Below are 49,728 nucleotides of genomic sequence, written 5' to 3' on the forward strand. Positions count from 1 at the left end.
TGTAGGGGTTGTAGCACGTGGAGGTAATCCCATTACGCTTCAGCTCCCGGCTCACAGTCGAGGGCGAACGTCCTAACTGTCGAGCAATGTCACGAATAGAGAGCCCCTCGACGCGCCATCCGAAGATGAGCATGCGTTCCTTGAGCGACAAGAACCGTTTACTGACCCGATGAGGTTGGCACTTCATATACAGACGGTACCAATGAGCCTGAGGAGCAATACTAGCTCGCTCACACCGTCCACTTGACCGAGTCCGGCCATTACGCCAGACCTTACCCGTCCGCTTCGAAACCCCAACAGCATGAGCAGCCTGCGTGAAGTTCAAACCATCAGCCAAAGCCCGTACATACTCCCGATGCCGAGCCTGACACGCCTCCCAACGGGAGGGGTACTCAACCCCCTGAAAAACACGACCAACACCAGCCACAATGAACTCCTTCACCAAGATCCGTTGCAACCACCACTAGAACCTAGACTTTGATGCGGATCGCGTCCAGGTAGATCACCGGGTAGAACGCTTCTAAGAGGCAGTGCTGCCACTCCAAGAGAGGATGTCTGAAGCATCTGGCGTTCCAGGTCCGACCTGCTGGCGCACGCCCTCAGGTCACCTATCTCCCCCAGACGAGCCCCACGATGCCGCGCGCGTAAAAGTCGTCCCACATGGATGCGCGGTGGCCCGGCGCGTAGAGCCAGTGGCGCACGGTCTGCACGCCGTCATCCCCGAGAGCAGATGCCTGCATTGTCGCTTCCTTGCCAAGCGCGGCCATAAGTACCGGCTATCCGTCGTCATGGCCGCACACTACCACCGCATGACCGGCGACATGCTTCACGCTCGCACTCGCTCAAGGCCAAAGCCAGGCCACGCTCTCGCGCGACCCGGCCACCGCCTCGTCAGGCCCCTCACCTCAGGCGATTTCCACCATCGCAAGCGGAACGATTCCACTCAACGTATCCCCCAGCGCATCTTCGGCACGGTCGAGCTCGTAGCGCATCTGCAGGTTCATCCAGAATCCCGGGGTCGTACCGAAGTAGCGGGAAAGCCGCATCGCGATATCGACCGTAATTCCCCGCTTCCCATGGACGATGTCGTTGATACGACGGGGCGGAACACCGATAGCGACAGCGAGCTTATGCTGTGTAATTCCGAACCCCTCAACGAAGTCCTCCATGAGAACCTCGCCCGGGTGAATCGGAGCAATTTCAGTGATAGTCAACGATCTCAACCCCTTCTGGACCAGCTTCGCCCAGGCCGTCACGCATCAGGACTGCATTCACCACGAGCGGCGAGGGTCTGTCCGAACGAGCGAGCGCACTCGATTGCCCTGCATCGCAAGATCAGGCAGCTTCGGATCTATCAATGCAAGAATGCCAAGCATGTCCCGCAGCCGCCAACGGATGTCGACGGACAACAAGTTCTCATGATGAGCCACACGATTCCTCAGCTTCCTCACTCGATCGAGCTGATCAGCCAGCCTCTCACGGCCCAAGTCGGAAGGGTCCGCATAGGGAAACGCATCCGACAAACATTCTTGCCACAACTGTTGACACTGCTGAGGCTGATTCCAAACCCTCGGCTTAATGAGATAGACCCAGGTTCCGAACATAAAATGCGACACAACATCATCGTGCGTGACGGCTGCCAAACGACGCGGATGAGTCTTTGGACGCAAGCGCGATTGCTCACGCGCAAAATTCTGGGCGACCGCAAGGCTCTTGTGGGTGACAAGGTCATACAGCAAGGGCGCCGCCCCCTTGCCTAGCGCCCAATCCATCCTATATTCAGGCCCCTGTTGATCATTCCACACCCGCAGCTTGCGATCCATTGAGTTTCGCAAACCGACCTCAACAAACGCGATAGTCGAAAACAACGCCCCCGCGAGATCTGTAACCCACAAGTAAAGTTCACAAGCACGCTCGTCATCTCCATCCGCTTCCTGGAGGTATGGAGCAAGCCTCGCCGAACCAGCTAGGTCTAAGATCACACTTCCCTCTACCACACTTTAATGTTACCTTATTGGTAATCGCGTTGGGCTTGGACCAACGCAGTCTACTACGGGGATCCTCGCCATCACGGCGAGGATCCCTTGGTATTCCAAGAGCATCGCACACTTCGTCACGCAGATGGACCTGTTACTCTCGCCATAAGCAAGTGCCGGGCCACGCCCTCGCGCGACCCGGCCGCTGCCTCGTTCAGAAATGATTAAACATTAAACCTGAACTCAACAACGTCTCCGTCCGCCATCACATAGTCCTTGCCTTCCATGCGGACCTTGCCGGCGGCCTTCGCGGCGGCCATGGAGCCGGCCTCGACCAGGTCATCGAAGGAGACGACCTCGGCCTTGATGAAGCCCTTTTCGAAGTCCGTGTGGATGACGCCAGCGGCCTTGGGGGCGGTGTCGCCCTTGTGGATCGTCCAGGCGCGCGCTTCCTTCTCACCGGCGGTGAGGTAGGTCTGCAGGCCCAGGGTGTCGAAGCCGACGCGGGCCAGCTTGTCCAGGCCGGACTCGTCCTGGCCGGATTCGGCGAGCATCTCGCGGGCGTCCTCGTCGTCGAGCTCGACCAGCTCGGCCTCGAACTGGGCGTCCAGGAAGATGGCCTCGGCGGGGGCTACGAGGGAGCGCAGTTCGTCCTTCATCTCCTCGTTGTCCATCTCGGCGGCGTCCATGTTGAACACGAAGATGAAGGGCTTGGAGGTCATGAGCTGGAAGGAACGCAGCGCGTCCTGGTCCAGCTTGGCGCCCTCGGGGCCGGACAGCAGCTCGCCGCGCTCCAGCAGCTCGAGAGCCGCTCGCGCGGTTTCGAGAACGATCGGCTCGGTCTTCTTGCCGCGCACCTCCTTTTCGAGGCGCGGGATCTGCTTCTCGATCGTCTGCATGTCGGCGAGGATCAGCTCGGTCTTGATGGTCTCGATGTCCGAGGCCGGGTCCACCTTGCCGTCAACGTGCACGACGTCGGGGTCGGAGAAGGCGCGCGTGACCTGGCAGATCGCGTCGGCCTCGCGGATGTTGGCCAGGAACTGGTTGCCCAGGCCCTCACCCTCGGAGGCGCCGCGCACGATGCCGGCGATGTCGACGAAGGACACGGTGGCGGGGATGATGCGCTGGGAGCCGAAGATCTCCGCGAGCGTGTTCAGACGCGGGTCGGGCAGGGGCACGACGCCGACGTTGGGCTCGATGGTCGCGAAGGGGTAGTTCGCGGCGAGCACGGTCGCACGGGTCAGGGCATTGAACAGGGTGGACTTGCCGACGTTGGGCAGTCCAGCGATACCGATAGTAAGAGACACGCCCCCATCCTATCGGAGCAGGCCCGGTGGCGTTGCCCTACTTCGTGTGGTTTGGCCCGGCGACGCGGGGCGCGTGGGGGCGCGAGGGTGCCATGCCGGCGTTCTTGAGGTCGGCGCGCAGGTCGCGGGGCAGCGCGAAGGTCGTCGATTCGGTTTCGGTGCGGGCCACCTCGACGGTGGGGAATCCGTGCTCCTGTAGCCATTCGATGACGTCGCGCACGAGGATTTCAGGCACGGACGCGCCGGAGGTGAGGCCCACGGTCTGGGCCCCCTCGAACCAGGATTCGTCGAGTTCGTCGGCCTTGTCGACACGGTAGGCGGCGCCCGCCCCGGCCTCGAGCGCGACCTCGACGAGGCGCACGGAGTTCGAGGAGTTCGCCGATCCGACGACGACCATGACGTCCACCTGGGGCGCGATGAATTTCACGGCACCCTGGCGGTTCTGGGTGGCGTAGCAGATGTCGTCCGACGGCGGGTCGATGAGCTGCGGGAAGCGCTGGCGCAGGCGGTCCACGGTCTCGCGGGTCTCGTCGACGGAGAGCGTGGTCTGGGAGATCCACACGACGCGCGAGGGGTCGCGCACGACGACGCCCTCGACCTCGTCGGGGGTGCCGACGACCTGGATGTGGTCGGGGGCCTCGCCGAAGGTGCCCTCAACCTCCTCGTGCCCCTGATGGCCCACCAGGATGATGTCGTAGTCTTCCTTCGCGAAGCGCACGGCCTCGCGGTGTACCTTGGTCACGAGCGGGCAGGTCGCGTCGATCGTGGCGAGGTGTCGAGTGGCAGCGGCCTCATGGACAGCCGGGGAGACGCCGTGCGCGGAGAAGACGACGCGGGCCCCCTCGGGCACCTCGTCGGTCTCCTGCACGAAGATCGCGCCGCGCTTGGTCAGCGACTCGACGACGAACTTGTTGTGGACGATCTCCTTGCGCACGTACACGGGCGCGCCGTAGAGCTCGAGGGCCTTTTCGACGACGTCGACGGCGCGGTCCACACCGGCGCAGTATCCGCGCGGGGCCGCCAAGAGAATGCGGCCGCTGCCCTCGCCGTGGGAGGCAGGCAGGGGGGATTCGGCGCTGGCACGCAGGTCGACGTTTTCATTCATGCTTCCACACTAGCGCCCGGGGACGGGCCCGTGCGCGCGCTCGTGGCAATCCCACACGCTCCTCATCGACGAGGCCGGGGCTGCCCCCGCTCCCCGACTGCCCTGGGCGAGGGGCGGGCCCGGGCGCCCCCTCACGCTCACCCGACCGGGCAAGAGGGGCTGTCCACAGGGGAGTGGCGCGGCAGCGCGGCGGGGCTATTCGTGTGGCATGCTGAGTGGCGTGACATTGCCTCATTCCCCTGCTGCGCCGCCTCCGGGCGGATCGCCCCAGCCTCGTCCGCCCGCCGCGAAGGCGGCTGATACCACGCGGGATAATCCGTGGCCGCTGCGCAGGCTGACGGAGAACATCAAGGTGTACGTGGACCGCATGAGCCCCCTGTGGGTGGAGGGCCAGGTCGTTGAGTACAAGGTGCGTCCGGGCGCGAAGATGCACTTTTTGACGCTGCGCGACCTGCAGACGGACACGTCGATGACGGTGACCGCGTGGGCGGGCGTCATGGATTCGACGCCGCTAACCGAGGGCGCGCGCGTGGTGACGCGCGTGAAGCCGGTGTTTTGGGAGCGCTCGGGCCGCCTCAACCTGCAGGCCGCGGAGATTCACCTGCAGGGTGTGGGCGATCTGCTGGCCCAGATTGAGGCGCTGCGCGCCCGCCTGGCGGCCGAGGGCTTGTTCTCGGATGCCCGCAAGAAGCCCCTCCCCTTCCTGCCGCGCACGATCGGCCTGATCTGCGGCCGCAACGCGAAGGCGAAGGACGACGTGGTCGTGAACGCGTCGGACCGTTGGCCGGCTGCGCGCTTCGAGATCCGCGAGGTCGCCGTGCAGGGCGATCACTGCGTGCCCGAGGTGGGCCGCGCGCTCCTCGAGCTGGACGCGATGGAGGACGTGGACGTCATCGTGATCGCACGCGGCGGCGGCGCGGTCGAGGACCTGCTCCCCTTCTCCGATGAGCGCCTTGTGCGCGCCGCCGCGGACGCCCGCACGCCCATCGTCTCCGCGATTGGCCACGAGGGCGATTCTCCCCTGCTGGACCTGGTCGCCGACTACCGGGCGTCGACCCCGACGGATGCGGCTCGCCGCATCGTCCCGGACCGCGCCCGCGAGCGCGACGGCATCTCTCAGGCGCTGACCCGCATGCGCGGGGCGCTGGGGGCACGCCTGGCGACGGAGCGGTCGAACCTGACGCTCATCGCGTCGCGCCCGGTGCTCCAGGGCCCGGAGGCGATCGTCGAGGGGCACCGCGTGGCCCTCGCGCAGAAGGTGAGCGCGCTGAGAGCGGCGATCGAGCGTCGACTCGCGTCGGAGCGCCAGCAGCTCACGCGTTCGCGCGCGACCCTGACGGCCCTGTCCCCGCAGGCGACGCTGGACCGCGGCTATGCGCTCCTAAAGACGCCCTCGGGCGCCCTCATCACGTCCTCGGCGCAGATCAAGAAGGGTGATCTCATCGAGGGCATCCTGGCGTCGGGCCGCATGGTCGCCCAGGTTGTGGGCGCCACGAACCCCACTCCCGCCCCGAACACCCCCGAGGCAGACGCCTGACCCGCAGGACCCGTCCCGGCCTCGTCCCCAGACTTCTCACTCAAAGGAACACTGTTATGACCACGAACGACCAGCTCCCCGATCCCCAGTCCCTCGGTTACGAGGAGGCGCGCGACGAGCTCGTGCGCATCGTCCAAACCCTCGAAGGCGGGCAGGCGCCGCTCGAGGACACTCTCACGATGTGGGAACGCGGCGAAGCACTGGCAGCGCGCTGTTCCCAGATCTTGGACGGCGCCCAGACGCGTCTTTCTGAACGCACGATGACACCCGGCGCGGAAGCACGCTAATGTACATTCTGTAGATCCGCTCACACGCAGGTGAGGAGACACCATGACGGTGCAATCTGGCCCCCACATTCTCGCGATCGGCGAGGCGCTCATCGACGTCGTCATGACGTATGAGCAGCCCGACTTCCCCGTTGAGATCCCGGGTGGTTCTCCCGCGAACGTCGCCCTGACGCTGGGGCGTCTGGGTCGGCCGGTGGCTCTGGCGACGTGGATCGGTCTGGACGAGCGCGGTCGCCTCATCGACTTCCACATGAACGATTCCGGCGTGCACGTCACCGCAGCCTCGCGCGGCGCCTCGCACACGTCGACGGCGCTGGCACGCCTGGACGAGTCGGGCGCAGCCTCCTACACCTTCGACCTGGAGTGGGCGCCGACTCCGCCGATCAAGGTTCCGGCGACCGCTCAGATCCTTGAGGCCGGTTCGATCTCCGCGATCATCGAGCCCGGCGCTTCTGCGGTCCTCGATGCGCTGGCCCGTGGACGCGAGCACGCGCTCGTGTGCTTCGATCCGAACGCGCGTCCCTCGATCATGGGGGAGCCGGAGGCAGCACTGGCCGCCCTTGAGCGTTTCATTGCGCTGTCGGACGTCGTCAAGGTGTCGGATGAGGACATCGAGTGGCTGACGGGCGGCGCTCCCATCGACGAGGTCGTGGATCGTTGGCTGGGTATGGGACCGTCTCTCGTGGTGGTCACGCGCGGCAAGCACGGCAGCGAGGTCGCCACCGTCTCGGGCCTGCGCTTCACGAAGACCCCCGCGGACGTCCCGGTCGTCGACACGGTCGGCGCGGGAGACTCCTTCATGGGTGGCATCATCGACGCCATGTGGGGCATGGGGTTGCGTGGTGGCGAGGCTCGCGAGACTCTGCGAACCCTGCCCGAGGAGCAGGTCCGCGCTATCATCGACCGCGCGAGCGCCGTGTCCGACGTGACGGTGTCGCGCAAGGGCGCGAATCCGCCCTGGGCGCACCAGCTCGCCTGATTCCAACGCACACGTTCACGAGGCCGGTCCCCATCGGGGTCCGGCCTCGTTCGTTCGCAAGGTGGCGTTCGGCGCGTCCCTACTTGCCCATGCGGCGCTCGCGCTGCGCGTAGGAACGCAGGGCGCGCAGGAAGTCGACGCGCCGGAAGTCCGGCCAGTAGACCTCGCAGAAGTAGTACTCGGAGTGCACGGACTGCCACAGCATGAAGCCCGAGAGGCGCTGTTCGCCGGAGGTGCGAATGACGAGGTCGGGGTCGGGCTGGTCCTTCGTGTACAGGTGGGCCGTGATGTCCGCGTCGGTGAAAGAGTCGGCGAGCTCGTTGAGGGTCTTGCCCTGGGCGGAGGCCTCGCGCATCATGGCGCGCACGGCCTCGGTAATCTCATGCCTGCCCCCGTAGCCGACCGCGACGTTGACGGTCATTCCCTGCACGTCGGCAGTGCGCGCGACGGAGGCACGCAGGTCCTCAGCCACCTTCTCGGGCAGCAGGGACAGGTCGCCGACCACGGCCAGCTTCCAGCGTCCCTGATCCGCCAGGAGCGACACGGCCTCGCAGATGATGCGCAGCAGCTCGCCCAGCTCGCCGGCATCGCGCGAGAGGTTGTCGGTTGAGAGGAGCCACAGCGTCACGATCGACACACCCGCGTCGTCGGACCACTGGAGGAACTCGCTGATCTTTCCGGCGCCAGCGCGGTGTCCCTGCGAGGCGGTCGCGCCCAGGGACTTCGCCCAGCGGCGGTTACCGTCCAGGATGACGCCGATGTGTGCGGGAACGGCGGCGTCAGACAGCTCGGCTTTGAGGCGACGCTCGTACATGTCGTAGAGCATGTTCCACTGGGCCATGGTGTCCCTCCTGATGCTGTCGCACCCCGCGGTGCAGCGTAGTCTTATGCCATTAAGGTTATCGCGCCCGGGGACACAGGGAAACAGAAATACTCTCGGAGTGCGAGAACACGCCTGTCACAATAAGTTACGGCGTAGTAACCTACGGACTCGTAAGAAATGTTGACAGCTCGATCGGGGGAACGAATGAACATCGCATCGCTCACGCCCAAGGAGTGGTTCTCGGGCCAGCTCGTGCAGATCAAGCCGAAGCTGCGCGGATGGCTACACCTGGGCGCTACCCCGCTGTCTCTCGCCGCATCCATCGTCCTCGTCTGCCTGGCACCCACGACGGCGACGAAGATCGGATCCGCCGTCTACCTGGCGTGCTCCCTCATCCTCTTCGGAGTCTCCGCCACCTACCATCGCTTCTACTGGGCGCCGCGCTGGGAGATCATGTGGAAGCGCCTGGACCACTCCAACATCTTCCTGCTCATCGCGGGTACGTACACGCCGATCACGATCGCTCTCCTTGAGCGATTCGACGCAACCGTCCTCCTGTCGGTCGTCTGGGGCGGGGCGCTCGTCGGCATCCTCCTCAATCTCTTTTGGCCCACCGCCCCGCGCTGGCTGACCACGCTCGTCTACGTCGCGCTCGGGTGGGTCGCGGTCTGGTATCTGCCCCAGCTGTGGGTGGGCGGCGGCCCGGTCGTCGTCTGGCTCATCGTCGCCGGAGGCGTCCTCTACACACTCGGCGCGATCGTCTACGGTACGAAGAAGCCCGACCCCTCCCCCGCCTGGTTCGGCTTCCACGAGATCTTCCACGCCTTCACCGTCGCCGCGTGGGCCTGCCACTGCGTCGCCGTCTACCTGGCAGTCTTGAATTCCTGACTCGCCACCCAGGTGCCCGACACCCGAGGCCTGGCGCAATGTTGCTACACTCGACACCATGCGCGCCGGCACCCGTGTCGGCGCTCGATTACTCACACGTCATTGGAGGAACCATGGCTGACACACAGTGGCTCACGCAGGCCCAGTACGACCTGCTCGCGAACGAGCTGAAGGAGCGCGTTGAGGTCAAGCGCGTCGAGATCGCACGCCTCATCGACGCCGCCCGCCAGGAGGGCGACCTGCGCGAGAACGGCGGCTACCACGCCGCGCGCAACGAGCAGTCCATGAACGAGACCCGCATCCAGGCCCTCCAGGAGATGCTTGAGCACGCCGAGGTCGGCGAGACCCCCGCCGACGACGGCATCGTCGAGCCCGGCATGGTCGTCACGGCCCTTGTTGCGGGCCGCGAGCAGAAGTTCCTGCTCGGTTCGCGCGACGCCGGCGGCGACCTGGGCATCCAGGTTTTCTCCGCCCAGGCTCCCCTGGGTGCCGCTGTCATCGGTCACAAGGCCGGCGACAAGCTCTCCTTTGAGGCCCCCACGGGCCGCATGATCGACGTCGAGATCATCGAGGCCGTACCCTTCGAAGGCTGAGCCGACACGCGGGCGGGCCTCTACGCGCCCGGCCCCCAATCAACACGGAGCGGGTCCTACCTCATGGTGGGACCCGCTCCTGCGTTTATACGCGTGGGATGCCTAGGCCTCGACGTGGGGCGTCGAAGGCTCGCCAGACTTCTCGTTCTCGGTGGCCGCGGGCGCTTCCGCGGAATCCCCCTTCTCAGCCTCCGCATGGACCTCGACGTGAGCGTCCAGCGACGCCACGACCTCGTCCTCACCAGCCTCCTCGCGAGCCACGTACGGGCGCGTATCGGGCTTACCCGCGTAGGATGCCGCAACCTCTTCCTCAAGGGCACCAGGGGCGCCACCCGGGCGATCCTCAGCCGTCGCCAGCTCAGGCATCGGGTCGTAGCCGTGCAGGTACATGACCGTCGCGTTGATAAAGGCCGCGATCGGCACTGAGAAGATCGCGCCCGCGATACCGGCAATCGCAGATCCCGCGGTGATGACCAGCATGACGGCCACGGGGTGCAAGGACACCGCGTTCGACATCATGAAGGGCTGCAGAATGTTGGACTCGATCTGCTGAACGACCAGGATGATCACCAGCATGATGACCGCCTTCGTCAGGCCACCATTAACGGCCGCGACCAGCACAGCGATCACGCCCGAGGTCAGAGCACCGAGGATCGGAACGAAGGCAGCAAAGAACGTGATGACACCAATCGGGATGGCCAGAGGTACGCCCAGGAAGAACGCGCCCAGGGCGATGCCGATCGCGTCGATGGCCGCCACCTGAATCTGCGTACGCACGTAAGAGCCGAATGTCGCCCATCCGCGGATCGCGCTCTCGTGGACGGGGACGCGCGCGGGGGCGGGCAGCAGGCGCACGCACCACAGCCAAATCGAGCGCCCCTCCTTCAGGAAGAAGAACAGGCAGAACAGCATCGTCAGGCCGGACGTGGCCAGCGTGCCCACCGAGGAGGTGATGTTCAGGGCGCCAGTCGCCAGCGTTTCCTTGTTCGTGTTGAGCCAGTTGACCAACTCGGCCCGCAGCTGTTCAGCCGCGGACGTCAGGACGGTCGTATCAATCTTGAGGGGGCCATTCTGCAGGAACTCGTTGTGCAGGATCGCATCGAGCAGGGCGCGGAAACCATCCGCGGCCTGCGTCGCCAACTGCGGGACCTGCTGAATGAGTTCGGCGGCCGCCTGGCTCAGCGCGCCGGCGACGGCCGCGAAGAAGACGAGTAGGCCGACGGTCGCAGCCAGCGACGCTGGGAGGTGCAGACGGCGCCGCATCCAGGACACGAGGGGTTCCAGAAGCACGGCCACCGTCAGCGCAATCGCCACCGGCATGATGACGATCGTCAGGCGCGCGATACCCCACAGGACGGCCATCACCAGGCCGGCAACGACCAGGGTGCGCCACGAGAACGCGGCGGCCACGCGCAGGGTCCGCGGGACGGCGAGGGTCACGTCGCGTTCATCCTCGTGTTCCTCACGCACGGACACCATGACGGGGGCGGGCGCGGGTCCGTCAGCGTGCTTTGTGGGCAGCGCGGCGGAAAGCCTGCCCATGAGGTCGGATAGTTTCCAGCGCGGCTGTTCCTGAGTTGCGGCCACGGTCCCTCCTTTTCGTTCACCCACAAGCGTACCCGCCCGCAGCCTCGTTTCCGTCCGCGCAGCGCGCCATGTACGCGGTTAGTGGCGCATACTGTCTTGCATGAACAACATCTTCACGCTCGCACGCACTGATGTAGCGCCCACGACGCACGCGGTCCTCGGCTCGAATATGAGGGCCGAGGCCGGGGCAGGCCAGGAGGTCATCTACCTGGCAGCGGGGTGCTTCTGGGGCGTCGAGAAGGCCCTGTGGAACGCGCCCGGAGTCGTCACCACCGCGACGGGGTACATGGGCGGGCATACCCCCGATCCCACCTATGAGCAGGTCTGCTCTCATACGACGGGCCACGCGGAAACCGTGCGCGTTCTCTTCGACACGTCACTGACGAGCGCGGCCGACCTGATTCGTCTCTTCTTTGAGATCCACGACCCCACGCAGGTCGGCGGCCAGGGCAACGACATCGGCGACCAGTACCGCTCGCAGATCTGGACGACGACGCCGGAGCAGCTGCGCGACGCGACCGCCCTGCGCGAGGCCTACCAGGACGTTCTGTCCGCACGCGGCTTCGGGCCCATCCAGACCGTTATCTCCACCGCACCCGACGCCGATTCCAACGCGCGATTCTGGTACGCCGAGGACTATCACCAGCAGTACCTGTTCAAGAATCCGGGCGGCTACGAATGCCATGCGCGCACGGGCGTCGCCTGCCCGGCTCTGCCCAGCGAGTAATGGGCATATCGGACCTCGAACATAACGGGGGCGGGTCGGCACACAAGCCGACCCGCCCCCGTCAACGATGAGATCAGTTCACACCGAGGATGTCGGTGACGAACACGAGGGTCGCGCCGCCGGGGATACCCGCCTGCGGGACACCGCGATCACCGTAGCCGAGATCAGCGGGGATGGACAGCAGGACGCGGTCGCCCACGCGCTTACCCACGAGGCCCTCGTCCCACCCGGGGATGACCATGCCGACGCCAATCTGGAAGGACAGGGCGCCGCCGCGGTCGAAGGAGTTGTCGAAGTCATTCTTCGAGCCGAAGACCGCACCGTAGTAGTGGCAGGTGATCGTGTCGCCGGCCTCGACGACCTGACCGTCGCCAGCGTGCAGGACCTCGACGACGAGCTCATCGGACGGAGTGCCGTCGAAGGCGAGGACGGGCTTACGACCGAATTCGCCGGTCACGCAGATGTTTTCCATGGTGTCTTTCCTTGAGGTGTATCGGTGGGGCGGCGCATCAGTTGCGGCGCATGAGGTAGGACAGGATCCTCAGGATCTCGAGGTAGATCCAGATGACGTCGGTCATGATCGCGAAGGTGCACAGCCACGCGTACTTCACGGGCACGTTGCTCGCGGCGCCCACCTTCACCGCGTCAAAGTCACGGACGAGGCACAGCACGCCGATGAAGACGGCGAGAACGGCGATGATGACGCCGAGCGGAATACCGAAGACGGTGGTGCTGTTGACGGCCCGCATGTCCACCATGCCGGTGACCGACAGCGCAAAGGTGACGAGGTAGTAGAAGAAGAAGGCAACGGAACCGATCCCCGCGACGCGGGTCAGCGTCGACGAGTTACGCACGAAGCCCAGCATGAAGGCAGCCAAGGTCGTGCCGATGACGACGAGGGTCGCCAGAACCGCGCTGATCACGATACCCGGGAAGAAGGCCTCAAAGGTGTAGGAGATCACGCCGAGGCTGAAGCCCTCAATGAGGGAGTAGGTGACGATGGCACCCGGGCGAATCTTCTTCGAGAACTGGATGAAGAGCGCCAGGCCCGCCGTCACGGCGCACGAGGCGAAGAACAGCACCAACGCGAGACCCATCGCAACGATGCCCGTCATCCACCCGGCCGTCGCACCCACAAGAAGCAGGCCGAAGCACATGATGGACTTGACCACGACGTCGTCGAAGGTCATCGTGCCGCGGTCCACGGCGTCGGCGGCGGGAGCGTTCATCATTGCCTCGTAGGAGGCCATGGAGTCGGCGTAGGCACCCTGCTGCCCCTGGGGGACGCCGTACACGGGCGCTCCCTGGGGCACCGGATAGGTATTCTGCGCGGCGTTGCCGGCTCCGCCCTGCGCGTAGGGGTTCGTCGAACCGCCGTAGGGATTGGGCGCCTGCTGCGAGGCGGGCTGGTACCCCGGCATCGCCGGGTATCCGGCGGGAGTCGCCTGCTGGGTCGACCAGTCTTTCACGATCGAATTCATCACCGGGTTGGCCATATTTCCTCCTTGGTCAGTGATGTACTGCCACTAGTGTCGCACGTGGCACCCACACGTGGGAAACGTTCCATTATGCGCGCAGCGCAACCCGGAGTCCACGCGAGGTCAGGTACGCGCGCACCGAGCCCCGGCCTCGTCGATGAGGCCTGCCGTCAGTACCCCCGGTGGGACTCGAACCCACAACACACCGATTTTAAGTCGGTTGCCTCTGCCAATTGGGCCACGGGGGCGCGCCGGGGCGCAGGTCCAGCCTACGGGAGGCTGGCGCTCACCTCAAGCTGCCTCAGATCATCGCCTGAGCGATACCGTCGAGGATGTCATGCTCGGAGGTAACGACCTGCTCGATCGGGTGCCCGGCCGCCTCGGCGCGGTCGAGCACGCGCGTCACGATACGACTCCAGATGAGCGCGCCGGCGGCGATGACGTCCTCGCGGCCCTCAGGCATGAAGCCCAGGGAGGCCTTCACGGACGTCGGCTGATCGACCATGAAACGCACCGCCTCCTCGAACTGCGCGGCGCTCAAGCGGGCACCGTGGATGCGCTCGGGCTGGTAGGAGGTCAGGCCAAGCGCCTGAGCGGTCAGCGTCGTGACCGTGCCCGCGACGCCCACGAGGGCGCGCACACGCGCCAGGTCCACGGACTTTTCGGCGCGATCGAGCTGCTCGTCGATCCACGCAATCGCTCGCTCCTGATCCGCCGCCGGCACGCCGCCCGCGGGGTCCACGTCGGCGAGGAACTTCTCGGTGACGCGCACAGCACCCATATCGATCGAGATCGCCTGCTCGACACGTGTCGCGCCCAGCACAAGCTCAGTCGAGCCACCGCCGATGTCGACGACCAGCATCGGGGCGGCGACGGACTCACCGAGCCCACTCACCGCGCCGTTGAAGGACAGGGAGGCTTCCTCCGTGCCGACGACCACCTCGGGCTCCACGCCGATGACAGCCTTGATCTGGCGCACGAAATCCGCGCTGTTGGAGGCGTCTCGAGTCGCCGACGTCGCCACGAAGCGGGTCTTCGTCGCGCCCAGGGCCTCGATCATGCGCTGATACTCGACGGTGGCCTCCACCGTGCGCTCAATCGCCGCAGGATCCAGGTAGCCGCGCGCGTCCACGCCCTGCCCCAGGCGCACGATGCGCATCTGTCGGGTCAGGTCGGCAAGGCGCGGGCGACCGCTTTCATCAATATGCCCGTCGGCGACGAGCAGTCGGATCGAATTGGTTCCACAGTCAATGGCAGCTACGCGGGTCATCGCTTCGTTTCTGGTCGTGTGAGTCCCGGACGAGGCCGGGGCGAACGTTGGTGGGGCCGCTCAGCAGGAGCAGCGCTCGGTGGAGAACAGGCCGCGCTCGGCGAGCATCGCGAGCGCACGATCACCGATGGGGTTGACGCCGGGGCCCGCGGCCAGGGAGTGCCCGACCAGAGCGTGCAGGCACTTGACGCGCGTGGGCATACCGCCCGCACTGACACCAGAGATTTCGGGGACGTCGCCCAGGGACAGGCGCGCCTGAATGTACGCCTCGTGGGCGCGCGCGTAGGCGGCGCGCAGCTCCTCGTCCTGCGCCAGCTCCTCGTTGAAGGCCTCCATGACGTGCTCGGCCTCAAGAGTCGAGGCACCCTTCACGGCAGCCGGGTGCGTCAGGTAGTACGTCGTGGGGAACGGCGTCCCGTCGGGCAGGCGCGGCGCTGTGGCCACGACGGTGGGCCGACCGCACACGCATCGCGCGGCGATACCGACGACTCCACGGGGGACGCGGCCCAGCTGGCAGCGCAGGACCTCCAGGTCCTCTTCGGTGGCGTCGGTGACGTTAACGAGGCTCATTCTCCGCTTTCTTGGCCGGTGGTCATCGCCTGTCCCGACTGGCTGGTGTCAGCCGACGGGATGGGCGTCGTCGTAGGCGGCTGGTCCGCCTTCCCCACTAGGATAGCGAGCTGCTGCACCCAGGGGCGCGCCGGTCCAGTCGAGGCCGCAGCGGCAGCCAAGGCGGAATCCTGGTATTGCGGCCCCGGATCCACCACCGTGTATTGAGTCTCACCGGGGCGAACGTATCCGAGGCGTTCGCGCGCCTGCGTCGAAATGTAGTCGGGGTCATTCCACAGATCCAGCTGTCGCTGCATGTCGGCGTTCTTCTGCTGCTGCTGGGCCACCTGAGCCTTGATCTGCGCGAGCTCACGCTCCTGCTGCCACCACTGGTACAGGCTCGGCACGAGCATGACGGACAGGATCGCCGCGACCGTGAGGACAACGATGAGACGCGTCGACACGTCGAGGCCGCCGATCGACAGGACGGAGCGCCCCTCCCCCGCCGATCGCCTCGCCGCCTGCTTGTCCTCACGCCGTTCAGAGCGGAAGAAACGGCGACCGGCCCCCTCCCGCTTCTCCGCCTTGGGAGCCTTCTCACGCTTCCTCGCCGAGGCCTCGGCCCCCTTCGAGGACTTCGCAGCCTTCGCGGCAGCCCTGCGCTGACGCGACTTTTCCGCGTTAATCTCACGCGTCGTACGCGCCGCCTCCGACGAGGAGGAGCGGCGACGCGAGGAGGGGCGGGAGGAAGGACGACGACTAGCCATTCTTCTATCGTGCCCTACATCGACACATTTGGCTGATCCCCACGCCGAAAAAACTCCGCGCGGACCCTTGCGGGCCCGCGCGGAGCTATGCGGCTAGTTGCCTAGACTCACTTGAAGCGAGGGAAGGCGGAGCGGCCGGCGTACACGGCGGCCTCGCCCAGCTGCTCCTCGATGCGCAGCAGCTGGTTGTACTTGGCGACGCGCTCGGAACGAGCGGGAGCACCGGTCTTGATCTGGCCGGAGTTGGTGGCGACGGCCAGGTCGGCGATGGTGGTGTCCTCGGTCTCGCCGGAGCGGTGCGAGGTCATCGTACGGTAGCCGTTGCGGTGCGCTTCCTCGACGGCGTCGAGGGTCTCGGTCAGCGAACCAATCTGGTTCACCTTCACGAGCAGCGCGTTCGCAGCACCCAGCTCAATGCCCTTCTTCAGGCGGGCGGGGTTGGTGACGAACAGGTCGTCGCCGACCAGCTGGACGCGGCCACCGATCTCGGCGGTCAGGGCCTTCCAAGCATCCCACTCGTCCTCATCCAGCGGATCCTCAATGAAGACCAGCGGGTAGTTCGAGATGAGCTTCTCGTAGTACTCCACCATGTACTCGGTCGAGCGGCCTTCGCCCTCGAACTGGTACAGGCCGTCCTTGAAGAACTCGGAAGAGGCAACGTCCAGGGCCAGCGCGACGTCCTCGCCCGGCTTGAAGCCGGCCTTCTCGATCGCGGAGACGATCAGGTCCAGGGCCTCAGCGTTGGAGTCCAGGTTGGGGGCGAAGCCGCCCTCGTCGCCCAGACCGGTGGACAGGCCGCGATCCTTCACGACGCCCTTGAGCGTGTGGTAGACCTCGGCGCCCCAGCGCAGAGCCTCACGGAAGGAGGGAGCGCCGAGGGGAGCGATCATGAACTCCTGAATGTCAACGTTGGAGTCCGCGTGGGAGCCACCGTTGAGGATGTTCATCATGGGGACGGGCAGGACGTGAGCGTTGGGGCCGCCCAGGTACTTGTACAGGGGCAGGTCCGCGTACTTCGCAGCGGCCTTGGCGACGGCGAGGGAGACGCCGAGGATGGCGTTCGCGCCGAGCTTGCCCTTGTTGGGGGTGCCGTCCAGGTCGATCATGGCCTGGTCGATGTAGCGCTGATCGTCAGCTTCCTCGCCGATGAGCTCAGGAGCGATCTGCTCGACGACAGCGTCGACGGCGTCCTGGACGCCCTTGCCGAGGTAGCGGCCCTTGTCGCCATCGCGACGCTCGACGGCCTCGAACGCGCCGGTGGACGCGCCGGAGGGAACGGACGCGCGCGCAGCGGTGCCGTCCTCGAGGACGACCTCAACCTCAACGGTGGGGTTACCGCGCGAGTCGAGGATCTCGCGTGCACCAATGCCTTCAATAACTGCCATGTCATTCTCCAATCGATGTTGTTGCGTGGAAGCGGTCAGTACAACGGTAATACGGACCGCCATATGTGGTCACCCCCGGCGAGGGGGACGTTGTGTTGTGCGGGGCTTTGCGCCCCACTTTTTCGCACCGACAAGCGACATTAGTCCCTGTCGAGAGCACTGTGAGCGAATACTCACACGTCCGTCAGTTGGCGCTGCCGCCACCCATCAGCGCAGCCATGGGATCCTGCTGGCCGCCGGAGACGGCGTCACCAAACAGAGGTGTCGCAGCAGCCTGACCGCCACCCAGGGACGGCTGAGCGAAGCGCGGGTTGATGCGCGCGTCGGACGTTGCGCGAGCCTGCGCGAAGACCTCATTCATGGTCGACACCGCAGCCGGATTCGCGTTTGCGAAATCGCTGAGCTTCTGGCCCAGAAGCATGGAGCGAAGGATCTCGCGCGTCGCTCGGCCGAGCTCGGGACTCTGCCCGCCCGCCTTCTGCGCTATCTGAGCGATGGTGGAGTCGATCTCCTCATCGGTCACGGCGACTCCCACGGCGGCCCCCACGGCCGCAAGCTGCGGAGCGTTGACGAGGGCGGCGCGCGCCTGCTGTTCTCCGACCCCGCTCTGCCCAGCCGTCACTACATCGAACTGGGCAACGGCCTCGTTGATTTCCTCGATGCTGTAGTTGCCATTGCTGGTGCTGACGGCAGCGCCGGGATGGGCGGAGCATGCCCCCATTCCCAGTCCTGCGGCCACGATCAGGGCGGCGGTGGCGAGCTGGCGTGTGTAGCGCACGAGCGTTCCTTCCTCAGATGTGTTGCGACGCAATAGGACCAGTGTATTCCACCACAGGCACTACTCGCCAAAAGGCACAAGAATCTTGGTCACCAGAGTCTCCACCCACTCCAGGAGTGGGCCGTCGGTGAGCGGTGACCCGCCGACACGCGACGTGAGCGGCAGCGGCACGAGGACCTGGCGGACGGCGGCCTTGATGACCGTTCCGGGGTGCAGGCGCTTGAGTCGCATGACCTGGGAGTCGCGCAGCTCGACCGGGGAGACGCGCAGGTACTTGCCCTGCGTGACGACCTCGGTGATGCCTGCCCGGCGCACGATCTCACGCAGGCGTGCGACGGCGAAGAGCAGGTCGACCTGGGGCGGGATGGGGCCGTAGCGGTCGACGAGCTCCTCGCGCACGTCCGCTTCCTGTTCGGGTGTGGCAATAGCCGCAATCTTCGCGTAGATCTCGAGGCGCAGGCGTTCGCCGCGCACGTAGCCGTCGGGGATGTGCGCGTCGACCTGCAGGTCCATGCGCACGTCCGTCTTTTCGGTCGGGGCGTCGCCTCGGTAGGCGGCGACCGCGTCGGAGACCATGCGCACGTACAGGTCGAATCCGACGCCTTCGACGTGGCCGGACTGCGCGCCTCCTAGGAGGTTGCCCGCACCTCGGATCTCAAGGTCGCGCTGGGCGACCGCCAGGCCCGCGCCCAGCTCGCTGTTCGCGGCGATCGTCTTGAGGCGCTCGTGCGCGGTCTCGGTCAGGGCCTTGTCGCCCGGGTAGAAGAAGTACGCGTAGGCGCGTTCGCGGCCTCGCCCCACGCGCCCGCGCAGCTGGTGGAGCTGGGACAGACCGAAGGTGTCGGCACGATCAACGATGAGCGTGTTCGCGTTGGAGATGTCCAGGCCGGTCTCGACGATGGTCGTGCACACGAGGACATCAAACTCGTGGTTCCAGAAGTCCTGGATGACGGCCTCGAGCTGGTGCTCGTTCATCTTGCCGTGAGCGGTGCGCACGCGCGCCTCGGGGACCAGCTCGGCGATGTGGGCCGCGACCGAGGAGATCGAGTCAACCCGGTTGTGCACGTAGAAGACCTGACCATCGCGCAGGAGCTCGCGGCGGATCGCGGCGCTGACCTGCGCATCCGTGTAGGCGCCGACAAAGGTCAGGACCGGCTGTCGCTCCTCGGGCGGAGTCTGGAGGATCGACATCTCGCGGATGCCGGAGATCGCCATCTCGAGGGTACGCGGGATCGGTGTGGCGGACATCGACAGGACGTCCACGTCGGTGCGCAGGGCCTTGAGGGTCTCCTTGTGTTCGACGCCGAAGCGCTGCTCCTCGTCGATGATGACCAGGCCGAGCTTCTTGAAGGAGACGGTGCCGGTCAGCAGCGAGTGTGTGCCGATCACCAGGTCGACTTCGCCCGAGGCCAGGCCCGCCTTGACTTCCTCGGTTTCCTTCGGGGTCGAGAAGCGCGACAGGGTACCAATGCGCACGGGGAAACCGGCGTAGCGCTCGGCGAAGGTCTCGGCGTGCTGGGTGACCAGCAGGGTCGTGGGCACGAGGACCGCAACCTGGTAGCCGTCCTGGATGGCCTTGAACGCCGCGCGTACGGCGATTTCGGTCTTTCCGTAGCCGACGTCGCCGGTGAGGAGGCGGTCCATGGGCACGGGCTTTTCCATGTCGGCCTTGACCTCGTCGATGGTGACGAGCTGGTCGGGAGTCTCGACGTAGGGGAAGGCATCCTCAAGTTCGCGCTGCCAGGGCGTGTCGGGCCCGAAGGCGTGCCCCTTGGTCTGCTGACGCACCGCGTACAGGCGGATGAGTTCCTTGGCGACCTCGTTGACGGCCTTCTTCGCGCGTGCCTTCGTCTTCGCCCAGTCGGCGCCGCCCATCTTCGTCAGGGTCGGCTCGTCGGATCCGGTGTACTTCGAGATCTGGTCGAGCGCGTCGGTGGGCACGAAGAGCCGGTCGGCGGGCTGTCCGCGCTTGGAGGGCGCGTATTCGATGACCAGGTAGTCGCGCGTCGATGCGGCGTCTCCTCGCCCGATCGTGCGCGAGACCAGCTCAATGAAGCGTCCGATGCCGTGCTGGTCGTGGACGATGTAGTCCCCGGGATGCAGGGTGAGCGGGTCCACGCCCTTGCGCCTGCGCGAAGGCATGCGCCGCATGTCGCGCGTGGACGCTCCCGCGCGCCCGGTGAGGTCGCCTTCGGTGAGGATCGCGATCTTCAGGTGCGGCGCGACGAATCCGACGCCGGCCTGCGCCGTCGTAATGGTCACGAGGCCGGGGTCGGGGCGCGCTTCCACGTTGTCCGCGAGCGCGGCCGGGCACGAGGCGTCGGTGAGGATGGAGCGGATGCGGCGTCCCGGGCCGGGGCCTTCGGTGGTGACGACGATGCGCCAGCCGCCTCGGGCCAGGTCGGTGAGATCAGCGGCGGCGCGGGCGAAGTCCCCGCGGTAGGGGTGCACGTCGCGGGCACCCACGCGCATGAGGGTGGGCGAGACGACCACGGGCGCGGGGCCGTCCGCAGAGGGTGAACCAGCCTCGGCCTCGTCGATCGCGGAGGCGAGGTCGGCGGGCGGCAGATCGGTAAGCTCCCACCAGGGGCGCGTGCCGCTCCCCCACAGCTCGCTCAGGTCGAGGAACGAGGCCTTGGAGGCCTCGAGCGGAGTGTCAGCTCCCCCGGCGGCGGCGCTCCACGCGGCGGCGAGGAACTCCTCGGTTGTGGCGACCAGGTCGGCGGCGCGGGCGCGAATGCGTTCGGGGTCGGAGGCGAGGATCGGCGAACCGGCGGGCAGCAGGTCGAGCAGGGATTCCATGCCGCTGACCAGAATCGGGGCGAGGGATTCGATGCCGGGGGCTGCGATTCCCTCGGCAGCGAGGGTCAGCATCTCAGCGGCACCGGGCAGGCGGTCGGCGGCCTCGCGGGCGCGGGCGCGCACAGCCTGGGTGAGGAGGAGCTCACGGCAGGGCACAGCCCACAGACCGTCGGCGGCCTCGCCGAGGGTCCGCTGGTCAGAGACGGAGAAGGCGCGGATGTCGTCGACTTCGTCGCCCCACAGCTCGACGCGCAGCGGGTGGGCCTCCTGGGGCGGGAAGACGTCGAGAATGCCGCCGCGCACGCTCATCTGGCCGCGTCCTTCGACCATGTCGACGCGCTCGTAGCCGAGCTCGGCCAGTCGGTTCGTCACGTCGGTGAGGTCGAGGATGTCGCCGGTGCGCACGCGCACGGGTTCGAGGTCTGCCAGGCCTGAGATGATCGGCTGAAGGAAGGCGCGGATCGGCACGACGAGGACGGACAGCGGGCCCGCGCTCTCATCGCCCTGGATGGGGTGGGAGAGGCGGCGCAGGACGGCGATTCGTCGAGCCATCGTGTCGACCTGGGGCGACAGACGCTCGTGGGGCAGGGTCTCCCACGCGGGAAGCATGGCCACGCCCGGGATCCACGAGGCCAGGGCGTTGGTCAGCGACTCCGCGTCGCGCCCGGTGGCTGTGAGGACGACGAGCGGCGTGGCCGCGCGCGAGGCGACGGCTGCGAGGAGGGGCGGCCTGATGCCGACCGGTGCGACGATCGTGCCCGAGCGGCCCGTTTCGATGGAGTCGGTGGCCGTCTCGATCGCGGGATCGGTGGAGATGTCCGGGAGGAGTCCGGTGAGTAGCACGCGCTGCCTTTCGCGGTGAGAGTGCGCGGCGGTGCCCAGCGTGGGGCACCACCTTGTTCAGGACCCGGTGTGCAGGGCCATCTGGGTGGGGGCGAATCCCTTGGTGACGATGTCTTCAACGACGTCAGCGGCCTGCTCGAAGGTCACGTCCCAGTCGGGGCGTTCCTTGGAGGGGAGCGTGCCCAGCACATAGTCGGCGGGGTCCATGCGCCCCGGCGGGCGCCCCACGCCGATGCGCAGGCGGGCGTATTCGCGCGTTCCCAAGTGTTGTGTGAGGGACTTCAGGCCGTTGTGGCCGCCCTCTCCCCCGCCGACCTTGAGACGCAGCGTGTGCGCGGGCAGGTCCATGTCATCGTGGATGACGAGGATACGCGAGGGCTCGATCTTGTGGAAGGAGGCAAGCGCGCTGATCGGCCCGCCGGAGGTGTTCATGTAGCTGTCGGAGCGGGCGAGGACCACGCGGGGACCGGGCACTCCGCCGGGGCCAATCCCGAGGCGCACGTCGGCGGTGTGCGTGCGCGAACGGTGCGACGTCAGGGTCGCACCACCGCGCGAGGCGAGCACGTCGAGGGTCAAGTACCCGACGTTGTGTCGGGTGGAGGCATACTGCGCGCCGGGGTTACCTAACCCGACGACGAGCCACGGTCCGTCAGTCGTCATACTCCGATTGTGCCACCCGCGCCGAGAGCATGTCCCACTGGGGAGCGTCCTCGACAACGGGGGCTGGCTCACGTCGGGACTCGGCCCACGCGTCGGCGAAGAGCTGCGCCCACTTGGCGTAGGCCGCCGAGTTGGGGTGGAAGAAGTCCGCCGCGTGGTAGGCGAAGGTGTAGGTCGGCAGCGAGTATTCCTGGGTGAGAGAACGCAGGTCGACCAGGTGGGCGGCGCTGTCGGCGACCGCGGCACCGATGCGGTCGGACATGTCCTGCGCACGGCTTTCCTGCGGCATGATGCCGAAAGACGGGATGGTGGAAACCAAGGCGTCAGCAGGCAGGGAGGCGAGAACGCGGCGCAGGCGCTCCTCGAACTGTCCGGGTGCCATGTCCTCGGCCATCACGTCGTTGCCGCCGATGGTCAGCGTGACCAGGTCGGGGCTGTAGGGCCCATCCAGGAGGCCCAGGCCGCGCATCTGCGGGATCTGGGTGAGTTCGACAGATTCGATGGTCGCGCCCGACAGGGAGAGGTTGAGCAGCAGAACCTCGCGGTCCAGCTGGGTCTTGATCGCGGAGGCGACGCGCGCCGGGTAGGACTCGGTGATGCGCGAGGCGCCCATTCCCTGCACGGACGAGTCGCCGAGGGAGACGACCAGGTAGGGACGCTCGCCCTCGGGGTGCTCATCACACTCGCGGAGGCGGTCGAGGGTCGCGAGGTTGTGGTCTTCCCAGGCCTTGCGGTAGTCACCGCGCTGGGAATCCAGCCGCAGCAGGCGTCCGATCGCCAGGCCGCCACCGAAGAGGCTCGCGCCGCCGGCTGCCGCGCCCGCTACCTGCCATGCTCGTTTGCTGATCCCCATCGAAGTGTCCTTCCCTCGTTTGTGCTGCCTCTCAGTGTAACGAGGCCGGGGCCGGTGCTTCAAATGCTGAAGCACCGGCCCCTCGGTTTGTCACAGATCGCTCAGCCGAGGCGTCCGGCGGGCGCTCCCGGGAGGGATCGGATGAAGTGCGGAGGCTCCCATCCCCGCTCGGCGTAGGCGGCAGCGACGGCTCGCGCCACCGCCTCCACAGCGTGTGCGTCGAGGAGCGCGATCGCACTGCCGCCGAAGCCACCACCCGTCATGCGCGCGCCGTGAGCGCCCGCGGCGCGAGCGGCCTCCACGGCCACGTCCAGCTCCTCACAGGACACCTCGTAGTCGTCACGCAGCGAGTCGTGAGAATCATTGAGGAGCGCGCCCGCGACCGCCAGGCGCGTCCCCTCCAGCGGTCCCTCGTCGAGAAGCTCGATGAATGCGCGCGTACGCGCGATCTCAGAGACGACGTGGCGTGTACGCGCAGCCAAGCGCTCATCACCCAGGGCAGCCGAGGCCTCGTCCAGGTCGATCACGTCCACGAGCTGGTCCACCCCCAGGATGCGCGCAGACTCCTCACAGTCCGCGCGGCGCGAGCCGTACTGGCCGTCCGCCAGCGAATGCTTGGCCCGCGTGTCGATGACGAGGAGCTCGAGGCCGACCGCACCCAGATCAAAGGGAACCTGGCGCGTCGACATGTCGCGACAGTCGAGGGCCAGCGCGTGGCCTTCGCGGCAGCGCAGGGAGGCCGTTTGGTCCAGGCCACCGGTATTCGCGCCCGCCACCTGGTTTTCCGCAGCGCGCGCGGCGTCCACGAGGACTTTGCGCCCCTCGTCGTTGGGGTTCTCGACCGTGCCGGCGAGCCCCAGGGAGCACACCTCGTCAAGGGCAACCGCGGTCGCACACTCGAGCGCGGCGCTCGACGAGAGGCCACCACCCAGCGGCACGCACGACCACAGGGCCGCATCAAAACCGGGCAACGGGCCATATCCGGCCTGTTCAAGCGCCCACGCGACACCCGCGAGGTAGGCGGCCCAATGATTCGTCACCTCGCCAGGGGTCCCCTTCGGGCCGATCACATCGAGATCGAGCACGTCAATCGCCTCGCGCGTCTGCGGCGAAATCAGGCGAATTGTCCGATCCGCGCGCGGCGCCAGGGCCACGTAGGCACGGTGCGGGAGCGCAATCGGCAGGCACGGCCCGCCGTTGTAATCCACGTGCTCACCGATGATATTGACGCGCCCGGGCGCGCTCCACACGCCCTGAGGCTCATATCCAAACGCGTCACGGAACAGATTTGCGGCCTGGGCTGCGCCTTCTTCGGGAATAGCGGCGTCGGCCCACACGAGATCACTCACAAGATCCTCCTTGGTCTCACTCCCTCAAGGCTACGTGAACGCCCTCACACCATTCAAGCGCTGCAGCCTCATCGCGCTCTCCCCACCACCCCGGTACAGTGGAGCCACAACAACCGCGACACAGGCAGGCCCCATGTTCCTCCCCCAACGACTCCCCGGCCAGGACTGGCTTGGCGTCGTCGTCGCAATCCCGGAACCCTGGGTCACCCAGCTCACTGACCTGCGTCTACGCCTCGGCGATCTGGCCGGCTCGCGCATCCCCGCGCACATCACTCTCATGCCCCCCACGCCCGTCGCGCGCGATGCTCGGGCCGAGGTCATCGACCACCTACGTTCCATCGCCTCACGGCATTCCCCCTTCCGCGTCACCCTGTCCGGCACGGATTCTTTCCGCCCAGTCTCGAACGTCGCATTCATGACGCTGGCAGAAGGAGCGTCAGACTGCACGGACCTCGCCGAGGAGATCCGCTCCGGCCCGCTCGATCACGAAACGCGCTTTCCCTACCACCCGCACGTCACACTAGCACAGGACGTCGACGACATCGCCCTGGACCTTGCTCTCGACATCGGCGCAACCATCGAAGCCTCGTGGATCGTCCCCGGCTTCCGCCTGGATCGCATCGACCCTTCCGGGATCTATTCCTCGATGGCACTCTTCGACTTCGACGCCTCCGGCCACTGATTCCCTGCCAGGCTATCGCCCGCCCTTTTCACCGCCCACTTTCCGTGCACTGCCCGCCCATTTCACTGCCCACTTTCCGCACGACGCCCACCAATTTCGCATGCAATTCCCCCATGACTATTTCAATTTATGAATTTACATCATTGGAATTGCAACGTTTTCAGACTTTGTTGAACATTCACTCAATTGAATTGCATGCGAAATTTTGGGAGCAAGTGACGGTGGCGACTACGGGTGCGCCACAGATGAGGAGCACACCGCATACGCGAAAGGCCGCGGCCGCCCGCGAGACTTGGCGACCTCACTCCGTTCGGCGCCGCGCCTCGAAGCCCGCCCGTGCCCTCCGGTCCCTCCGGCGCCCTCCACACCGGCGCTCTCCTTACTGCGAGTATCCAGCCCAAGCCACACCACAATCTGCAAGCACCGCCAGGACCCACAGCCCCATCTTCGGGGCATTATCCGGATAGGTTGCGCGCACGCGGATAGGTTATGCACATCCGGATAGGTTATTAAGCTATCCGGATGTTCGTTACCTATCCGGATGATCGTTACCTATCCGGATGTGCATTGCCCCCGGGACCGCCCCACCAATTCCGCATGCAATTCCCTCACGACTATTTCAAACCATGAATTTATATCCTTGGAATTGCAACGTTTTCATACTTTGTTGAACCTTCACACAATTGAATTGCATGCGAAATTTTGGGAAACGGTGCCACAGGCCACAGACCAGGCCACAGACCGCAGGTCACAGGCTACAGACCAGGCCACAGACCGCAGGTCACAGGCTACAGACCAGGCCACAGACCGCAGGTCACAGGCCACAGACCAGGTCGCCCGCAGACACGAAAGGCCGCGGCCCGGGAACCCGATAGTCCCAGGCCAGCCACGGCCTCGTCGATAAAACGTCAGATCTCGTAGGTCACCGAGACCGGCGCGTGATCCGAGAAGCGCTCCGCGTACTCGTCGGCACGGCCGATCTCGAAGGAGCGCGCACGCTCCCCCAGGGCCGGCGTCGCGTACTGGTAATCGATGCGCCAGCCCGCGTTGTTCACGAAGGCCTGGCCGCGCCACGACCACCACGAGTAGGGACCCTGCACGTCTCCAGCCAGATCACGAACGGTGTCACGCCACCCCTCGTCCACCCACTGGTTCAGGAAGGCGATCTCCTCGTCGAGGACGCCAGCTCGCTTGTTGTGGTTCGGCTTCCAGTTCTTGATGTCCGCCTCGCAGCGCACGACGTTAAAGTCACCGCACACGAGCGAGGAGATTCCCCCGGCTACCTCCTCGGCGAGCAGCTCGGCCATGCGCGCGCCAATGCGCGGCAGGTGCGCCATCTTCGCCTCCTGCTTGGGGGTGTCCTTCTCGCCCGAGTGGAAGTAGGCCGAGACGACCCGCACGGGGGTATCCCCACCCTCGGGGCGCACGATGGCCTCGAGCCAGCGACCGGAATCCACGTCCGTCTCCAAGTCGTCGAGGACCACGCGAGGCTCACCCTCCAGGCTCGCGCGCCCGCGTCGCACAGCCACGCCCACGCCCGCACGCCCCTTGATGCGGCACGGAACCCACACGCTCTCCCAGGCATCGCCCATGATCTCGCGGGAGATCTCCTCCGGTGCGCGCACCTCCTGCATGAGCAGTACGTCCGTGTCGCTCCCCTCGAGCAAGTCGAGGAAGCCGCGCTTGTGGGCGGCACGGATGCCGTTGAGGTTCACGGTCGTCACCGTCAGGGTCATCGTTTTCTCCTTACGCGAGTTTTTCTCCAGTCTAGAGGAACGAGGAGGCGCGGCGAGGAATGGATATCCTCACCGCGCCTCCGTTACGTTCGCGCGCGCGCCTCGTTTGCCGAGGCCGTGCACCGCGAGTCAGTTCGCGCTGATTCCCGCCTGACGTTCGGCCGCCTCGACGACGTTCGTCACGAGGAGCGCCCGGGTCATCGGCCCAACGCCGCCGGGATTGGGGCTGAGCCAGCTGGCCACCTCATCCACGCCGTCCGCAACGTCGCCCATCAGACGAGCCTTGCCGTTCTCGCCCTGCACGCGGCTCACGCCAACGTCGAGGACGATGGCGCCAGGGGCCACCATGTCGCGAGTGATGATCCCAGCGGATCCCGCCGCCGCCACGATGACGTCCGCGCGACGCACGTGATCAGCCAGGTTGGTCGTGCCCGTGTGGCACACATCGACGGTCGCGTTCACTTCCTTGCGCATGAGCAGCAGGCCGATCGAACGCCCCACGGTCACGCCGCGGCCGACGACACACACGTTCTTACCGGCCAGGTCGATCCCATGGCGTTCCATGAGCTCGATGACCGCGCGCGGCGTGCACGGAAGCGGCGAATCGATGGGACCCGACCCCCGCAGGACGAGCCGCCCGAGGTTCATCGGGTGCAGCCCATCGGCGTCCTTCGCCGGGTCGATGCACTCCAGAACGGCGTTCGTATCGATCCCGCGAGGCAGCGGCAGCTGCACGATGTAGCCGGTGCACGCGGGGTCCGCGTTGAGCTGATCAATCGCGGCCTCCACCTGCTCCTGCGTGGCATCTGCGGGCAGGTCGACGCGGATCGACTCAGCGCCGATTTCCGCGCAGTCACGGTGCTTGCCGGCGACGTAAGCGACGGACCCGGGGTCCTCGCCCACGAGGATCGTGCCGAGGCCCGGGACGACCCCGGCCTCGCGCAGACGATCGACGCGTTCCTTCAGCTCCGCCTTGATGGCAGCAGCTGTCGCCTTTCCATCCAGGACCCCTGCGGGGCCTTCCCAGGGAGCCCTCACGATCAGAGACCTGCGTAGAGCGGGTGCTTGTCCGTCAGCTTCTTGACGCGGGCGCGCAGGGCATCCACCTCAACGTTGCCGCCGGACGCGCCCTGAGCCAGGGTCGTGCCGATGATGTCCGCGACCTCCGCGAAGTCCTCGGCGTCGAAGCCGCGCGTCGCGAGGGCGGGGGTGCCGATGCGCAGGCCCGAGGTGACGGCCGGCGGACGCGGGTCGAAGGGGACGGCGTTGCGGTTGACGGTGATGCCGACCTCGTGCAGGAGATCCTCGGCCTGCTGTCCGTTGAGCTCGGACTCGACGAGGTCGACGAGGACCAGGTGGACATCGGTGCCGCCGGTGACCAGCTTGATACCCGCGTTCTTCGCGTCATCCGCGCCCAGGCGCTCCGCGAGGATCTGCGCGCCCTCGAGGGTGCGGCGCTGGCGATCCTTGAACTCCTCGGTCTGCGCGACCTTCATGGCGATGGCCTTCGCGGCGATCACGTGCATGAGGGGGCCGCCCTGCTGGCCGGGGAACACGGCGGTATTGAGCTTCTTGCCCCACTGCTCGCCGCGCGAGGACAGAATCATGCCGGAACGAGGCCCGCCCAGGGTCTTGTGGACCGTCGTCGTGACGACGTCGGCGAAGGGGACGGGGTTCGGGTGCAGGCCCGCGGCGACGAGGCCGGCGAAGTGCGCCATATCCACCCAGAGGGCGGCACCAACCTCGTCCGCGATGTCGCGGAAGGCCTGGAAGTCGAGGTGACGCGGGTAGGCCGACCAGCCGGCGATGATCACGCGCGGGCGCTCCGCGAGCGCCGCCTCACGGACCTTCTCGGGCTCGATGCGCATGGTCTCACGATCGACCTCGTAGGCGACTGCCTTGTAATGCTTGCCCGAGAAGTTCAGGCGCATGCCGTGGGTCAGGTGACCGCCGTGGGCCAGGGACAGGCCGAGGATCGGGTCACCGACGTTCGCCATCGCCATGAGGGCGGCGGCGTTAGCCTGAGCGCCCGCATGGGGCTGAACGTTGACGTAGTCGCCGCCGAAGACCTGCTTCGCACGCTCGATGGCGAGTGACTCGGCAACGTCCACAAACTCGCATCCGCCGTAGTAGCGGCGGCCCGGGTAGCCCTCGGCATACTTGTTGGTGAGGACCGAGCCCTGCGCCTCGAGGACTGCGCGCGGAACGAAGTTCTCCGAGGCGATCATCTCGAGGGTCTCACGCTGGCGGCCGAGCTCGGAGTCCAGAACGGCCTGAATCTCAGGATCCAGCTGGGCCAGCGTCATGTCATTGAGGGAATCCATGGGGTTCTCCTATTGATCATCCGATGATGGTTGGCAGTGGCCTCTAGCCCAGGCGGGCGGCTATCGATGCCGACGCGTCGCTCCCCGGTGGTGGCCCACCTATTCGCCAGTCACGACACGCTCATCAGTTTATCTCTCGGCGGATTTCTACGCATTCTGCCAAGGTGTCAGCAAGCTACCAGGCGGTCACGGCGCGTTCCGATCGCACGTGCACAACTCGCCAGGTGCACGAAATCACAGCGTTTTTTCGCTTGTACTTAACCCTTTGGTTAGCAACCAAGCTAACCATATGGATAGACTAGGGTTAACACCTAACGGTGACTGAGTTGCGTCGGGAGCATTTACCTAGTAACTCTCCCGGTCTGGAGCGGTTTTCGCCGCTCTAACCGCCATGCAGCATTTGAGTTTGAGGAAGTAGAAGGAAGAGGCACAGATGACAACTTTGACGAAGCCCACTGCACGGGCCGCTTCGACGGCCCTCGCGTTCGAGCACGCGTCGGATCTTGCCGCGTCCGCCGACAATGCGATCAAGCGCATGTGCGACTTTTTCGCTGCGCTCATCGGCATTATCCTGCTGACACCGCTCTGGATCATCGTCGCCCTCATGGTGCGCCTCAACGACGGCGGCCCCGCTTTCTTCAAGCAGGAGCGTGTGGGCCTCGACGGAACGACTTTTACCATGTTTAAGTTCCGCACCATGCGAGTGGACGCCGAAGAGCTCAAGGCCTCCCTCATCGAGGCCAATGAAGCCGACGCATCGGCAGGAAATTCTGTCATGTTTAAGATGGCTAACGATCCGCGTATTACGCGCATCGGCTCCTTCCTGCGCAAGACCTCTATCGACGAGCTTCCCCAGCTGTTCAACGTCCTGCGTGGCGACATGTCGCTCGTAGGTCCGCGCCCCCCGCTCCCCAGCGAGGTCGCTCAGTATGAGCCCCGCGTCATGGGCAAGTTCGCCGTGCGTCCCGGCATCACGGGCCTCTGGCAGATCTCCGGCCGCTCGAACCTCTCCTGGGACGAGACCGTCCACCTGGACCTCTCTTACGCCCAGCACCGCTCCCTGACCCTCGACGCGTGGATCATGCTCCAGACCATCCCCGCGCTGCTGCGTCACGAGGGTGCCTACTAAGCCTTTCTCTCCGTGTGTGATTGGGTGTGGCCCGAGCCGATCGGCTCGGGCCACACTTTTATTTGGCGGCACCGACAAACTATTCAGTCTCTCTCATCGCGAACTGATAGACACCCGTCGCGGCCACGTAACTACTGGTCATGCAGGTCTTTGGAGTTTGACACCTATATACAGGTAGGCACTCATCCCCAACTCTTATGCAACATCGTCAGGCACGCGCTTGGCATTCTGAGGGCCCTACGTTCACCGCACAACCCTTTGCAAACATCTATGGAGGAGCACTGTGAGGCTCGTTGAGCCCCACGAATTCCCCAGCGCACTGAGCTCTTTTCAGCGTCAGAAGCCGTCCATTGCGCTCGCTCGCAAGAGACCCCCACTTGAGGGAACACATGTTCATACGGACCTGCCCATGACCTCCCTGCGAGACACGGGGCGCGCTACACCACCCGCTTTGTTCGCCGGACGTGCACGTTCGCCCACCTGGTGGAGCGTGGTCGCACATGCCCGGCTGACGCCAACTGGCAGCGCGACTGATAGACCACCCCTATGCGGATAGGTTATGACGATGCGGATAGGTTATGACGATGCGGATAGGTTAATAAGCTATCCACATACGCGTAACCTATCCGCGCGCGGTTAACCTATCCGCGTGCTCGTCATCCATCCACGTGCACGCAGACTCCCTCATCGACGAGAGACCTGTCAGAACACAAGCAGCGCTGGGCATCAGCAGAGACCGCCACACGCCAGCAATCGATAACAGCCCAGCAGTGGATGCAACGGAGGCCGACCCCGCAGGGCCGGCCTCCGTTGCAGTGAGTCACGCGAAATGCCTCATGGACAGCTTCGCATGAACAGCGTCGACGTCACTCCTCCGCGTGGGAGTGCGATCGGACGACGAGTCCGAGATCGTCGAAGCTGCCCATGGCCTCGAGCCGAGAAATAAGCTCGGGGGCGTGGGCGACGAAGTCGAGGGCTTCGACGGTGTAGCGCTTGGTGAGGCGCTTGGGTTCGTGGGCGATTCGCCATGCCCAGCCGAGTCGGGCGGCGTGCACCCAGTCCGGGAAGTAGTCGTCTGCTGCCCGTGCGTACTGATCGATCCACCCGCCCGCGGTGCACACGGAGGCCTCTGGCACGAGTCCGAGCGCAACGGACGCGACGACTTCCTGCAGGCCTGCGCCCAGGCCGACGATCACGAGACGCGGATCGAAGGCGGTGAGCACGGAAGGGTCTGCCTTGAAGCGGCGCAGGCCCTGGTACCCGTCGATGACCTGGACGTTGAAACGTGACAGGCGCTCGGCGGCGGCCTGGCCGGCCTCGGGAACGGCACCGATGAGCGTGATACGGGTGCCGTCGTCGAGGCGGTCGAAGACATGCGGCAGGACGAGGTCGGCGGAGGTGCGAGAGACCTCGTGCCCGGCCGCGCGCAGACGCATCTGCAGCAGGGTTCCATCGAAGCCGACGGTGTTCATGCGCGTAAGCGCACGGAAGTCGGCGTGTAGGAGCGACCAGTGGTTCAGCCATGTGGTGGCGTGCCCTCTGGTGAGCACGCGCTGGGCCATGGCGTCGAATGCGGGGTCGGTAGGGGTGCCGACCTCGCCGGCGGCCTCGGGGAATTCCGGGCCGCCAGCGGGGGTTGACTGGTCAGTCATCGGGTTCACCTCAGCAGGCTTGCTTTCATGTCGAAGGTGACGGATGTGGCACCCGCGTAGTTGGCGTGCTCCTCGACGGCGATGCGGTTAACGCCGTCCTTGAGGACCTTGCGCGGGACCGTGATGCGCACGAGGTTATCCTTCGCCTTGGCTAGCCCCACGTTGGAGGAGGCTCGCGTGTTGGCGTCGATAGTGCCCTCGGGCATGTTGACTCGCTGGATCTCGGTGCCGTTGACGTAGATCACGGCACCGTCGTCGACGCGGACGTTGAGGACGACCTCGAAGTCTGCGCTGAGGGTTCCGAAGTTGACGTCACGGACGAAGTAGTTCGTGATGGCTCGGTCCTTGGCGGGCAGATCGAAGGGCGTGCCTGCGTCGCGGTCGCCCCAGCCGAGCGGGCTGGCACCGTGCTTCCACTTGGACAGGTCGGCGGTGGAGTTCCACTTGGCGTCGGGCGCTTCCTTCGAGTTCCAGTAGTTCCAGTACATGCCCGAGTACAGGAAGGGTCCGAAGTTCAGCGCGGACACGTCGAGGACCTCGAGCGGCTTGTCCGGGTCGGGCGTGAGCGGCGGGTTGGGCTGCGGCTCGGGCTGCGGCTCCGGCTCCGGGTCGGGGGCAGGCGCGGGCGCGGGCTCATCGCCCTTGGCGACGACCTTGACCATGCCGTCGATGGTCATCGACGAGCTGGAGCGGTAGTTGAGGTGCGTTTCGACGGCGAGCGTATTCGTGCCTGCGACCAGGGAGGACGCGGGAACGAAGACGAGCTGTCGGTCGGCTCGCGCCGCGGGCGTCGAAACGGACGCGGACGCGAAGGTGGAGGCGTCGACAGTTCCGTCGGCCATGCGCTGGCGGACGACCTCGGTGCCGTTGACGTACACCACGGCGCCGTCATCGGCCGTCACGGCGACGTTGACACCACCGATGGCGCTGGGATCAGCAACCGTGAAGTTCACGCGTGCGTAGGTGGTGACGGGGCGGGTCTTGGCCGCGCCCGGGGTCAGCGTCGTGTTGAGTCCGGGGCCGCCGTAGCCGATCGGGCTGGCGCCGCGGCTCCAGGAGGAATCATCGTACGAGGTCTGGGCCCAGTTGTCGGCAACCGGCTCAGTCGACCAGTGGTATGCCCAGGTGTCGTCCTCGTCCACGAGCAGCGAGGAGTCATCGGGCTGGGCGGGCTTACCGTTGGAGTTAACCACGTACGCGTGCGTGGACGCGCCGCGCAGGCCATCGGAGGCGACGGCGCGCACGAAGAAGCGGTTGTTTCCGCCCAGCGGGACGCTCGCGCTGGTGTCCGTGGTCGTGGCGACCGTGCGGTCGTCACGCAGGATCTCGTAGGAGGCAGCTCCGGGCACGCTCGACCACTTGAGGGTCACCTGCTGGGAGTTGCCGCCTGAGGCGCGCAGGTTCGCGGGGACCGCGGGGGCGGTGGCATTGCGTGCGGGCATGCGCACGAAGCCACCGGACCACTGTCCCGAGGTGAGCGACGTGTAGGAGTAGTTGAAGTCGCCGCCCGCCCACAGCGCGCCGTCGTCACCCATTTCAAGGGCCCACGCGCCGGTGGAGCGCAAGGATCCCAGACGGTAAGGGGTCCAGCCGATCTGGCGGCCGGTGGCCTCGTCCCATCCGCCGACCCACTGGATCTCGTCGGCACGCGTCCAGGAGGTGCCCAGCGACAGGTAGTGGTAGGCGTCCTGGAAGGCGAAGTCGGAGCAGTGGCAGGAGGCATATACGACGCCTGTGGCGGAGCGGGTGCTCGCCTGGACGTCTCCGCCGTTCTGCATGGTGATGGAACCCGAGGTGCGGGTCATCGAGTCGGAGTTGTATCCGAAGAGCGAGTGCTGCGAGCCGCCGAAGTAGACGCGGCCGTTGCGCGCGGTAACGGTCTGCTGGTACTTGCCGATCAGGAAGGAGTGCTGGAAGGTCCAGGACGAGTCCAGCGCAGCGCCAGCGGCTGTGGAGACTCGGCCCGCGTTTTCAACAACCTGGTTGTGGGCGCGCGTGAAGTAGCCGGCCGCGTAGTAGTAGTCCTCGTTCTCGTCGACATCAATATCGATGACGGAGCCATTGAACTCGGGGTTCCATGTGCGGTCGGGCTTGCCGTTGATGTCGAGACGGGCACCGTTACGGGCGTAGGTCCACGACGCGCCGTTGCCCTGGAAGTGGGTGAAGATACCACCCAGGTAGATGCGATCGTTGATGATCTTGATGGACTTCACCGAGACACGGCCACCGTTGGTTCCGGTGCGCGCCTGGAGGGTCCACGACGGGTCGATCTGGCCGGTCGCAGGATCGATGAGGACCGTGCCGACATGGGTTTCGCCGTTGACCTTCGTGAAGTCACCGGCGACGAGCAGCTTGCCGCCCGGCAGCTCAGCAAGGTCCTTCACCTGGTTGTTGAAGGAGAACGTCTGACCGTTCCACTCCCCCGTCGTCGCGTCGAATCCGGCGAGGCCACTGGAGGCGATCTCCTGGCCGTTCTTACCCTTCTTGACGCCGGTGAAGTTGCCGCCGACGTACATAGTCGAGCCGATTTGCTCGAATGCCTGGACCTGAATGTTGCCTTCCTGGATGGAACCATTGAGGTTGCCGGTCACACCCCAGGACATGGGGGACGCAAACTCGGAGGCGGATGCCTTCTGCTGCTCAGCCGCGACGCCGCCGTCACCGATCGCTTTGAACCCGGAGTCGTTGGAACGCAGCTGCGGGCGGATGTAGGCCTCGGCGTAGGGGTTGATGATCGATCCGTTGCGGTGGAAGTATGACGTCGAGGAGGAGGTGTCGTACCAGGACGTGGCGAGGGGGCCGTAGCCCCAGCCCATCGTGTACTTGTTTTGCGCGGAGGCAGTCAGATTGACGTATCCCCAGCCGGCGTTCGTACCGAAGCCAGACCACACGATGCCGCCGTTCACCCACCATTCGCGGTTGAACTTCACGTCCACGGGGTGGGCGCTCTTAAAGGGCCAGATGAAGTCGCGCATCTTCGGGAAGCGCATGCGCACGGTCTGGTAGGCGCTGCCCTTGTGGTTCCAGGCGCGCTGGACCATGATGCCGTCGTCGAGGTCGGAGACCGCAGTGCCGCCGAGCAGGCCGTTGACGGTTTCGTGCGAGGCCTGGACGACGTCGAAGTCACCGGCCGTACGCGGGCGGGTCTTGAGTTTCTCCTGGTCGCCCTTCCCTTGGCTCCAGGTCTCCCAGCCTTCGCGGCCGCGACCGATCATGACCCAGCCACCGCCCTCGGTGGTCTGGTCACAGAAGAACTGACCGGGCGCGTCCATGGTGGGCGTTTGCAGCCAGTAGGTTCCGTCCTTCGAACTGGGGTCATTCTGCTTGATTTCCCAGCACGAGGCCGCTGCTGTGGCCTCGCTCAGACCGTCGTGAAGCGGGTCGGCGGCTGCGTTGGCAGCCGGAGAAAATGCAAGCACGCCCAGACCGGTCACTGATGCCAGTCCGAGCGCCAAGCAACGGCGCATAAAGCTCATGGGGTCCTCACAGGTATTGCGTAAATGGTTACTTCTATAGTGTCACGTTAATCGCCCCCGCTCAACCACTTGGTTAGCGCAAAACGGGAGTGGTTGACCACATACAAGGGAGCCCCCACCATCACGGCAGGGGCTCCACTTGTCAACCTGGTTCACGAGTTGTCAAGATGCACTATCAGCAACTACGACTCCTCGCAAACACAGGCAAAGAAGCACGGTTTTCCGCTATTTGACGAGAGTTGCGTTCAGATCGAAGGTCATCGAGGGCGTTCCCTTGTAGTTGAGATGCTCCTCGACGCCGATGCGATTGACGCCGCTCGTCAAGAGGCTCGCGGGGATGGTGACCTCAAGCAGGTCGGACGACGCCTTGGCCGCGCTCACGGCCGCGTTCGCGTAAGTCGTATGAGTAATGTTTCCATCTGTCATACGTTTCGTGTCGACGACCTTGCCGTTGACCCGCAGGACGGCACCATCATCCGCGCGCACCTTCACGGTCAGAGAGGTGTTTGCGCTGATCGTGCCCAGGTCGATGTCGCGTGCGAAGTAGTACGTGACCGCGCGGTCCTTCTTCGCAATGTCGAGGGCGGTCGCCGCGCCGTCGTCTCCCCAGCCGATCGGGCCGGAGCCGCGGTTCCAGCTCGCGAGCGAGCCGGTGGTGGCCCAGTCGGAGGTCGGCTCGTTCGTGGAGGTCCAGTAGTTCCACTCGGCGCCGGTGTCGATGACCGTGCCGGACTTGACGGTGGCCGCGTTGATCGGCTTCGTCGCATCGTCGGACTCAGTGTTGTGGTCGGAGGGAACAGAGCTGTTGTTCTCCGGCGTGCCATCCACGCGGACGATGGACGCCTGCATGGACACGGTCGGGGTGCGCAGGTAGTTGACGTGCGTTTCCACTGCGATGACGTTGTCGCCGGTCTCAAGCGCGGAGGCGGGGACGAAGACCTCGGAGAGCGAAGAGGAGGCCGCGGCGTAGTTGGGCGCAGCGTCGGCTCGGGTCGCGTAGCTGACAGTGCCGGATCCCATGCGGGTGCGGTCCACCTCGACGCCGTTGACGTAGACGACGGCGCCATCATCGGCCAGGTACTTGACGGTCACACCCTTGAGGGCGTTCGCGTCGGCCACCTGGAAGTGCGAGCGGTAGTAGGTCGTCACGGGGCGCGAGCCCTTGGTGGCGATCTGGGTCGCGATCGCAGCATCGCCGTAGCCCAGGGGTGCTGCGCCGGTCGGCCACGCGGAGTCGTCGAACGAGGTCTGGGCCCAGTTCTCGGGTGCGGCGCTGGCTTCGGCGCGGTAGCTCCAGGTGGCGCCCGCCTCGAGGAGGATGGGGTTGGCGGGATCGACCTGGCCGTAGGTCGGCGCGGTGTAGACCGGGGTGGTCGCGGAGCGGTTGCCCTCGGCGTCCACGGCGCGCACGAAGAAGCGGTTCTCACCGCCGCGCGGCACCTCAACACTGGTGGTGTCGGAGGTGGCGATCGGACGATCGTCGCGCAGGACCTCGTAGGAGACCGCGTCGGAGACGCCGTCCCACGTGAGGGTCACGGTCGAGGCGGTGGCCGCAGAGGAACGCAGCAGGGTCGGCGCGTCGGGCGCGACGTTGTCGCGGTTGTCGTAGCGGGCGAAGCCGCCGTTCCACTGGGTGTGCGTGGCGTCGGTGTGGGAGAGGGTAAAGTCGCCACCCACCCACAGGTTGCCGTTGCTGTCAGTGGTCAGGGCCCAGGCACCGGTCTTGCGACGCGAGGACAGCTCGAAGGGAGTCCACTTGAGGCTCTGGCCGGTGGCAGCGTCCCAGGCTCCGACCCACTTGATCTCGTCGACGCGAGACCAGGACATGTTCATAGACCAGGTGTACATGTCCTGGTACGTTGCATCCGAGCAGTGGCAGGAACCGTAGATGACGCCCTTCGCGGAGACGGTGCTGGCCTGCAGGTCGCCGCCGTTGCTGAACATCATGGCACCGGAGAGGCGCTGGTTGCTGGCGGCGTCGTAGCCGAACAGGGAGTGTTCGGATCCGCCGATGTACACGCGGTCTCCCGCCGAGGAGATGGTCTGCTGATACTTGCCCGCGGAGGGAGCCGAGGGCTCGAAGGAGAAATTCGTGTCGAGGGCAGCACCGGCCTGCGTGGAGAACTTGGCTGCGTACCAGGCGCGCTGGTTGCCGTGCGCGGTGGTGAAGTGGCCGCCCGCGTAGAAGGCGCTGTTGGCTTCGGAGACGCCGACTGCCTGGACGGAGCCGCTGATCTCAGGGTTCCACGAGCGATCGGGGCGCGAGCTCAGGGAGACGCGTCCGGCGTTACGGGCGTAGACCTTGGAGCTGCCGCCACCCGAGAGGTGGGTGAAGGAGCCACCCAGGTAGACGTTGCCGTCGTAGTAGGTCAGGGCGCGCACGCTCACAGAACCGCCGCGCAGCGCGTTGACGATCTGCAGGTCCCAGGAGGGGTCGATCTGGCCGGTTGAGGGGTTGATGACGACGGTACCAACGTGGGTCTCGCCGTTGACGCGGGTGAAGTCGCCGCCGACGAGGAGTCGACCATCGGGCAGAGCCAGGAGGGCCTTGACCTGGGCGTTAAAGTCGAAGGTCTGGCCGGTGAAGTCGCCGGTGTTCACGTCGAAGGCGGCGAGGCCACGCGAGGAGATCTCCGCGCCCTTGTCGCCCTGCTTGACGCCGGTGAAGTTGCCGCCCACGTACATGGTGGAACCGACCTGAGCGAGCGCCTGCACCTGGATGCTGCCTTCCTTCACGGAACCGTTGAGGTTACCGCTCACGCCCCACGAGGTCTTCGCGGCGAAGTTGGAGACCGCTCCAGAGACGGTGGAGCCACTCATACCCTCGTCGGGGATGCGAGTGAAGGAGGACGAGTCCGAGGAGATGCGCGGACGCACGTAGACCTCGGCGTAGGGGAAGACCGTCAGGCCGGACTTGCGGAAATAGGAGTTGGCGGAGGAAACGTCGCCGCCCCAGTTAGAGGCCTGTGCGCCGTAGCCCCACCCCATCAGCCACCCCGTCGTGCGGGCGCTCGGGTAGGTCTGCAGGCCGTTCCACTCATTGTCGTAGCCGGTCTGGCTCCACATGACGCCGGGGCGCCAACCACCCTTATCGAGCTGAATGTTGATCGGGTGGGCCATCTTGAAGGGCCACACGAAGTCCGTCATCTTCGGGAACTGCAGGTCGACCGTCTGGTAGTAGCGGCCCGACGCGCTCCAGGAACGCATGACGCGCACGCCGTCAGCCTGGTCCTTGACCGGCTCGTTGTTGAGCAGCTCGGTGATGGCCTTGTTGGACAGCTGAACGACATCGAAGTCACCCGGGGTACGCGAGCGGGAGGTCAGCTTCGCGGGATCACCCTTGCCGCCGCTCCAGGATTCCCATCCTTCGCGGCCGCGGCCGACCATGACCCAACCGCCACCATCTGTCGTTTGGTCACAAAAGAACTGTTCGGGGTGATCCATCGCGGGAGTCTGGAGCCAGTAGGCTCCGTCCGTTGCCTCGGGATTCCGCTGTTTAATATCCCAGCACGACGCTGCGGCGGTGGCGGCACTCAGACCATCATGAACGGCAGCCTGACCGGGTGCAGAATCCCCTTGACCTGCACCAACAGCCTGTGCCATCGGAGCGAGTGCGAGGGAAGCGCAGGCGACAATCGGCGCGGTTGCAAGGATTGCAAGGCGCGAAAGCACGGAAGCCATGACACGACCTTTCGGAGATAACGGGAACTTGTTGCATAAATAATTACACAACAATCCCTGTTAGATCAACCGGGTGGTCAAGACCCACTTTCACAGGTGCATCACGCGCCCCATTGTCAGCCCCGACAACTCCTCGCTAAGGACCCAAGTCCCGAGAGGTGAAGACGATCCCTGAACGCCCAGCAAACACAAGCAAAAGCGAGGATTGAGAGGGCAGAACCCACGACGGTCGCAACGAAGGAATCGCGCCCGAGCCACCACGCTATACACCCGCCCGGAATCACTGCGGACACGCCCACGACAAGGATAGGCTTGACCACTTCCGACAATTTGGGTGTCACACCGATAAAACGCGAGACCTGAACGGTTGCCATGGCCGCGTCAAGCACCATGCACGCGGCCCACACGATGGCCGCAGCCACCATTCCTCCACGAGGAATAAAGATGATGTTACCCACAACGTTGAGCGTGAGGACCACGACCTTGTTGATTGCCGCCCACCCCGAGCGGCCGCTCATGATGAGCAGTGAGTGAATATTTCCCGCCATGAAAGTGACGATGGAGCCGATGCACAGCACGACGAGGACGTTCGCACCGGGGGCGAAGCCGTCGCCGAGGATGCGCATGAGCGCGGGCGCGTAGATCGCCATGAGCGCGTAGATGGGGGCGGCGAACAGGACGAGCCAGATCGAGGCGGTGCTGTACAGGTCGCGCAGTTCCTTGGTCTTGCCCTGGTGGAGGAGCTTAGAGAACTGCGGGGAGACGACAACGCGCAGGGCCGTGTCGACGACCATACCTGCCTGGATGAAGCGGATCGCGCCGCCGTAGATACCCGAGGCCGCGTCCCCCGCGAGGAGGCCGACGAGGAGGACGTCCAGCCATTGCAGCGCCTGCTCGAGGCCGGCGGTGAGGGTTCGAGGCAGGGCAAAGGAGATGACCTGGCGGCGGCGGCGCGCACTCGGCCAGCGCCCCACGGAGTCCGCGGCCGAGGGCATGTGGCGCAGCAGGAGCCACCACGAGGCCACCAGGACGACGACGAAGGGCAGCGCCCACGCGACCGACACGAAGGCCAGGGACCCGGTGAACGCGGCAGCGAGCGCGACGAGGAGGGGGCGCAGGCCGGGCAGGAGCAGGTTTTGGACGAGGACGTACTCGCGCATGTTGCCGAGCGCCCGCAGGGCGGCGGAGGCAACCAGGGTGAGAGCACCGATCGGCACGAACCAGAGCACCGCTCGGGTGGATGCGGCGACGTCAGCGTTCCAGATCAAGGGAGCCACGGCCTCGAGAATGAGGACGCACACGGTGGACACGCCCACCGTCATGGAGGCCATGAAGGACAGGGTCGCGCGGATCTCCTCGGGCGCGTCCAGGGAGAGGCGAGGCATCAGGTAGATTGCGGTGGAGTCGAGGCCCACCTTGGCCAGAGCCATGACGATCGCGAAGACGCCCGTCGCCTGGGTGACGATGCCCGCACCCTGCGCACCCAGCATGCGCGAGAGGATGATCGTGAATGCGAAGCCTAGGACCGCCGAGGCGGCCGCTCCGACGAAGCCGACGATGCCCCCGCGCGCGAGGGAACGCCTGGCTTGATTTGCCTCACTCATGATTAACCTTCCCGCTACCGCGCGGTAGCCTTTCTCTATAACCGACCGATGGGATACACATGGACTTCATCAATTCGCTCTCCCCTGCTCGCAAGAAGATTCTGCTGGCAGCCGCCATTTTGCTGATCATCGCGCTCGTCATCGTTGGCTTCCTGCGCCTGACGGGTTCGTCCGACACCGACGCGGCGGCCTCCGCTGCCTCCGGCGCGCAAAGCCCCGACGACGGGGCACAGTCGGACATTCCGCAGTCCGTTCCCAAGACCATCGCTCCGCAGTCGGGCGGCCCGGCCAATGCGTCCGGCTCGCTGGCCACGGATTCTGAGGCCGCCGGGCAGGCCAGCTTCGTCATGAATACCCTGTGGGACGCATACGCGGACCCCGCGCAGGCGCGCGCGACCGACCTGTCCTCCGTGCTCACCGCTTCCGCGCTGGAGGAGTTCGACGCGCAGGCCCTCGAGTGGACCAGGGACGGCACCCACGCCACGGGAACGCCCACCCTTGAGGACGTCCACATCATCAGCGATGACGGGGCGGGAAACATTACGGTCTCGGCGTGCGTCGACTCTTCTAACGTTCGCGTCCTCAACGACGCGGGCACTGCGCTGACGGACGACACGACCATGACCCGCGCCCTCACCTATTTTGAGTTTGTGAACGACGGCGGCGCGTGGAAGCTGTCCGGTTTCTCGTTCCCCGACGACCCGACTTGTTGAGTCGCTCAAGCATCGCAGTGGCAAAAGCCCCGTCGTTCGCGGCGGGGCTTGTCCATTGCCCCATGCGCACGGCGCGCTCGGCGCGGACGGTTCCCGCGACGCCGCCGGTGCTCGCGACGCCCTCGCGTTCGGCCTGGGCGCGCTTGATCGGGTCGTTTTCCTCCTCCAGGTGGCGCGACAGGAGCGCGACCGCCACGACGGAGATCATGAGACCCGTGTTCATGCCGTAGTAGAACTGCTCGACCAGGGTCGCCAGGATGATGCCGCCCAGGATTGAGCCGTACACGTCCGTGGCGCGCCAGATGCGCGGGACCATGCGCAGGAAGAAGGCGAGGAACAGGGCCAGGCCGACCAGGCCGTAGGAGAAGATGACCGTCCAGAACTGACCCTGCGTGCCCAGAGAGGGCAGCCACGGCGAGGCCGAGGGACGCGGGGCACCGAAGCCCAGGAGCGGGGACTGCTGGAGCTCGTACAGGGTCTCCAGGTAGTTAGAGGCGCGGTCCTCCGTCGAGGAGGAGGCCGCGACGCGCTCGAGGAGCGACTGCGAGGCCGGGGTCGCCAGCCACGCGCCCACGCCCACGCCGATCGCCGCGATAATGCCCAGGACGGTCCGCCAGGCACCCGCGCGCAGGCGCTGGAATCCCACCCACACGACGATGACGATGAGGCCGATGTACATGCCGCGGTTGAGCGTCGCCGCGGCCGGGATGACCGACAGGGCGCACACGGCGGCCACGACGACACGCCACTTGTTGCGCTCGCGCCACAGCACGTAGGCGAAAATGAGCGCGAGCGGGAAAATCAGCGAATAGACGTTGCCATACGTGTTCGAATAGATGAAGGGGGCGGACGGGCGCGGGTCGGAGAGGATCCAGGACGACGGGTTCCACTGGGTGGTCGCGCGCTTCGTGAACTCCTTGACGAAGTCGTTGGAGTGCAGGGCGCGCGGCACCAGGTAGTACATGAGCGTCTTGAAGCGCAGCGTCGGAGCCGCCATGGCGATGAAGCCGCCAATGGTGGTCGAAGCCAGGAAGCCCCACATCGTGCCGACGATCGTGCGCACGCTCAGGGACTTGCGCGCGTTGAACGCGTAGACCGCGAAGACACCGGGCGACAGCTCCAGCAAGAAACGGTAGAACGCGCCGATCACGCGCCCACCCGTATCCAGCATCGTCATCGAGGCCAGCACCCACGCCAGGAAAAACACCCACAGGATGGTTCCAGGCGGGAAGCGCAGGCCGTGACGACCGATCATGAACACGAGCATGACGGTCGCGAACAGCGGCCACATCAGGTCACCGGAGCCGAGCACCCACCACAGGAAGTACGCCGAATAAGCCACGACGAAAGGCCACGCAGGTAGGTCCTGCGCGTCCTCTCTCAGCGGCCCGATGCGGGCGGGGGCGGGTTTGGCCCAGAGTCCTCGACGCGGGCTCACGCGGTACCGTTCCCTTCGCCGGTCGTCTCAGTCGCGGACGAGGCCTGGGCCTCCTCAGCGCTGCTCGACGGGGTTGCACTCTCCTGCGCACCCGCCTGCTGGTCTTGACGCGGGGCACCGAGCTTGTTGCGCTTGCGCGAGGACAGGTACAGGAAGGGGCCCTCGAGGAATCCCTTGATCTCGGAGGTGGTGAGCGAGCCGGGCACGTCCTCGTCGGTGCCGGCGACGCGGGCACCTCCGGGCTTGACGCGCTTGAGGATGCCGGGCACTCGGGTCGCCAGGGTAGCGAGCACGGAGGGCTTCGCGATGATCGCCTTCGTCAGGAGGGCAGCCATGCCGGAGCCGTTGCCTCGAATCTGCTTGTCCAGGCCGGCCTCGTCGACGCGGTGACGATGGTGCACGAGCGCGTCGGGCGTATGAACGATGACGTCACCCGTGGCCAGGATGCGCGCGAACATGTCGAGGTCCTCGCCGCCGCGCGTCGAGGTGCCAGCGCCCAGAGCCGGGTCAAAGGGGCCAACCTCCATGAGGACGTCGCGGCGCATCGCCATGCACACGCCAGCACCCACGCGGGCGGTCGTGATCGGGAACAGCGGGCCGCCGTCACCCTTCTCGCCCAGGGCTTCCAGGCCCTCGGGAATATCGCCGACGCACCACACGCGCGGGGACATGTCCTTGGGGAAGCCGCCGCGCGACTCGAACCACCGCTGGGGCGCGTAACGCTGCTCCAAGGGCAGGGCGATACCCGTCGTCGCGGCCACGTACGGCGAGGCCGTGAACGGGTCGATCATGGCGGTCAGCCAATGCGGGTCGACGATCGCGTCGTCGTCCGTGAAGACGATGACCTCGCCGCGAGCCGCGAGCACGCCGCGGTTGCGGGCGCGCGACAGGCCAGGACGCGACGCCGACACGATGGTCAGGCGCGTGTCCTCGATGCCCGCGAGCTTCTCGCGGGTCAGGCCCGTCTCCGGCGCATTATCGACAACAACCAGCGTGAAACGCTGATGATCCTGCGCGAGGATGGCGCGCACCGCGTCCTCGAGCATGTCGCAGGAGCCGACCGTGCACATGACGACAGTCGCGTCCACGTCAGCGCCCGCGCCCTCTTCCCAGCCGCGAGCGGGAGCCGCTTCGACCTCGAGGACACGCGGATCAGTCTCCGGATGGTCCGTGCCGTCAATCTCCACGAACGCCGAGTTACGGCCGTTATCGCGCACGAGCACGAGCGCTCGCGGATCCGACGGGTCGCCCGAAATCAGCTGGGAGACGCGCGCGGTGCGGTCAACGTGCCAGATGGAGGCCGCCTTTGTGTCGGCCACGGTGGTCTCCTCGGCGCTCACTTTGTCCCCTTCTTCGAGGAAGTCGCACCCTTGCTGCCCGACTTCTTGGACTCGGCGGTGTCTTCCGTTTCCTTTGTCGGAGTGGACTCGACGGATGCCTTCTCGGAGTCGGCGGCTTCCCGAGCCGGGACCCGGTTGACGGTCTCAGTCACAGCCTGGTCCACGGGGACGATGACCTCGGCCGGGCGAGCGGGAGCCGCGGGAGCGGAGCCGGTGGACGCGACCACCTGGTCACCCAGGTAGATCATGCCGTTCACCTCGCGGTTGATGATGGCCAGCTCGTCGAGGAGGGCGTGCAGATCCTTGAGGTCATGACCCTTGCGCACGGCGACGAGCACGTGGCGAGAGGGGCGGACCTCGTCCAGCAGAGAGGCTAGCGGCTGCTTAATGTCGATGAGGCGCGGCGCGGGCACGCGGGTCTCGGCCAGCGAGGCGGACAGGACGCGGTGCAGGTCACGCGCCTGCGGGTCAGATGCGTCGACGATCAGGTCGACCCAGTGGTCACGGTCGATCGCCATCGCAAGCATGCGGGTGGGGGCGAGCCACGGCTCAGGCGTGCCCTCCTCGGCGCTCCACACGGGCAGAGCCGTCAGGTCGGCCAGCTGCGTGGGCGAGGCCAGCGAGCGGGCGCGCGTCTCGCGCAGGAGCACCAGCACGAGGCCGGCGAAGACGCCGACGACGGTGAAAATCAGGATGAGGCGAGCCTTGGAGGGCTCCACCGTGTCGCTCGAGGCGTCAGCGCTCGTAATCACGAGGCCGGCGCTGGCGTGGTACGGCTCCAGCTGGGCGACCTGCTCCTTGAGCTTGTTGATCTCCTTCGTCACCTCGTCGGCGCGCGGGTCCTCCGTCACCTTGCCGTCCTCGTCGACGGTGGGCTGCAGGGTCCCCAGCTCGGCCTCCAGGGCGGCGATGTCCTCGTTCGCGGCGGCGGCCATCTCGTCGGCGCGCTGCTCGACGAGGGCTGTGCGCTGCTGCAGGTAGAACTCGGCGATCGCGTCCGCGGCCGCGACGGCCTCGGCGCGGGTCGGCGCCGAATACTCGATCTTCACGATCGTGCCATTCGTGTCGCCCGACACGTCCATGTTGGAGCGCAGCTCGGAAGCGGTCACGCCGCCGCCGAGCTTCTCAGCCGCCGCATCCAGGACCGTCGCAGACTTCGCGATGCCCTGCTCGGTGACCATGTCCGTCGTATTCGACAGGGAGGCGCGCACGGCGGGGGCAGGAGTGATGGTCGGAGAGGTAACGGTCATCGACACCGTCGCCGTGTGCGTTGAGGGAATGCCGAAGGCAGCGGCGACGCCGAGAACCAAACCAGCCGCGGTCCCCGCAGCAATCGACCTCCAGCGGCGCGCCAGGGCGTGACGGAGGATCTGCTGGCCGCCCGTGGGCGGAGGGGTAAGGATCATGACTGTTCTCCTTGGAGGTGAGAGCGCACCCACGCGGCGCGCGCATTCAGCCTGCGCTCCAGAGCGCGGCGGGACTGTGCGGGTCGAGACGCGACCCCCTGAGTGTAGACCTGCACGAATCGGTCGAGCTCACGCTCGGCCTGTTCGCGAGGAAGCGAAACGAGCGAGACCAGGCGCGGCAGCTCCTGGCCCGTCAGAGACCGCGACAGGTCGGCGAAGGCCTGGGCTTGCTCGGGGTTCTTCCACGAATCCGAGCGCCACGAGGCGTTTCCCGTGACCTGGCCCGGGTGGATGCGGTAGAGCAGACCCCAGGGCGCAATGCGGCGGATGCGACCGCCCACAGACGCCACGCGCATCCACAGGTCGTAGTCCTCGGCGGGAACGCTGCGGTAGCCGCCGACGCGGTCCATGATCTCGCGGGTGGCCAGCATGGTCGGGTGGCACACGGGGTTGGTGAGCAGCAGGTGCCAGCCCATGTCCTCGGGCGTGATCTCGTAAGGCATACGAGGCACCGGGCGGGAGCCGCGCAGCTCGATCATCTGCGTGAAGACCATGTCGTCGCCGCGCTCGATGGCGGCCGTCGTGCGCTTGAAGCGGCCCTTGAGGGATACGTCGTCGGCGTCCATGCGGCCGACGAGGCGCGAGTCGGTGCGCTCCATCAACTGGGTCAGGACGCGGGACACGCCCCCCTCGCCCGGCGTGATGTCCTCGATGCGCAGGCGCGGATCGACCACTCCCCTGCGCGACGCGCCGCGGATGGCCTCGCCGACCGTCGAATCAGACGACGAGTCGTTGCCGACGACCAGCTCGGCGTCGCGCGGCATAGCCGCCAGGGTCGAGGCCACGGCGCGCGTGATCGTACCCGCGGCGTTGCGCGCGGGCAGCAGGACGGACAGCTCAGGCACGGGACTCCCCCTGCTTGGCGGCCTGTTGGGCGTTCTGCTTGGCCTCCTGCTTGGCGGCCGCGTCCAGGGCGCGCAGGTCGCGGAAGCGGCGACGCAACGAGATCGAGGAGTGCGCGACCGCGATGACGGCGAGGAACGTGTAGAGCACCATGAAAGGCACGCCGAAGCCCCACGCCGCGAAGGACCAGCACAGCACACCCGGGTCGGTGGGCAGCAGCACGAAGGAACGCAGGTTCCCGCCGCGCGTCTGCTTGCGGCCCGCCGCGCGCACAAACTGCTCGGCGAGGATCTGGCTCATGAACTGACCCGACGTCACCCAGCCGTAGACGAGTGCGACGACGGCCAGCCACCACGACTCGGGACGGTAGATCATGACCGCGGCGGCGGTGCAGAAGTGGATCGCCGGGGAACGGAACGCGTCGGCGACGTGATCCACCCACTCCCCCGTCTTCGAGGACGCACCCGTGACGCGCGAGACCTGGCCGTCCGCGGAGTCGAACATGAAGCCGACCGCGAGGGCCGTACCCACGATGAGGCCCGTCCACCACGCGGGCTCAAGCGCGACGAGAACGATAAGGCCCACCGTCGAGAAGCACACGGAGATGAAACTGACGAAGTTCGGGGTCCAGCCGAAAGCCGCGCACGCGGCGGCCACGACCCGCGCCGCACCGCGGTTGACCCAGCGCATGTACGCGGGAACGCCCGCGCCCGGCTTCTGGGCGGCGGCGAGCGCGCTTCGATACGCACTAAATCGAGTCCCCCAGGAGGAACCCGGCTCAAGCACGACGGGCAGACTCACTGCTGCTCTCCTTCCGGCGCCTTATCCGCATCCTGCACCGGGGCCTCGTCAGAGAAGTCCTCGGGCGCGATGAAGCGGCGCAGCTTCGTCGACGACGTCGACGGCGTGTACGGCAGGTAGACGACGCGCGCGCCCACCTCGGCCATTTCGGCCTCAAGCTGAGCGCCCTTCGGGGTGCCCTTCCAGTCGTCACCCTTGAAGAGGACATCGAAAGGCTGGAGGCGCCAAGCGAGGCGCTTGTCCTGGTCCAGGTCAACGACAACCGCGTCCACGAAACGCAGCGACGACACGAGGTCGCAACGCTCCTTGAGCGGGATGACGGGGGCGCGGCCCTTCATGCGGATGAGGGCCTCGTCCGAGGTCACGCCGACGACGAGGCGATCGCAGCGCTCACGCGCGGCGCGCAGGATGTTGAGGTGCCCCTGATGGAACATGTCAAAACCCCCGGGCACGTAGCCGGTGATGGGGGTGCGATGCTGAGTCGTTTCGTCCACGTAATAAGTGTGCCATTTATCAGGCGGTCAATGCGACGCTTACCCACTAAATGACCGAAAGATCACGTCTCAGCGTTGCCCACCAAGTGACAAGACAGCCCCTCTGAGCCCGATTTGTCGCACAAATATGACCAGATGGCCGCATGTTGTCTTGTTACAGGGTGCGACAGGCCAGCGAGGTGCCACACTCCCCACGCGCAGGTCGGGCGGTCAGGCTCTGCGCGCGCACAGACCGCGCCCCTGCCTCGTTGCTGCGCGCACGAGAGGGACTCAGCGGGAGAAGACGACCGTTCGGTTGCCGTTCATGAGGACGCGGCGCTCCGCATGGAAGCGGACGGCCTGCGCGAGGACGCGGCGCTCCACGTCCTGGCCGAGCGCCACCATGTCCGGCGTCGAGTCGGCGTGGGAGACGCGGGTGACGTCCTGCTCGATGATCGGCCCCTCGTCCAGGTCGGCGGTCACGTAGTGGGCGGTCGCGCCGATCAGCTTGACGCCGCGATCGTGGGCCTGCGCGTAAGGGCGCGCACCCTTGAAGGACGGCAGGAACGAGTGGTGGATGTTGATGACGCGGCCCTGCATGGCGCGGCAGACCTCGTCGGAGAGGATCTGCATGTAGCGGGCCAGGACGACGAGCTCAACCTTTTCGGAGGCGATGAGGTCGAGGAGCTGGCGCTCCGCCTGGGCCTTCGTGTCCTTCGTGACGGGAATGTTCAGGAAGGGGACGCCGTAGAACTGGGCGACGGGTGCCAGGTCCGGGTGATTGCCAACGACCGCGATGACGTCGATGGGCAGGCCCTGGGTTTGCTGGCGGTACAGGAGGTCGGTGAGGCAGTGCCCCTCGCGGGAGACCATGATGATCGTGCGCAGCTTACGGCCCAGGTCGTCGACGCGGTAGGTGGCGTTAAATTCTTCGGCGACGGCGGCCAGACCCTCGTCGATGGGCGCGCGGCCCCGCGGCGAGTCGACCTCGACGCGCATAAAGAAGGTGCCCGTGTCGGGATCGCCGAACTGCTGGGACTGGATGACATTGCCGCCGGACTCACCGATCACGCCGGTCACGGCATGCACGATGCCGGGGCGGTCCGGGCAGGACAGGGTCACAACAAGCTGCGCGTTTTCAGTCATAGGGGTCAGTCTAGCCAGGTTCATACCCGCGAACGAGGCAGGGGCGCCGTTTGGGGGAGATGCCACGGGGTTGAGGGGTGTTGTTGAGTTGTTGCGGGCGGGGTTGCCGCTTGGTCGGGTGCCGCCACGGTTTCACGCGCGTTTCACGAGCCGCCAGCGTCGGCCTCTTCGGTTTCACACGCGTTTCATAGGCGTTTCACGCGCGCCTAGCCCGCGCTGCCACCCATCGGGCGCGACGCGCGGCGGGCAAGCACGCTGCCGACGCGACCTATCATTGAGGCATGCGGATTCGTAGTGCTGCCCTGGCTGACCTCGAGTTCATCGAGGGCGCGTATGAGCACGCCCGGGCGTTCATGCATGCGAATGGGAATGCGACTCAGTGGCCCGACGGGTATCCGGGCCGGATTGACGCCGAGGAAGACATCGCGCACGGACACTGTTTCCTAGTAACGGATGAGGCTGGCCCGCTCGGCGTCTTTTCTTTCATTCCAGGACCGGATGAGACCTATGCCGAGATTGACGGCGCATGGCATTCCGAGGCTGAGTACCACGTCATTCACCGCGTGGCGGCAGTGCGCGGGCACGGCGTCGCTCGGGCGATTTTCAGCTTTGCAGCGGAGCATGCAGACTATCTGCGTTGCGACACCCACGAAGACAACGCACCGATGCGGCGCGCGCTCG

43 protein-coding genes, 1 tRNA gene and 1 riboswitch are annotated in these 49,728 nt (G+C 66.1%); of the genes, 10 read left to right on the forward strand and 34 right to left on the reverse strand.

Annotated features, from left to right (window positions below; all coding sequences use genetic code 11):
• From O3656_RS07585 to O3656_RS07610, 6 genes are all read right to left on the reverse strand, one after another.
• Positions 1-187, reverse strand: a 187-nt coding sequence (locus O3656_RS07585) for a helix-turn-helix domain-containing protein (RefSeq protein WP_500063356.1), incomplete at its 3' end; no start/stop codon positions are given.
• A gap of 421 nt (positions 188-608) precedes the next feature.
• Entirely contained in the window at positions 609-740 is a 132-nt protein-coding gene (locus O3656_RS07590; RefSeq protein ID WP_286128661.1) for a hypothetical protein, read from the reverse strand.
• 165 nt (positions 741-905) lie between these two features.
• Entirely contained in the window at positions 906-1,214 is a 309-nt protein-coding gene (locus tag O3656_RS07595; protein ID WP_204370896.1) for a HigA family addiction module antitoxin, read from the reverse strand.
• 57 nt (positions 1,215-1,271) lie between these two features.
• Complete coding sequence (locus tag O3656_RS07600) at positions 1,272-1,982, reverse strand: hypothetical protein (RefSeq protein ID WP_500063357.1); 711 nt, start codon at positions 1,980-1,982, stop codon at positions 1,272-1,274.
• Positions 1,983-2,200: 218 nt separating this feature from the next.
• A complete protein-coding gene (gene ychF, locus O3656_RS07605) occupies positions 2,201-3,283 on the reverse strand; it encodes a redox-regulated ATPase YchF (protein ID WP_500063358.1) in 1,083 nt (360 codons plus the stop codon).
• A 37-nt stretch (positions 3,284-3,320) separates the two neighbouring features.
• Positions 3,321-4,388, reverse strand: a complete 1,068-nt coding sequence (locus tag O3656_RS07610; protein ID WP_500063359.1) for a 4-hydroxy-3-methylbut-2-enyl diphosphate reductase — start codon at positions 4,386-4,388, stop codon at positions 3,321-3,323.
• Between the two features lie 208 nt (positions 4,389-4,596).
• Here O3656_RS07610 and xseA point away from each other — a divergent pair, with 208 nt between their 5' ends.
• The 3 genes from xseA to O3656_RS07625 are packed head-to-tail and all read left to right on the forward strand — an operon-like array spanning position 4,597 to position 7,191.
• Complete coding sequence (gene xseA / locus O3656_RS07615; protein WP_500063360.1) at positions 4,597-5,925, forward strand: exodeoxyribonuclease VII large subunit; 1,329 nt, start codon at positions 4,597-4,599, stop codon at positions 5,923-5,925.
• 56 nt (positions 5,926-5,981) lie between these two features.
• A complete protein-coding gene (locus O3656_RS07620) occupies positions 5,982-6,212 on the forward strand; it encodes an exodeoxyribonuclease VII small subunit (protein ID WP_500063362.1) in 231 nt (76 codons plus the stop codon).
• 43 nt (positions 6,213-6,255) lie between these two features.
• Positions 6,256-7,191 (forward strand): carbohydrate kinase family protein, encoded by a 936-nt coding sequence (locus O3656_RS07625; protein WP_500063364.1) that lies wholly within the window; start codon positions 6,256-6,258, stop codon positions 7,189-7,191.
• Positions 7,192-7,270: 79 nt separating this feature from the next.
• On the opposite strand, the gene O3656_RS07630 is transcribed toward O3656_RS07625, so the two are convergent.
• On the reverse strand, positions 7,271-8,032 hold the full coding sequence (locus O3656_RS07630; protein ID WP_500063366.1) for an isoprenyl transferase: 762 nt from the start codon (positions 8,030-8,032) through the stop codon (positions 7,271-7,273).
• 186 nt (positions 8,033-8,218) lie between these two features.
• Between O3656_RS07630 and trhA the strand changes: the two genes are divergently transcribed.
• Both trhA and greA read left to right on the forward strand, forming a co-directional pair.
• On the forward strand, positions 8,219-8,902 hold the full coding sequence (gene trhA, locus O3656_RS07635; protein ID WP_500063367.1) for a PAQR family membrane homeostasis protein TrhA: 684 nt from the start codon (positions 8,219-8,221) through the stop codon (positions 8,900-8,902).
• Between the two features lie 113 nt (positions 8,903-9,015).
• Positions 9,016-9,495, forward strand: coding sequence for a transcription elongation factor GreA (greA, locus tag O3656_RS07640; protein WP_016460188.1), 480 nt, complete (start codon positions 9,016-9,018; stop codon positions 9,493-9,495).
• A gap of 102 nt (positions 9,496-9,597) precedes the next feature.
• Here the strand turns inward: greA and O3656_RS07645 are convergent, their stop codons facing one another.
• Positions 9,598-11,082, reverse strand: coding sequence for an AI-2E family transporter (locus tag O3656_RS07645; RefSeq protein ID WP_500063368.1), 1,485 nt, complete (start codon positions 11,080-11,082; stop codon positions 9,598-9,600).
• 100 nt (positions 11,083-11,182) lie between these two features.
• Here O3656_RS07645 and msrA point away from each other — a divergent pair, with 100 nt between their 5' ends.
• A complete protein-coding gene (gene msrA / locus O3656_RS07650) occupies positions 11,183-11,809 on the forward strand; it encodes a peptide-methionine (S)-S-oxide reductase MsrA (RefSeq protein WP_500063369.1) in 627 nt (208 codons plus the stop codon).
• Between the two features lie 73 nt (positions 11,810-11,882).
• Here the strand turns inward: msrA and O3656_RS07655 are convergent, their stop codons facing one another.
• From O3656_RS07655 to galK, 12 genes are all read right to left on the reverse strand, one after another.
• Positions 11,883-12,281 carry an FKBP-type peptidyl-prolyl cis-trans isomerase gene (locus tag O3656_RS07655; protein WP_500063370.1) on the reverse strand — a complete coding sequence of 133 codons (399 nt, stop codon included), beginning with the start codon at positions 12,279-12,281 and terminating at the stop codon, positions 11,883-11,885.
• Positions 12,282-12,318: 37 nt separating this feature from the next.
• Positions 12,319-13,305, reverse strand: coding sequence for a Bax inhibitor-1/YccA family protein (locus O3656_RS07660; RefSeq protein WP_500063371.1), 987 nt, complete (start codon positions 13,303-13,305; stop codon positions 12,319-12,321).
• A 156-nt stretch (positions 13,306-13,461) separates the two neighbouring features.
• Positions 13,462-13,535, reverse strand: a tRNA-Leu gene (locus O3656_RS07665).
• Between the two features lie 53 nt (positions 13,536-13,588).
• A complete protein-coding gene (locus tag O3656_RS07670) occupies positions 13,589-14,557 on the reverse strand; it encodes a Ppx/GppA phosphatase family protein (RefSeq protein WP_500063372.1) in 969 nt (322 codons plus the stop codon).
• 60 nt (positions 14,558-14,617) lie between these two features.
• Entirely contained in the window at positions 14,618-15,127 is a 510-nt protein-coding gene (locus O3656_RS07675) for a DUF501 domain-containing protein (protein WP_500063374.1), read from the reverse strand.
• Positions 15,124-15,873 (reverse strand): FtsB family cell division protein, encoded by a 750-nt coding sequence (locus O3656_RS07680; protein ID WP_500063375.1) that lies wholly within the window; start codon positions 15,871-15,873, stop codon positions 15,124-15,126. The genes O3656_RS07675 and O3656_RS07680 overlap by 4 nt, the downstream gene beginning before the upstream one ends.
• 107 nt (positions 15,874-15,980) lie before the next feature.
• A complete protein-coding gene (eno, locus tag O3656_RS07685) occupies positions 15,981-17,258 on the reverse strand; it encodes a phosphopyruvate hydratase (RefSeq protein WP_500063376.1) in 1,278 nt (425 codons plus the stop codon).
• A gap of 184 nt (positions 17,259-17,442) precedes the next feature.
• Complete coding sequence (locus tag O3656_RS07690) at positions 17,443-18,036, reverse strand: hypothetical protein (RefSeq protein ID WP_500063377.1); 594 nt, start codon at positions 18,034-18,036, stop codon at positions 17,443-17,445.
• A gap of 60 nt (positions 18,037-18,096) precedes the next feature.
• Positions 18,097-21,681, reverse strand: coding sequence for a transcription-repair coupling factor (gene mfd, locus O3656_RS07695; RefSeq protein WP_500063378.1), 3,585 nt, complete (start codon positions 21,679-21,681; stop codon positions 18,097-18,099).
• A 57-nt stretch (positions 21,682-21,738) separates the two neighbouring features.
• A complete protein-coding gene (pth, locus tag O3656_RS07700) occupies positions 21,739-22,341 on the reverse strand; it encodes an aminoacyl-tRNA hydrolase (RefSeq protein ID WP_500063379.1) in 603 nt (200 codons plus the stop codon).
• Positions 22,331-23,194 carry an SGNH/GDSL hydrolase family protein gene (locus O3656_RS07705; protein WP_500063380.1) on the reverse strand — a complete coding sequence of 288 codons (864 nt, stop codon included), beginning with the start codon at positions 23,192-23,194 and terminating at the stop codon, positions 22,331-22,333. The genes pth and O3656_RS07705 overlap by 11 nt, the downstream gene beginning before the upstream one ends.
• 101 nt (positions 23,195-23,295) lie before the next feature.
• The gene (galK, locus tag O3656_RS07710) at positions 23,296-24,543 is read right to left on the reverse strand and encodes a galactokinase (protein WP_500063381.1); all 1,248 of its coding nucleotides are present in this window, start codon (positions 24,541-24,543) and stop codon (positions 23,296-23,298) included.
• A gap of 133 nt (positions 24,544-24,676) precedes the next feature.
• On the opposite strand from galK, the gene O3656_RS07715 reads away from it, so the two are divergent.
• A complete protein-coding gene (locus O3656_RS07715) occupies positions 24,677-25,225 on the forward strand; it encodes a 2'-5' RNA ligase family protein (protein WP_500063382.1) in 549 nt (182 codons plus the stop codon).
• Positions 25,226-26,133: 908 nt separating this feature from the next.
• On the opposite strand, the gene O3656_RS07720 is transcribed toward O3656_RS07715, so the two are convergent.
• The 3 genes from O3656_RS07720 to glyA form a co-directional block, all read right to left on the reverse strand.
• The gene (locus O3656_RS07720) at positions 26,134-26,961 is read right to left on the reverse strand and encodes an exodeoxyribonuclease III (RefSeq protein WP_500063383.1); all 828 of its coding nucleotides are present in this window, start codon (positions 26,959-26,961) and stop codon (positions 26,134-26,136) included.
• Between the two features lie 129 nt (positions 26,962-27,090).
• Entirely contained in the window at positions 27,091-27,999 is a 909-nt protein-coding gene (locus O3656_RS07725) for a bifunctional methylenetetrahydrofolate dehydrogenase/methenyltetrahydrofolate cyclohydrolase (protein WP_500063384.1), read from the reverse strand.
• Positions 28,000-28,001: 2 nt separating this feature from the next.
• Positions 28,002-29,285: a serine hydroxymethyltransferase gene (glyA, locus tag O3656_RS07730; RefSeq protein ID WP_500063385.1), complete on the reverse strand. Its 1,284-nt coding sequence runs from the start codon at positions 29,283-29,285 to the stop codon at positions 28,002-28,004.
• A 39-nt stretch (positions 29,286-29,324) separates the two neighbouring features.
• Positions 29,325-29,409, reverse strand: a riboswitch (ZMP/ZTP riboswitch).
• A gap of 309 nt (positions 29,410-29,718) precedes the next feature.
• Between glyA and O3656_RS07735 the strand changes: the two genes are divergently transcribed.
• Positions 29,719-30,414, forward strand: a complete 696-nt coding sequence (locus O3656_RS07735; protein WP_500063386.1) for a sugar transferase — start codon at positions 29,719-29,721, stop codon at positions 30,412-30,414.
• 866 nt (positions 30,415-31,280) lie between these two features.
• Here the strand turns inward: O3656_RS07735 and O3656_RS07740 are convergent.
• The 4 genes from O3656_RS07740 to O3656_RS07755 all read right to left on the reverse strand — a co-directional run bounded on the left by O3656_RS07740 (position 31,281) and on the right by O3656_RS07755 (position 40,827).
• Positions 31,281-32,066, reverse strand: a complete 786-nt coding sequence (locus O3656_RS07740) for a WecB/TagA/CpsF family glycosyltransferase (protein ID WP_500063387.1) — start codon at positions 32,064-32,066, stop codon at positions 31,281-31,283.
• A gap of 5 nt (positions 32,067-32,071) precedes the next feature.
• The gene (locus O3656_RS07745; protein WP_500063388.1) at positions 32,072-35,542 is read right to left on the reverse strand and encodes a fibrinogen-like YCDxxxxGGGW domain-containing protein; all 3,471 of its coding nucleotides are present in this window, start codon (positions 35,540-35,542) and stop codon (positions 32,072-32,074) included.
• 225 nt (positions 35,543-35,767) lie between these two features.
• Complete coding sequence (locus tag O3656_RS07750; RefSeq protein ID WP_500063389.1) at positions 35,768-39,223, reverse strand: fibrinogen-like YCDxxxxGGGW domain-containing protein; 3,456 nt, start codon at positions 39,221-39,223, stop codon at positions 35,768-35,770.
• A 116-nt stretch (positions 39,224-39,339) separates the two neighbouring features.
• Positions 39,340-40,827, reverse strand: a complete 1,488-nt coding sequence (locus tag O3656_RS07755; RefSeq protein ID WP_500063391.1) for a flippase — start codon at positions 40,825-40,827, stop codon at positions 39,340-39,342.
• A gap of 59 nt (positions 40,828-40,886) precedes the next feature.
• Between O3656_RS07755 and O3656_RS07760 the strand changes: the two genes are divergently transcribed.
• Positions 40,887-41,540 (forward strand): hypothetical protein, encoded by a 654-nt coding sequence (locus O3656_RS07760; RefSeq protein WP_500063392.1) that lies wholly within the window; start codon positions 40,887-40,889, stop codon positions 41,538-41,540.
• On the opposite strand, the gene O3656_RS07765 is transcribed toward O3656_RS07760, so the two are convergent.
• From O3656_RS07765 to purU, 7 genes are all read right to left on the reverse strand, one after another.
• Entirely contained in the window at positions 41,461-42,978 is a 1,518-nt protein-coding gene (locus tag O3656_RS07765) for an O-antigen ligase family protein (protein ID WP_500063394.1), read from the reverse strand. The two genes, O3656_RS07760 and O3656_RS07765, sit on opposite strands and share 80 nt — an antisense overlap.
• Positions 42,975-44,318: a glycosyltransferase family 2 protein gene (locus tag O3656_RS07770; RefSeq protein WP_500063395.1), complete on the reverse strand. Its 1,344-nt coding sequence runs from the start codon at positions 44,316-44,318 to the stop codon at positions 42,975-42,977. The genes O3656_RS07765 and O3656_RS07770 overlap by 4 nt, the downstream gene beginning before the upstream one ends.
• Entirely contained in the window at positions 44,315-45,724 is a 1,410-nt protein-coding gene (locus O3656_RS07775) for a YveK family protein (protein WP_500063397.1), read from the reverse strand. Before O3656_RS07775 ends, O3656_RS07770 begins: the two co-directional genes overlap by 4 nt.
• Positions 45,721-46,629, reverse strand: coding sequence for a glycosyltransferase family 2 protein (locus O3656_RS07780; protein ID WP_500063399.1), 909 nt, complete (start codon positions 46,627-46,629; stop codon positions 45,721-45,723). The genes O3656_RS07775 and O3656_RS07780 overlap by 4 nt, the downstream gene beginning before the upstream one ends.
• Positions 46,622-47,428, reverse strand: a complete 807-nt coding sequence (locus tag O3656_RS07785) for a CDP-alcohol phosphatidyltransferase family protein (protein ID WP_500063400.1) — start codon at positions 47,426-47,428, stop codon at positions 46,622-46,624. The genes O3656_RS07780 and O3656_RS07785 overlap by 8 nt, the downstream gene beginning before the upstream one ends.
• The gene (locus tag O3656_RS07790; protein ID WP_500063401.1) at positions 47,425-47,922 is read right to left on the reverse strand and encodes an FAD synthase family protein; all 498 of its coding nucleotides are present in this window, start codon (positions 47,920-47,922) and stop codon (positions 47,425-47,427) included. The genes O3656_RS07785 and O3656_RS07790 overlap by 4 nt, the downstream gene beginning before the upstream one ends.
• Before the next feature lie 270 nt (positions 47,923-48,192).
• Positions 48,193-49,047: a formyltetrahydrofolate deformylase gene (purU, locus tag O3656_RS07795; RefSeq protein ID WP_500063402.1), complete on the reverse strand. Its 855-nt coding sequence runs from the start codon at positions 49,045-49,047 to the stop codon at positions 48,193-48,195.
• Between the two features lie 281 nt (positions 49,048-49,328).
• Between purU and O3656_RS07800 the strand changes: the two genes are divergently transcribed.
• The coding region (locus O3656_RS07800; protein ID WP_500063403.1) for a GNAT family acetyltransferase at positions 49,329-49,728 on the forward strand (400 nt) is incomplete at its 3' end.

Source organism: Pauljensenia sp. 27098_8_83 (assembly GCF_041432695.1).
Lineage (GTDB): Bacteria > Actinomycetota > Actinomycetes > Actinomycetales > Actinomycetaceae > Pauljensenia.

Coding starts and splice junctions, on each gene's coding strand:
- O3656_RS07590 (WP_286128661.1), bottom strand. CDS start 740: ATGCAGGCATCTGCTCTCGGGGATGACGGCGTGCAGACCGTGCGCCAC.
- O3656_RS07610 (WP_500063359.1), bottom strand. CDS start 4,388: ATGAATGAAAACGTCGACCTGCGTGCCAGCGCCGAATCCCCCCTGCCT.
- xseA (WP_500063360.1), top strand. CDS start 4,597: ATGCTGAGTGGCGTGACATTGCCTCATTCCCCTGCTGCGCCGCCTCCG.
- O3656_RS07620 (WP_500063362.1), top strand. CDS start 5,982: ATGACCACGAACGACCAGCTCCCCGATCCCCAGTCCCTCGGTTACGAG.
- O3656_RS07625 (WP_500063364.1), top strand. CDS start 6,256: ATGACGGTGCAATCTGGCCCCCACATTCTCGCGATCGGCGAGGCGCTC.
- O3656_RS07630 (WP_500063366.1), bottom strand. CDS start 8,032: ATGGCCCAGTGGAACATGCTCTACGACATGTACGAGCGTCGCCTCAAA.
- trhA (WP_500063367.1), top strand. CDS start 8,219: ATGAACATCGCATCGCTCACGCCCAAGGAGTGGTTCTCGGGCCAGCTC.
- greA (WP_016460188.1), top strand. CDS start 9,016: ATGGCTGACACACAGTGGCTCACGCAGGCCCAGTACGACCTGCTCGCG.
- msrA (WP_500063369.1), top strand. CDS start 11,183: ATGAACAACATCTTCACGCTCGCACGCACTGATGTAGCGCCCACGACG.
- O3656_RS07655 (WP_500063370.1), bottom strand. CDS start 12,281: ATGGAAAACATCTGCGTGACCGGCGAATTCGGTCGTAAGCCCGTCCTC.
- O3656_RS07660 (WP_500063371.1), bottom strand. CDS start 13,305: ATGGCCAACCCGGTGATGAATTCGATCGTGAAAGACTGGTCGACCCAG.
- O3656_RS07670 (WP_500063372.1), bottom strand. CDS start 14,557: ATGACCCGCGTAGCTGCCATTGACTGTGGAACCAATTCGATCCGACTG.
- O3656_RS07675 (WP_500063374.1), bottom strand. CDS start 15,127: ATGAGCCTCGTTAACGTCACCGACGCCACCGAAGAGGACCTGGAGGTC.
- O3656_RS07680 (WP_500063375.1), bottom strand. CDS start 15,873: ATGGCTAGTCGTCGTCCTTCCTCCCGCCCCTCCTCGCGTCGCCGCTCC.
- eno (WP_500063376.1), bottom strand. CDS start 17,258: ATGGCAGTTATTGAAGGCATTGGTGCACGCGAGATCCTCGACTCGCGC.
- pth (WP_500063379.1), bottom strand. CDS start 22,341: ATGACGACTGACGGACCGTGGCTCGTCGTCGGGTTAGGTAACCCCGGC.
- O3656_RS07705 (WP_500063380.1), bottom strand. CDS start 23,194: ATGGGGATCAGCAAACGAGCATGGCAGGTAGCGGGCGCGGCAGCCGGC.
- O3656_RS07715 (WP_500063382.1), top strand. CDS start 24,677: ATGTTCCTCCCCCAACGACTCCCCGGCCAGGACTGGCTTGGCGTCGTC.
- O3656_RS07720 (WP_500063383.1), bottom strand. CDS start 26,961: ATGACCCTGACGGTGACGACCGTGAACCTCAACGGCATCCGTGCCGCC.
- glyA (WP_500063385.1), bottom strand. CDS start 29,285: ATGGATTCCCTCAATGACATGACGCTGGCCCAGCTGGATCCTGAGATT.
- O3656_RS07735 (WP_500063386.1), top strand. CDS start 29,719: ATGACAACTTTGACGAAGCCCACTGCACGGGCCGCTTCGACGGCCCTC.
- O3656_RS07740 (WP_500063387.1), bottom strand. CDS start 32,066: ATGACTGACCAGTCAACCCCCGCTGGCGGCCCGGAATTCCCCGAGGCC.
- O3656_RS07745 (WP_500063388.1), bottom strand. CDS start 35,542: ATGAGCTTTATGCGCCGTTGCTTGGCGCTCGGACTGGCATCAGTGACC.
- O3656_RS07750 (WP_500063389.1), bottom strand. CDS start 39,223: ATGGCTTCCGTGCTTTCGCGCCTTGCAATCCTTGCAACCGCGCCGATT.
- O3656_RS07755 (WP_500063391.1), bottom strand. CDS start 40,827: ATGAGTGAGGCAAATCAAGCCAGGCGTTCCCTCGCGCGCGGGGGCATC.
- O3656_RS07760 (WP_500063392.1), top strand. CDS start 40,887: ATGGACTTCATCAATTCGCTCTCCCCTGCTCGCAAGAAGATTCTGCTG.
- O3656_RS07775 (WP_500063397.1), bottom strand. CDS start 45,724: ATGATCCTTACCCCTCCGCCCACGGGCGGCCAGCAGATCCTCCGTCAC.
- purU (WP_500063402.1), bottom strand. CDS start 49,047: ATGACTGAAAACGCGCAGCTTGTTGTGACCCTGTCCTGCCCGGACCGC.